50 protein-coding genes and 3 tRNA genes (1 of these 53 running past the window's edge) are annotated in these 57,671 nt (G+C 45.4%); 26 read left to right on the plus strand and 27 right to left on the minus strand.

What is annotated here, in order from left to right; all coding sequences use genetic code 11:
- The 3 genes from HRU42_RS04070 to HRU42_RS04080 all read right to left on the minus strand — a co-directional run.
- Positions 1-1,514 (minus strand): NAD(P)/FAD-dependent oxidoreductase (locus HRU42_RS04070; RefSeq protein ID WP_295029069.1); only part of this gene is annotated, 1,514 nt, incomplete at its 3' end.
- Between the two features lie 919 nt (positions 1,515-2,433).
- Positions 2,434-2,613: a hypothetical protein gene (locus HRU42_RS04075; RefSeq protein WP_295029070.1), complete on the minus strand. Its 180-nt coding sequence runs from the start codon at positions 2,611-2,613 to the stop codon at positions 2,434-2,436.
- 467 nt (positions 2,614-3,080) lie between these two features.
- A complete protein-coding gene (locus HRU42_RS04080; RefSeq protein ID WP_295029071.1) occupies positions 3,081-4,337 on the minus strand; it encodes an adenylosuccinate synthetase in 1,257 nt (418 codons plus the stop codon).
- A gap of 135 nt (positions 4,338-4,472) precedes the next feature.
- Between HRU42_RS04080 and HRU42_RS04085 the strand changes: the two genes are divergently transcribed.
- From HRU42_RS04085 to HRU42_RS04095, 3 genes are all read left to right on the plus strand, one after another.
- Positions 4,473-5,366, plus strand: coding sequence for a LysR family transcriptional regulator (locus tag HRU42_RS04085; protein ID WP_295029072.1), 894 nt, complete (start codon positions 4,473-4,475; stop codon positions 5,364-5,366).
- A gap of 579 nt (positions 5,367-5,945) precedes the next feature.
- Positions 5,946-6,284 (plus strand): methanolan biosynthesis protein EpsI, encoded by a 339-nt coding sequence (locus HRU42_RS04090; RefSeq protein ID WP_295029073.1) that lies wholly within the window; start codon positions 5,946-5,948, stop codon positions 6,282-6,284.
- Entirely contained in the window at positions 6,277-7,617 is a 1,341-nt protein-coding gene (locus HRU42_RS04095; RefSeq protein WP_295029074.1) for an SPFH domain-containing protein, read from the plus strand. Before HRU42_RS04090 ends, HRU42_RS04095 begins: the two co-directional genes overlap by 8 nt.
- 215 nt (positions 7,618-7,832) lie before the next feature.
- Here HRU42_RS04095 and HRU42_RS04100 read toward each other — a convergent pair whose 3' ends face one another.
- Entirely contained in the window at positions 7,833-9,443 is a 1,611-nt protein-coding gene (locus tag HRU42_RS04100) for an ABC-F family ATPase (RefSeq protein WP_295029075.1), read from the minus strand.
- 847 nt (positions 9,444-10,290) lie between these two features.
- On the opposite strand from HRU42_RS04100, the gene HRU42_RS04105 reads away from it, so the two are divergent.
- The 4 genes from HRU42_RS04105 to HRU42_RS04120 all read left to right on the plus strand — a co-directional run bounded on the left by HRU42_RS04105 (position 10,291) and on the right by HRU42_RS04120 (position 16,552).
- Positions 10,291-11,046, plus strand: coding sequence for a DUF4184 family protein (locus HRU42_RS04105; RefSeq protein WP_295029076.1), 756 nt, complete (start codon positions 10,291-10,293; stop codon positions 11,044-11,046).
- 49 nt (positions 11,047-11,095) lie between these two features.
- On the plus strand, positions 11,096-12,847 hold the full coding sequence (locus tag HRU42_RS04110) for an AMP-binding protein (protein ID WP_295029077.1): 1,752 nt from the start codon (positions 11,096-11,098) through the stop codon (positions 12,845-12,847).
- Between the two features lie 681 nt (positions 12,848-13,528).
- Positions 13,529-14,080, plus strand: coding sequence for a GNAT family N-acetyltransferase (locus tag HRU42_RS04115; protein ID WP_295029078.1), 552 nt, complete (start codon positions 13,529-13,531; stop codon positions 14,078-14,080).
- A 579-nt stretch (positions 14,081-14,659) separates the two neighbouring features.
- The gene (locus tag HRU42_RS04120) at positions 14,660-16,552 is read left to right on the plus strand and encodes a S8 family serine peptidase (RefSeq protein ID WP_295029079.1); all 1,893 of its coding nucleotides are present in this window, start codon (positions 14,660-14,662) and stop codon (positions 16,550-16,552) included.
- A gap of 94 nt (positions 16,553-16,646) precedes the next feature.
- On the opposite strand, the gene HRU42_RS04125 is transcribed toward HRU42_RS04120, so the two are convergent.
- The gene (locus tag HRU42_RS04125; protein WP_295029080.1) at positions 16,647-17,042 is read right to left on the minus strand and encodes a hypothetical protein; all 396 of its coding nucleotides are present in this window, start codon (positions 17,040-17,042) and stop codon (positions 16,647-16,649) included.
- A gap of 283 nt (positions 17,043-17,325) precedes the next feature.
- On the opposite strand from HRU42_RS04125, the gene HRU42_RS04130 reads away from it, so the two are divergent.
- Positions 17,326-18,042 carry an RluA family pseudouridine synthase gene (locus tag HRU42_RS04130; RefSeq protein WP_295029081.1) on the plus strand — a complete coding sequence of 239 codons (717 nt, stop codon included), beginning with the start codon at positions 17,326-17,328 and terminating at the stop codon, positions 18,040-18,042.
- A gap of 216 nt (positions 18,043-18,258) precedes the next feature.
- Complete coding sequence (locus HRU42_RS04135; RefSeq protein WP_295029117.1) at positions 18,259-20,835, plus strand: M1 family metallopeptidase; 2,577 nt, start codon at positions 18,259-18,261, stop codon at positions 20,833-20,835.
- Positions 20,836-20,991: 156 nt separating this feature from the next.
- On the opposite strand, the gene HRU42_RS04140 is transcribed toward HRU42_RS04135, so the two are convergent.
- On the minus strand, positions 20,992-22,059 hold the full coding sequence (locus HRU42_RS04140; RefSeq protein ID WP_295029082.1) for a tyrosine-type recombinase/integrase: 1,068 nt from the start codon (positions 22,057-22,059) through the stop codon (positions 20,992-20,994).
- Between the two features lie 753 nt (positions 22,060-22,812).
- On the opposite strand from HRU42_RS04140, the gene HRU42_RS04145 reads away from it, so the two are divergent.
- The gene (locus HRU42_RS04145; protein ID WP_295029083.1) at positions 22,813-23,337 is read left to right on the plus strand and encodes a hypothetical protein; all 525 of its coding nucleotides are present in this window, start codon (positions 22,813-22,815) and stop codon (positions 23,335-23,337) included.
- 376 nt (positions 23,338-23,713) lie between these two features.
- Here the strand turns inward: HRU42_RS04145 and HRU42_RS04150 are convergent, their stop codons facing one another.
- A complete protein-coding gene (locus HRU42_RS04150; RefSeq protein WP_295029084.1) occupies positions 23,714-24,769 on the minus strand; it encodes an oxidoreductase family protein in 1,056 nt (351 codons plus the stop codon).
- 279 nt (positions 24,770-25,048) lie between these two features.
- On the opposite strand from HRU42_RS04150, the gene HRU42_RS04155 reads away from it, so the two are divergent.
- Positions 25,049-25,396, plus strand: a complete 348-nt coding sequence (locus HRU42_RS04155) for a hypothetical protein (RefSeq protein WP_295029085.1) — start codon at positions 25,049-25,051, stop codon at positions 25,394-25,396.
- 114 nt (positions 25,397-25,510) lie between these two features.
- Positions 25,511-26,206 carry an SDR family oxidoreductase gene (locus HRU42_RS04160; protein ID WP_295029086.1) on the plus strand — a complete coding sequence of 232 codons (696 nt, stop codon included), beginning with the start codon at positions 25,511-25,513 and terminating at the stop codon, positions 26,204-26,206.
- Positions 26,207-26,328: 122 nt separating this feature from the next.
- Here the strand turns inward: HRU42_RS04160 and HRU42_RS04165 are convergent, their stop codons facing one another.
- Positions 26,329-27,384 carry a hypothetical protein gene (locus tag HRU42_RS04165; RefSeq protein WP_295029087.1) on the minus strand — a complete coding sequence of 352 codons (1,056 nt, stop codon included), beginning with the start codon at positions 27,382-27,384 and terminating at the stop codon, positions 26,329-26,331.
- A 142-nt stretch (positions 27,385-27,526) separates the two neighbouring features.
- Positions 27,527-29,230, minus strand: a complete 1,704-nt coding sequence (locus tag HRU42_RS04170) for a hypothetical protein (RefSeq protein ID WP_295029088.1) — start codon at positions 29,228-29,230, stop codon at positions 27,527-27,529.
- Between the two features lie 247 nt (positions 29,231-29,477).
- Between HRU42_RS04170 and HRU42_RS04175 the strand changes: the two genes are divergently transcribed.
- From HRU42_RS04175 to HRU42_RS04190, 4 genes are all read left to right on the plus strand, one after another.
- Positions 29,478-30,032 (plus strand): GNAT family N-acetyltransferase, encoded by a 555-nt coding sequence (locus HRU42_RS04175; RefSeq protein WP_295029089.1) that lies wholly within the window; start codon positions 29,478-29,480, stop codon positions 30,030-30,032.
- Between the two features lie 101 nt (positions 30,033-30,133).
- Positions 30,134-31,492 (plus strand): FAD-binding oxidoreductase, encoded by a 1,359-nt coding sequence (locus HRU42_RS04180; protein ID WP_295029090.1) that lies wholly within the window; start codon positions 30,134-30,136, stop codon positions 31,490-31,492.
- A gap of 189 nt (positions 31,493-31,681) precedes the next feature.
- Entirely contained in the window at positions 31,682-31,957 is a 276-nt protein-coding gene (locus HRU42_RS04185) for a hypothetical protein (RefSeq protein WP_040571520.1), read from the plus strand.
- Positions 31,958-32,194: 237 nt separating this feature from the next.
- The gene (locus HRU42_RS04190) at positions 32,195-32,587 is read left to right on the plus strand and encodes a glycine zipper family protein (protein ID WP_295029091.1); all 393 of its coding nucleotides are present in this window, start codon (positions 32,195-32,197) and stop codon (positions 32,585-32,587) included.
- Between the two features lie 325 nt (positions 32,588-32,912).
- Here HRU42_RS04190 and bfr (HRU42_RS04195) read toward each other — a convergent pair whose 3' ends face one another.
- The 5 genes from bfr (HRU42_RS04195) to HRU42_RS04215 all read right to left on the minus strand — a co-directional run bounded on the left by bfr (HRU42_RS04195) (position 32,913) and on the right by HRU42_RS04215 (position 37,326).
- A complete protein-coding gene (gene bfr / locus HRU42_RS04195; RefSeq protein WP_295029092.1) occupies positions 32,913-33,395 on the minus strand; it encodes a bacterioferritin in 483 nt (160 codons plus the stop codon).
- A gap of 1 nt (position 33,396) precedes the next feature.
- Complete coding sequence (gene bfr, locus HRU42_RS04200) at positions 33,397-33,867, minus strand: bacterioferritin (protein ID WP_295029093.1); 471 nt, start codon at positions 33,865-33,867, stop codon at positions 33,397-33,399.
- A 349-nt stretch (positions 33,868-34,216) separates the two neighbouring features.
- A complete protein-coding gene (locus tag HRU42_RS04205) occupies positions 34,217-34,918 on the minus strand; it encodes a tRNA/rRNA methyltransferase (protein ID WP_295029094.1) in 702 nt (233 codons plus the stop codon).
- A 305-nt stretch (positions 34,919-35,223) separates the two neighbouring features.
- A complete protein-coding gene (gene gap / locus HRU42_RS04210) occupies positions 35,224-36,234 on the minus strand; it encodes a type I glyceraldehyde-3-phosphate dehydrogenase (protein ID WP_295029095.1) in 1,011 nt (336 codons plus the stop codon).
- 243 nt (positions 36,235-36,477) lie between these two features.
- A complete protein-coding gene (locus HRU42_RS04215; RefSeq protein WP_295029096.1) occupies positions 36,478-37,326 on the minus strand; it encodes a DUF2989 domain-containing protein in 849 nt (282 codons plus the stop codon).
- Positions 37,327-37,528: 202 nt separating this feature from the next.
- Between HRU42_RS04215 and HRU42_RS04220 the strand changes: the two genes are divergently transcribed.
- From HRU42_RS04220 to HRU42_RS04240, 5 genes are all read left to right on the plus strand, one after another.
- Positions 37,529-38,962 carry a glyceraldehyde-3-phosphate dehydrogenase gene (locus tag HRU42_RS04220; protein ID WP_295029097.1) on the plus strand — a complete coding sequence of 478 codons (1,434 nt, stop codon included), beginning with the start codon at positions 37,529-37,531 and terminating at the stop codon, positions 38,960-38,962.
- A gap of 426 nt (positions 38,963-39,388) precedes the next feature.
- Positions 39,389-39,464: transfer RNA gene (locus HRU42_RS04225), tRNA-Gly, on the plus strand.
- A 260-nt stretch (positions 39,465-39,724) separates the two neighbouring features.
- Positions 39,725-39,798 (plus strand) — tRNA-Cys (locus HRU42_RS04230).
- A gap of 87 nt (positions 39,799-39,885) precedes the next feature.
- Positions 39,886-39,971 (plus strand) — tRNA-Leu (locus tag HRU42_RS04235).
- A gap of 432 nt (positions 39,972-40,403) precedes the next feature.
- A complete protein-coding gene (locus tag HRU42_RS04240) occupies positions 40,404-41,597 on the plus strand; it encodes an amino acid aminotransferase (RefSeq protein WP_295029098.1) in 1,194 nt (397 codons plus the stop codon).
- 84 nt (positions 41,598-41,681) lie between these two features.
- On the opposite strand, the gene yvcK is transcribed toward HRU42_RS04240, so the two are convergent.
- Positions 41,682-42,605 carry a uridine diphosphate-N-acetylglucosamine-binding protein YvcK gene (gene yvcK, locus HRU42_RS04245; protein ID WP_295029099.1) on the minus strand — a complete coding sequence of 308 codons (924 nt, stop codon included), beginning with the start codon at positions 42,603-42,605 and terminating at the stop codon, positions 41,682-41,684.
- Between the two features lie 145 nt (positions 42,606-42,750).
- Here yvcK and HRU42_RS04250 point away from each other — a divergent pair, with 145 nt between their 5' ends.
- Both HRU42_RS04250 and HRU42_RS04255 read left to right on the plus strand, forming a co-directional pair.
- Positions 42,751-43,578: a glucosaminidase domain-containing protein gene (locus HRU42_RS04250; RefSeq protein ID WP_295029100.1), complete on the plus strand. Its 828-nt coding sequence runs from the start codon at positions 42,751-42,753 to the stop codon at positions 43,576-43,578.
- Complete coding sequence (locus HRU42_RS04255; protein ID WP_295029101.1) at positions 43,556-44,182, plus strand: DUF2987 domain-containing protein; 627 nt, start codon at positions 43,556-43,558, stop codon at positions 44,180-44,182. The genes HRU42_RS04250 and HRU42_RS04255 overlap by 23 nt, the downstream gene beginning before the upstream one ends.
- 104 nt (positions 44,183-44,286) lie before the next feature.
- Here the strand turns inward: HRU42_RS04255 and ttcA are convergent, their stop codons facing one another.
- The 11 genes from ttcA to ccoN form a co-directional block, all read right to left on the minus strand.
- Positions 44,287-45,237 (minus strand): tRNA 2-thiocytidine(32) synthetase TtcA, encoded by a 951-nt coding sequence (gene ttcA / locus HRU42_RS04260; RefSeq protein WP_295029102.1) that lies wholly within the window; start codon positions 45,235-45,237, stop codon positions 44,287-44,289.
- Positions 45,238-45,344: 107 nt separating this feature from the next.
- Entirely contained in the window at positions 45,345-46,277 is a 933-nt protein-coding gene (uspE, locus tag HRU42_RS04265; RefSeq protein ID WP_295029103.1) for a universal stress protein UspE, read from the minus strand.
- A gap of 185 nt (positions 46,278-46,462) precedes the next feature.
- A complete protein-coding gene (gene etrA, locus HRU42_RS04270; protein ID WP_295029104.1) occupies positions 46,463-47,212 on the minus strand; it encodes an electron transport transcriptional regulator EtrA in 750 nt (249 codons plus the stop codon).
- A 55-nt stretch (positions 47,213-47,267) separates the two neighbouring features.
- On the minus strand, positions 47,268-47,960 hold the full coding sequence (locus tag HRU42_RS04275) for a sulfite exporter TauE/SafE family protein (protein WP_295029105.1): 693 nt from the start codon (positions 47,958-47,960) through the stop codon (positions 47,268-47,270).
- Complete coding sequence (gene ccoS, locus HRU42_RS04280) at positions 47,957-48,151, minus strand: cbb3-type cytochrome oxidase assembly protein CcoS (protein WP_295029106.1); 195 nt, start codon at positions 48,149-48,151, stop codon at positions 47,957-47,959. The genes HRU42_RS04275 and ccoS overlap by 4 nt, the downstream gene beginning before the upstream one ends.
- Positions 48,148-50,535, minus strand: coding sequence for a heavy metal translocating P-type ATPase (locus tag HRU42_RS04285; protein WP_295029118.1), 2,388 nt, complete (start codon positions 50,533-50,535; stop codon positions 48,148-48,150). Before HRU42_RS04285 ends, ccoS begins: the two co-directional genes overlap by 4 nt.
- A gap of 144 nt (positions 50,536-50,679) precedes the next feature.
- The gene (locus HRU42_RS04290; protein ID WP_295029107.1) at positions 50,680-51,159 is read right to left on the minus strand and encodes a FixH family protein; all 480 of its coding nucleotides are present in this window, start codon (positions 51,157-51,159) and stop codon (positions 50,680-50,682) included.
- Positions 51,160-51,269: 110 nt separating this feature from the next.
- On the minus strand, positions 51,270-52,238 hold the full coding sequence (gene ccoP, locus HRU42_RS04295; RefSeq protein ID WP_295029108.1) for a cytochrome-c oxidase, cbb3-type subunit III: 969 nt from the start codon (positions 52,236-52,238) through the stop codon (positions 51,270-51,272).
- The gene (locus HRU42_RS04300; protein ID WP_295029109.1) at positions 52,238-52,402 is read right to left on the minus strand and encodes a cbb3-type cytochrome c oxidase subunit 3; all 165 of its coding nucleotides are present in this window, start codon (positions 52,400-52,402) and stop codon (positions 52,238-52,240) included. The genes ccoP and HRU42_RS04300 overlap by 1 nt, the downstream gene beginning before the upstream one ends.
- Before the next feature lie 13 nt (positions 52,403-52,415).
- Positions 52,416-53,042, minus strand: coding sequence for a cytochrome-c oxidase, cbb3-type subunit II (gene ccoO, locus HRU42_RS04305; RefSeq protein ID WP_295029110.1), 627 nt, complete (start codon positions 53,040-53,042; stop codon positions 52,416-52,418).
- Positions 53,043-53,054: 12 nt separating this feature from the next.
- Complete coding sequence (gene ccoN, locus HRU42_RS04310) at positions 53,055-54,482, minus strand: cytochrome-c oxidase, cbb3-type subunit I (protein WP_295029111.1); 1,428 nt, start codon at positions 54,480-54,482, stop codon at positions 53,055-53,057.
- A 261-nt stretch (positions 54,483-54,743) separates the two neighbouring features.
- Here ccoN and HRU42_RS04315 point away from each other — a divergent pair, with 261 nt between their 5' ends.
- A complete protein-coding gene (locus HRU42_RS04315) occupies positions 54,744-55,217 on the plus strand; it encodes a hypothetical protein (protein ID WP_295029112.1) in 474 nt (157 codons plus the stop codon).
- A 15-nt stretch (positions 55,218-55,232) separates the two neighbouring features.
- On the opposite strand, the gene HRU42_RS04320 is transcribed toward HRU42_RS04315, so the two are convergent.
- Entirely contained in the window at positions 55,233-56,828 is a 1,596-nt protein-coding gene (locus HRU42_RS04320) for a DUF3369 domain-containing protein (RefSeq protein ID WP_295029113.1), read from the minus strand.
- 231 nt (positions 56,829-57,059) lie between these two features.
- On the opposite strand from HRU42_RS04320, the gene HRU42_RS21150 reads away from it, so the two are divergent.
- Complete coding sequence (locus HRU42_RS21150) at positions 57,060-57,368, plus strand: hypothetical protein (RefSeq protein ID WP_367227137.1); 309 nt, start codon at positions 57,060-57,062, stop codon at positions 57,366-57,368.
- 177 nt (positions 57,369-57,545) lie between these two features.
- On the plus strand, positions 57,546-57,671 hold the 5' end (the start) of the coding sequence (locus HRU42_RS04325; protein ID WP_295029114.1) for a site-specific integrase. 1,167 nt of this gene lie beyond the right edge of the window; only the first 126 of its 1,293 coding nucleotides appear in the window; it begins with the start codon at positions 57,546-57,548; its stop codon lies beyond the right edge, outside the window.

Below are 57,671 nucleotides of genomic sequence, written 5' to 3' on the forward strand. Positions count from 1 at the left end.
CCGGCTGGGTATAATCCTTTGGTATTGATGCTCTGATAATCTGCGTTACGTTTGATTTGAACCGGTGATGAGGTGCGTGTTTCTACGCCGGTGAGCAGGGCATCATCATGGGCAAATCCGGGGATCTTGTTATTAAACGCGGGTAAGGCTTCACGAATAGCCTCAATGGCAAAATCAGGCAGGCTAGTACTGAGATCTGTCATGGTGACGTCTGGCTTATAGGACGGCTCTACATCACCGTATGGCTGGGCTTGAGCCCCTTTCAAGAAATCACCCACTCGTTGCGCCGGGGCTTGATAAGTGCTACCCCCCAAGATGTAGGCATGACGTTCTAGCTTGCGCTGGAGTGCGATGCCTTGCAGCGGATCGTTATCGAAATCGCTCGGTGCAACGCCGACTACGATGGCACTGTTGGCATTACGCTCACTGCGAGAATATTGGCTCATGCCATTAGTGACCACGGCTTCAGTTTCTGATGTGGCCGCCACGACAACGCCGCCAGGGCACATACAGAAGCTATAAACCGAACGACCACTCTTGCAATGGTGCACCAATTTGTAATCCGCAGCACCTAAGATCGGGTGACCCGCATTACTACCAAAGCGCGCTTGGTCAATCAGTTGTTGCTTATGTTCGATGCGAAAACCCACCGAGAAAGACTGGGCTTCAAGGTAAACACCTTTATCATGCAACATCTGTACAGTGTCACGTGCACTGTGGCCAATCGCCAAGGTGACATGCTTGGAATTGATGACTTCGCCGCCCTTGAGCGTCACACCAGTCACCTGGTTGTCGACGATATTGAGTTCTTCAACCCGGGTTTCGAAACGAATATCACCACCAAGCTCGATGATCTTGCTGCGCATACGTTCGACCATAGTAACTAGCTTGAACGTGCCTATATGAGGCTTGCTGACATAAATAATTTCAGCTGGAGCACCGGCGGCAACGAATTCTTGTTTCACTTTTAAGCCGAGAAAATTGGGATCTTTCACCTGACTGTATAATTTACCGTCAGAAAATGTCCCGGCACCGCCTTCACCAAACTGCACGTTTGATTCGGTATTTAATTCACCTTTACGCCAGAAACGGAAGGTATCTTTTGCGCGTTCATGTACAGATTTACCGCGCTCTAAAATGATAGGTTTGAAACCCATTTGAGCCAGAATTAAGCCGGCAAAAAGACCACACGGCCCCATACCAATAACGACGGGGCGCTCTTGTAAATCGACAGGCGCTTGAGCGACATACTTATAATTCGTGTCTGGTGATTGTCTTACCAGTTGATCCTGTTCAAAACGGGATAACAGCTGGTCTTCATCAACATTGTTTAATGTCAAATCCAAGGTGTAAATCAAAGTGATTTTATTACGTTTACGCGCATCATAACCCCGTTTAAAGATATGGATGTCGACAAGCTGCTCTGCCGTGATCGACAGTTTATCAAACACAAAATTGCGCAATGCATCATCGTCATGATCTAACGGTAATTTGACTTCGTTTAGACGTATCATCGGGTGGTTACCTAACAGGGAATATGGTTCATAATCTATGGCGCGCAGTTTACGTGATTTAGGCTAAAAATGAAAATAAAAAGGCAACGACTATCAGCCAGATGCCAGCTCTACAGCTGAGCGCCAGCTGGGGGGCTGTAGTCATTTATCCATCCCTAGAACCATGGATAAAGCTTAAGCGTGTTCGAGATCAGTATGACGCACCTTGCCGTCTCTCCGGCGTGCTTATCACTGTCATTCTGGCATTCTCACTTCCTGTCTTTCCGCGTGCTTACCACTGTCATTCTGGCTTTATTACCATTGTCATTCTGGCTTTATTACCATTGTCATTCTGGCTTTATTACCATTGTCATTCTGGCTTTATTACCATTGTCATTCCGGCTTTATTACCATTGTCATTCCGGCACTCTTGTTAGCCGGAATCCACTTCTGAGAACTTAAAGCCAGAGCTGGATACCGGAACGAGTCCGGTATGACAGCAAAAGGAACAAGCCCGGGAAGACCAAAAGGAACAAGTCCGGTATGACAGCAAAAGGAACGAGTCCGGTATGACAAAAGAGGCAACGCGTTGTAGATAATTCTGGCGCGACTTTGCTAGTGTATTTCCGGCACGCTTATTGGTCGGAATCCATTCAATATGGTCTTTCCGGCATGCCTGTTGGCCGGAATCCACTTCTGAGAACCTAAAGACAAGAGCTGGATCCCGGAACAAGCCCGGGAAGACCAAAAGGAACAAGTCCGGTATGACAGCAAAAGGAACAAGCCCGGTATGACAGCAAAAGGAACAAGCCCGGGATGACACATCATGGTTCTATGAGTCGATGAAGAGTGCCAACGACCTTGAAAAACCCCGCAAGTCATTTTACTTTTCATGATCAGAGTAAAATGATTGTGACAATACTCTATGCAAAGGCTTTAATTAACGTCTAAATCTTTTTACGACACCTTGATAGATAAAGTAAGCCGCGACCGTGACTATGATGAAGGGGACGACGATGACTGCAACGTTGAACATAAACTTAGTCACCGGAATGATGATAAACGTTGCCATGAGTAATATGGCAAAGGTGAGTAATGCGATAAGGGTAATTTGATTCATGCTTTTCCTGAGTTGGTGCTTGTACTTATTGCTACTTGTTGCCAGTTCTTTAGGACTGAAAGTTATCCAGCTAACCCAACGAAACAACGCCTAACGACTTTATAGTATTATCGCAGCCTTATCTTATTCATCCCTTAATTGAGGTAAAAAAATGATACTGAGCTGTAGAAGTTGAGATGCTAGTCAAGCACGTGCTGTGCTCATTTAATAGACAGTGCAAGCAGATGACTCGGGGGAAACTGCTTGCGCTGTAAGTACTCATATGCGACTCACAGTATGAGCCGTTAGAACAAGACGGTATCTTAGCCGTACTTTCCCTCGTCTTTCCGGCATTCTCACTTCCTGTCTTTCTGGCATTTTTTCCACTGTCTTTCCGGCATTTTTTTAGGCCGGAATCCACTTCTTAGCACTTAAAGCCGTGAGTTTGATCCCGGAACGAGCAAATCTGAATCGATAATTACTGGTCATTATCTAAGGATCATTTGCTCACGTTCTGGGCCGACTGATACCATTTTAATTGGTACACCCATCAAGGCTTCTATGCGAAGCACATAAGCTTGGGCGGCTGGGGGTAGGCTGGCAAATGTTCGGCAACCTGTGATGTCTTCGCTCCAACCTTGCATCTCTTCATAAATAGGCGTTAGGGCTGCGGTTTGAGGCCAGATTGGGTTTTGTGTGTGTTCACCGGCGTAGGATACACAGATTTTCAGATCTTTCATGCCAGTTAAGCAGTCAATCTTAGTCAGTGCGATTTCGGTGGCGGCTTGTAGCTCGACACCGTTACGGGTTGCGACGGCATCGAAATATCCCATATCACGAGGACGACCCGTTACTGCGCCGTATTCATTAGATGCTTCACGGAAGTTATCTTGCTCTTCCATTGCGGTGACTAATGTACCCGTACCCACAGATGAGCTGAATGATTTTGCCACGGCAATGATCCGCTCCGGGCGTAGCGCCGGTAAACCACTGCCAATGCCGGCATAGGCCGCCGTTACGTTTGAAGAGGTTGTCCATGGGTATTCGCCATAAACCAAGTCGCGGCCTGCACCGAGTTGTGCTTCAAACAACAAGTTAGCCTGGTTGCTTTGCATGACTTTTAGTGGTTCAGTCACGTTACAGATAAATTCACGCCAAGGGGCTGTGACTTCTAATAACCATGCTGTCATCTCTTCGGCGCTTTGGCTGAAGTCACAGCTTGGGTATAGGGCGTTTAATTGGGGCATTTTCCAATCGAGCATAAATTGAATACGCTCAAGTAGCACTTCAGGTTGCATTAACCAGCCGACAAGAATGCCTTTTTTCATGACACGGTCGCCATAGGCGGGGGCTATACCTTGACGAGTTGAACCGTAGGCTGCATCGCCCAAGCGCTCTTCTTCCAGGGTATCTTCGAGTGCGTGTAGAGGCAGACATAAGGTGGCACGATCTGAGATGTGTAACTTAACACTCACGCCAGCCGCTTTCACCTCGGCAATCTCTTCGCTTAATGCTGCAGGGCTGATGACCATGCCAGGGCCGAGTACCGCAATACAGTCTGGATTAAATATGCCGCTGGGAAGCTGGTGTAATTTAAAGGTGCCAAAATCATTGACCACGGTATGACCCGCATTATTGCCACCTTGAAAACGAATGCTTGCAGAGGCATCTGCCGCAAGAAAATCAACGATACGGCCTTTACCTTCATCGCCCCAATTGGCACCCACAACAACAATAGACGGCATAACTCACACTCCTGAATAATTAAGAGGCTATGCTAATTCAACGAGTGAGATATGGAAAATTAATAATTATTATCGATTTGATAAGTAACTCATATATTATGAGTAGAGAAACGACTTAAATAACCAGGTAAAAGTATGCTTGACCTCAATTGGCTTAGAACGTTTGTCACCTTAGCGCAGCAGCAACATTTTGGTAAGGCAGCGGCGGCGCTGCATATGACTCAGCCTAATGTCAGCCTGCATATCAAGCAGTTAGAAAGTACCACCCGAGTTAAGCTGATTGAGCGTACCCCATTTCACTTGACTCAGGCTGGAGTTAGGTTACTGCTATCGAGCCAAAAAACCTTAATGGAGTTGCAGGTCTGTCAGGCGGATCTCAATGCGATCAACGACCTTAGCCAAGGAACGCTTACCATTGCGGCCAGTGATATCATTTCACGGTTACTCTTGATCTCACCATTTCAGCTGTTTAAGGCCCAGTTCCCGGGGATCGATTTTTCGCTGTTAAATACCACCTCATCACAAGCATCAGAACTGGTTAAAAATGCCCAAGCGGATTTAGGCTTTGTGATCGCCCAAAAAGAGAGTCAGCCGTTACATTTCACCGAGTTACAACAGATACACTGGTGCGCACTAGGAGATAACCTAGCGCTATGGCAACAGGCGAAACGACAGCCTGAATTGGCGTTAGAGAGTGAACCCACCTTGATCTTATTGGGCCACGATACTCGTACCCGAGACCTACTCGATTCAGCGCTGCCATCTTTGAATTTACCTCAGTATCGAATCATGGAAGTCGGCAGTGTCGATGCACAAATAGACTGGGCAGAAGCGGGTTTTGGTGTGGCGATAGTGCCCGAGTTTTCAATTTATACTAAGCGACATCTAAAGACCAAGGTGACGCCGCTACCCGAGTTTCCCACCACCAGCCTTGGTTATATTGTGCGACAAAACCAGATACTGTCGAAAGCCATCAAACAGTTATTAAGATGGGTCGATGAAGAGATCATCCGATTGCAGAATAGGTAGAGCCAATGACTTATCGTCTTTCCGGCATGCCTGTTGGCCGGAATCCACTTCTGAGAACTTAAAGACAAGAGCTGGATCCCGGAACAAGCCCGGGATGACCAAAAGGAACAAGCCCGGGAAGACCGTAAAAAAGCTAACAATGGATCTCGGAACGAGTCCGGTATGACAAAAGAGGCAACGCGTAGTAGATAATTCTGGCGCGACTTTACTAGTGTCTTTCCGGTACGCTTACTTACTGTCATTCCGGCACTCTTGTTGGCCGGAATCCACGGTTTCGCACCTAAAGACAAAAGCTGGATCCCGGAACGAGTCCGGGATGACTGGAACGAGGCCGGGATGACTGGAACAAGGCCGGGATGACTGGAACAAGGCCGGGATGACTGGTAATGAGTAAAAATCATTCACAACATGTCATCGGTTTATTTTTAAACTTTAATTTACAAATCCATTCAATGTCTTGGATCTATTTTAACCTGATATATACACCTTAATCCTGTAAGATGATTTAGCGTAACAAGTGTAGGTTGTGCCTATTTTGATACGCCACAATGAACACTCAAAACAAAATGAGTAGATATTATGTTTTTATATATTACAGGGTTAAGTGTGCTCATTATGATCTTGTGCGCGGCTCTCTATGTGATTTATCGCAATATACATAGAGGGCGGATCAGCAAATCTAAAGAATATAATGTGTTATTTGATGAAGATACGATAGTGGATGAGTTAATCACTCAGCTTATCGAAAAGAATCAAAACCAAGAAAACCAACAAAAAACCACACGAAGTAAACAAGACATCTTGGCGACTTTTGTCGACTTGCATAGGTCTGGCAGTTTTTGCGCTCAATTAACTGAGCAAGAGATCGTCTATTTTGTCAAAAAGAAGTTAAATATGGAGTCCAATAAACATGGATAGTAAGGTTCAATCAGATCAGCAATTCACTCGTGGTTCTCTTGCCCCGCAAAAGAGTAATCGTAACCTCATTTTAATTGCAGCTTGTATCACAGTTTTGGTGGTCATAGCGACGTTTATTTCCCAGATGATCGCCTGGAATGAAGCGGACGAACGTCTGGTTCATCAATCGGCATTTACCGGCGATCTCACGGTTATCAATCAAGCCGGGCCTTATTTCAAAGCCTTTGGCACTGTGTCAGCCTATAAAAAAGTGATTTCGATTAATTTTACCGGTGATGACGGTGCAACGGCGAGTGCCTTGGTTCCATTAATCCCGATCCGTTTCCTCGATACTACAACAGGTGACGCCCGCGGTGTGGCTCGTTTTAGGTTACCAGGTAATGTGCCAGCCGGAGAGTCAGGTTCATTACGGGGATTACTTAAAATCCACGAAGAATTTGGCTCGCAAGATACCTTAATCTCAAACCTTTTGATGCGTGCCACGACTGAAAATGTGAAGGCGTCCGCCAGAATGATGTCTGTAGAGCAACATTATTCAGGTGGTAATGGACAACTGAGCCAAGATTTTTCTGACCAACTCGTCTATGGTATTTTCGTTACCGAACAAATTTTCGGTTCTGGCAGCCGTCCTAAAACGGGCGAGTTTAATAATTTAAATAAACAGCAGCGGGTCACCATCAATATAAAACAAGATGAAGAAGGCAATGCATTGCGTAATTCGGCTATCTTAGGTGCCTATGGGATCACGGTCGTCGATGCGAGCATTATCGATATTGATTACGAAAGCAAAGTGAATGCCAGGCTCGAGGCACAGAAGCAGGCGGCTGCCGATGAGGCTCTGGCGAGACAAAACCTGAAGAAGGCTGAACAACAAGCGCGTACCGAAGTGGCTTTAGGTGAACAAGCCATCGCCAAGCAGAGAGCCGAATCGGAAAAGCTCAAAATTAAGGAGCAGATTGACGCCGAGCGGGTTAAAGCCAATGCGATTATCTCCGCGCAGCAACGTGTGGCCGTTAAAGCCGAGTTGGCTAAAGAGCAACATGAAATCTTGAAGCAGCAACGCCTCGAGGCCCAAGGTATGGATGTATTAGCCGAAGCGCGTCAAAGGGCTAAGTCTGCGGCGCTGGATCCTAAATATGTGTTCGATGAAACATTAAAAGCGGAAGTAAAAATCCAAACGGCGCTGTTTAACAGCCTAGGTAACAGCCGTCTGGTACCTGAGATAGTGATCGGCGGTGGACAGGGAGTGCAAAATAATGGCTCTGAGTTTATGCGTTTACTGGCTGCCGATGCGGCACTCAATCTTAAGAAGCGTTTAGACAATAGGCAATAGCCGTTTTCAGGTAATCACTGAGCCAGTTAATTAGGCTTGGTGATTAACTCGGTTTTATTGTTACTGCAGCCGGTATTATATCTATGGGTATAAATTGTATAGCGCTAGTTTAAGCGACTCAATAAGTTAAATACCCATAAACAAAAACGCCGCCAGACTCTAGTCTGGCGGCGTTTTTAATTGAAGCTAGGATTTGATTCAGCTATTGCGTCGCCTTAAGCAACTTTTCTGGCAGCGGCTTCAGCCGTGCTGGCTAGGTATTCATCGAAGCTGCCGTGGAAGTTGACCAGCTTCTTGTCTTTCACGTCTATGATGTGGGTGGCCAGTGATGAGACAAACTCACGGTCATGGCTGACGAAGATTAGCGTGCCTTCGAAAACCTTGAGCGCATTGTTCAAGGCTTCGATGGCTTCCATGTCCATGTGGTTGGTTGGCTCATCCATGATGAGCACATTGATGTCTTGCATCATCAACTTGCCGAACAAGAGGCGGTTCTTCTCTCCACCGGAGCAGTTCTTGGCTTTCTTGTTGGCATCGTCTTCGGTAAACAATAGACGACCTAACATGCCACGGACCGAAAGGTCGTTATGCTTAGGCGTGCGCCACTGTGACATCCAGTCAAATAACGACAGTTCATTCTCGAAATCAGCCGTGCTGTCTTGTGGGCAGTAACCGATAGCGGCATTTTCTGACCACTTGATCACGCCTTGATTGTGTGACAGCTCGTTAACTAGGCAGCGAAGTAGGGTGGTCTTACCCACACCGTTCTCACCGATAACGGCCAATTTAGCGCCCGCTTCTAGGATAAGCTCGCCGCCTTCGAATAAGGTTTCAGCGTCAAAACCATGGCCCAAATCTTCAATAACCAGCGCCTGGCGATGCATCTTCTTGCACTCATCGAAACGCAATGACGGTGTCATACGGCTCGACGATTTGACTTCATCTAAGCTGATCTTATCCAACTTTTTAGCACGAGAACTGGCTTGCTTGGCTTTAGATGCGTTGGCACCGAAGCGGTTGACGAAGTCCTGTAATTCGGCCATCTCGGCGCTCTTCTTAGCGTTACCGGATAATAGCTGCTCCTGGATAAGGCCAGATGCTTCGAGGAAGTACTCGTAGTTACCGGGATAGATACGTAGCTCGCCGTAATCGATATCCGCCATATGGGTACAGACAGAGTTAAGGAAGTGTCTGTCGTGGGAGATGATGATCATGGTGCATTTACGTTTATTTAGCTCGCCCGCTAACCAGGAGATGGTATGAATATCCAAGTTGTTGGTTGGCTCATCGAGGAGCAAGATGTCTGGATTAGCAAATAAAGCCTGGGCCAGCAGTACGCGTAACTTCCAACCCGGGGCAACTTGCTGCATTAAACCAAAGTGAAACGATTCTTCGATGCCCGCTTCGAGTAAGATCTCACCGGCACGAGACTCGGCGCTATAGCCGTCCATCTCGGCAAACTCACTCTCGAGTTCGGCGACCTTCATGCCGTCATCTTCGCTCATTTCTGGTAGCGAGTAGATGCGGTCACGTTCTTGCTTCACTTGCCAAAGCTTTGCATCACCCATGATCACAGTATCGACCACACTGTATTGCTCGAACGCAAACTGATCTTGGCTCAAGGTACCCACTTTAAGACCAGGTGTGATAGACACGTTGCCTGAGCTTGGTGCTAAAGTGCCACTGAGGATTTTCATGAATGTGGATTTACCACAACCGTTAGCGCCGATGAGGCCATAACGATTGCCGTGTCCAAATTTAGCTGAAATGTTTTCAAACAAAGGCTCAGCGCCAAACTGCATGGTGATGTTCGCGGTGGATATCAAAGAAATGTTCCTAGGTGTACAGGCAGGTTTTGAATTGACTCGCTTTTTAAAACTCAGGCCAAAATAACAACGTGCAATAATAATGAGTAAATTAGGTCGCGGATTATACAGAGTTTGAGCGCATTGGGCTAGTGAAGATCGCATCCCATCGCAAAGCACATGGTGAAAGACGCCAAAAAGCAGCGATAAGCGGTAAGGGAGGCATTCAGCATTCTGTTTCCGACACCCTTATCTAGTGTCTTTCAGCCCTATCAAGTACTGTCTGTCAGCACTCTCAATAGCGTCTTCCGGCATGCTTAACTAGTGTCTTTCCGCACTCTCAATAGTGTCTTTCCGGCACGCTCATTGGCCGGAATCCACTCACTACCGTCTTTCCGGCATTCTGTTGGCCGGAATCCATTTCTGAGAACTTAGAGCCAGAGCTGGATCCCGGAACAAGCCCGGGAAGACCAAAAGGAACGAGTCTGGGATGACAAAAGAGGCAACGCGTAGTAGATAATTCTGGTGTGTTGATCTAGCGTCTTGCCGGCATGCTTAACTAGTGTCTTTCCGGCACGCTCATTGGCGGTAATCCACTCACTACCGTCTTTCCGGCATTATTTTAGGCCGGAATCCATTTCTGAGAACGTAAAGACAAGAGCTGGATCCCGGAACGAGTCCGGGATGACTGGGACCAGAGCTGGATCCCGGAACGAGTCCGGGATGACAAGATGGTACGAGTCTGGTTCGATAATGGCTCTCGGTTCAGGCCTAAACCTCCAGTGTGTAATAAATAGTGGGTAATAAAAGATGTGAGCTAATTAATGTGTTAAATTTAATTAAAACCCTTCCTTAAAAGTTGATGTTAATGCCTTTTACTGTGACTCACATCATGGCGATATTACCCTTATTTATCTTAAATCGTAACATTCCCCTAGTCGCACTGGCCGTCGGCGCTATGGTGCCAGATTTTACGCTGTTCTTTCCGCTATCTGGCTATGATTTTTCTCACTCGGTACTGGGAGTGCTATTTTATTGCTTACCCGTAGGAATGATCTTGTATTGTCTATTCGTTCATCTCGGTAAACCATTTATCATCGATGCATCACCCGCTTGGCTATATTCCCGACTGCTGAGATTTCGCCATGGCTATTTGCCTTATACCCTCACTAATGTGCTACTAATTTCGTGCTCCATTATCTTAGGGGCGTTCACACATGTGATCTGGGACTCATTCACTCATAGGGAAGGGTGGGGGCTTGAGCTTATACCTTCATTACTGCAAACCGTCACACTTCTCGGTGTAGAGCTGCCTTGGTATAAAGTGATGCAGTATGCCAGCAGCCTGATTGGACTGCCAATGTTGGCGCTTTACTCATTCGTGATAATAATCCGCTTAGCGCCAGAGAAGACGACAGATATAAAGCGTTATAGGCCTATTACCTTATTTAGCATAATGGGGAGTTTTATGGCCATCCCTATTATCATCGCGGGTGCTCACCTTCAAGGTGATTTAGCATTTAATGCATTATTGGGTAATACACTTATTGATTCAATCAGTGTTAGCCTAGTATTATTGCTGCTGTACAGCTTATTAAACTGGCGATATCACAGCAGCGAGTAACTAATAAATTAGCAATATATAACAATCATAACCAGTGCAAGGAGGCCCTATGTTAGATTTTATCGATACCATTCCAAGTGATGCCCCATCACAGAGTCTTGTATTTCCTTTATCCATGAGTGAGTTTTCAGGTTCTATGGCGTCGCCCTTGGCATCTCAAACCATAGGCAGTTACTTTGATGATATCGTTAAACGTTATCCAGATAATCTGGCTGTGGTGGTACGGCATCAAAAGGTACGTTGGACCTATAAGCAGTATCAACAGCATATCGATGAACTTGCCATTGGCCTGCTCGAGCTCGGCATTAAGCCTGGCGATAGAGTCGGGATCTGGTCGCCCAATAATATCGAGTGGTGTCTGACGCAATTTGCTACCGCCAAGATTGGCGCCATCATGGTGTGCATCAATCCCGCTTATCGGCCCGAGGAGCTACAATATGCGCTGACGAATGTGGGCTGCTGCGCCATCATCTGCGCCGAGCGTTTTAAAACCAGTCACTATCTGGACATGCTTTATCAGCTGGCCCCTGAGTTATTGACCTGTGAGCCGGGCAAGTTAATGTCTGCTGCATTGCCTGCACTCAAGTCGGTGATCCGTATGGGTGATGGCGTGTCGGCGGGGATGTTTAATTTTAATCGGATAAAGCGCCCGTTAATCGCTAATGAACGCGCTAGGCTAGATCTGCTGGCCGCGACCCTGTCGCCTAGCCATGCCATCAATATTCAATTCACTTCAGGCACGACTGGCAGCCCTAAAGGGGCCACGCTTAGCCATCATAACATTCTCAATAATGGCTTGCTGGTCGCCGATGCCATGCAGCTCACCAGTGACGATAAGTTGTGCATCCCAGTGCCTCTGTATCACTGCTTTGGCATGGTGCTTGGCAATCTAGTGTGTATCGCCAAAGGCGCGGCTGCTGTTTTTCCTGGTGAATCATTCGAGCCCTTGGCGACATTAACCGCGGTTGAAAACGAGCGCTGCACCGGACTGCACGGTGTGCCGACCATGTTCATTGCCATGCTGGAGTTAGGCAGCTTTAACCAGTTCGATTTAAGCTCACTGCGGACTGGCATCATGGCTGGGGCCACATGTCCCGAAGAGGTGATGCGCCGGGTGCAGGATTTGATGTACATGAAGCAGGTCTTGATTGGCTATGGTCAGACAGAAACCAGTCCTATCAATCATATTACCGAAATCGATTCGCCCCTGATTAAGCGTGTCACGACCGTTGGCCGCGCTATGGCTCACACCCAAGTAAAAATTATCGATGAGTCGGGTAACACAGTGGCAATTAACCAGGCGGGTGAGGTGTGCTCAAAAGGTTATTGCGTGATGCAAGGCTACTGGAACGACGCCGAAAAGACACAGGCGACAATCGACAGCCATGGCTGGCTGCACTCGGGTGATATCGGTGAGATGGATGATGAAGGTTACGTTAAAATCGTCGGCCGCATCAAAGACATGATCATTCGCGGCGGCGAAAATATCTATCCCAGGGAGATAGAGGAGAAACTCTACAGCCACGCCGATGTGTTAGATGCGGCGGTATTTGGCGTGCAGAGTGACAAATATGGCGAAGAGGTGTGCGCCTGGATCAAGTTACGCCCGGGCTGCCTGGAAATAGAAGATGAAATTCGCCACTTCCTCACCGAGAAGATCGCTTATTTTAAGGTGCCGCGTTACATCAAGTTTGTCACCGAGTACCCGATGACAGTGACCGGTAAGATCCAGAAATATAAGATGCGCGACCTCATGTATAAAGAAGTGTATGCCGACTTGCATAAAGATCTAAATCAATAGTTAGCCAGGCTAAGAGGTCTACTCCTCCCAGTCTTTCCGGCATGCTTTCCCCTCGTCTTTCAGCACTCTCACTTACTGTCTTTCCGGCATGCTTGTTGGCCGGAATCCACTTCTTAGAACGTAAAGACAACAGCTGGATCCCGGAACGAGTCCGGGATGACAGCAACAGGAACGAGTCCGGGATGACAGCAACAGGAACGAGTCCGGGATGACAGCAACAGGAACGAGTCCGGGTCGATAATTGCGCCTGGCATGAAGGACATTTCCTACCTGACCCATAGGGATATGGGAAATGTCTGAATGATATCGGGAATATCACAGACCCGTGTAGGTCGAAGACATATCCCATTTCGTCTTTCCGGCATGCTTGTTGGCGTGAATTTATATGCGAGTTTTTGCATGAAGGTTGAAAATATCTCGGGGTTATAGTTTATGATTTGCATAATTGGCGCATAACTAATGCATACCCAACATATAGCTCCAGCATGTTTGTATGTTTGTTGCCTAATTCGTGCACAAAAGATTATAGAGTTTGGCAGGCAAGATTTTATCATTCTCTGCAGTAGGCAGCCTCTTCGGCGCAGACGGCTACTCTGGTGAAAACATTGAGTTATCGACTCGCTAACGCCAAGCTTGGGTTATATGCTTAGTGAATAGAGTAATCCTGCTGAGGAGTAATGTATGAGAATTCCGGATACTGACAGACTCGAGTTTCATTTTATGACCCGTAAGGATGCTGCAGCCTTGTTTGAACTCGATCAAGATGAAGACGTGATGCGCTACATCAATGGTGGCCGTAAGACGACCATGGAAGACATTCGTCAGGTCTCGATCCCCAGGCTCGAAACCTATGCCAATGAGGATGAAGGTTGGGGAATATGGAAGGTGACTGCCAAACCTTCTGATACCTTAAAGGCTCATCTCTATTTGGGCTGGATATTGGTGAGACCCATGGATTTTTTCAATGATGATCCCAAATGGGACAATCTCGAATTGGGTTGGCGCTTCAAACAAATTGCCTGGGGTAAAGGGTATGCCACTGAGGCGGCAAGGGCGGTGATGGATGTGGTTACCGCGCCGGATAAGATCAATAAGGCGTCTGCCATCGCCTTCGAAGAGAACCTAGGTTCGATTAACATCATGAAGAAACTTGGCATGAGCTTTCTTAAGAAAGATATTCACAAGGACCCATTGGGCGATCTGGAATTAGTCTATTACGAAAAGGTCTTCTAAAAGACGAGGTGCTAGAGACGACTTTCTATAAGAGGTCGTCATAAATGCAATTATCAGCTCTCATTGGCACACTGTCATAAACCAATAAACTGAATATAGTATGCTTATGTTCAGTTTATTGTGGCGAGATCACCTTGAGTATTTTTAAGACGATGCCACAAATCTCAACTCAAGGGATTTAATTAAAGAAAAACATCATCGAAACCGTGATTAATACTTCTTACTTACAGGATTGAACTGCTCTAGTAAAAACGAAGTAATATCTTCATTCAGTCAATTTGTTATCATCATTGTGATGATAAAATGATGAAATTATGAGCGCCGAAATAAAACAAATACTTATCGGCCATATTCTTAAGTTATTTTATAAAAAATGCCAATTAATTTCATTCTGCGGGTTTCACGGTTATAAGTCATTAATAATGTGTGGTTTTAGTAATCTTTACTTATGTAAAGGGATTGTTACAATGCTGACTCCTTACCTATCGCTTGTTTTTTATACTCTCATTACGCCGGTTCAATAAATGAACTAGGTTAATTCTGCCCCTGAGGCACAATTAATAAAAATGGAGTTAAACCATGTATAAGAAACAACTGATAGCAATAGCGGTCACAGCAGGATTAACATCGGTCTCTATTCAAGCACAAGAGTATCAAGCACAGATGATTGAGGTCGAACAATCACGTGCTATTAAAGATACTTATATTGTGGTGTTTAACACACCCAGTGTGCTCAACTTTTCAGATCAGCTGTCGATTCAGAGTTATGCTATTCAACAAGGCCAGCAGTTAGCCAATCGTTTCAACATAAACGTAAAGAAAAACTTCGGTAGTGCGCTTAATGGCGTGCTGATCAGTGGTAGTCAGCGAGAGATCATGGCCCTGCGCAGTGATCCCAATGTTAAATACATCGAGCAAGATCAGATGATGTCTATCAGCCCTATGGTTAGCGCTGCGGGTGATCAAGGCAGTCCGACCTGGGGACTCGATAGACTAGATCAAAGGGACTTGCCCTTAGATGCTAACTATCACTACGATTTCGATGGCAGCAGTGTCACGGCCTATATTATCGATACTGGCGTATTGACCACCCATAACGAATTTGGCGGCCGTGCCAGCAGTGGTTATGACTTTATCGACAACGACAACGATGCCACCGACTGTAACGGTCATGGCACCCATGTGGCCGGTACCATAGGCGGTTCTACCTACGGCGTGGCTAAAAATGTCAGCCTAGTGGGCGTTCGCGTTCTCAGCTGTAGTGGCTCGGGTAGTAACTCTGGGGTGATATCGGGTATTAACTGGGTGAAGAACAATGCTCAGGGCCCATCGGTTGCCAACATGAGTCTAGGTGGCGGTGTTTCTCAGGCCACTGACGATGCGGTGAATGCGGCCGTCGCTGCGGGCATCACCTTCGTGGTGGCAGCGGGTAATGATAACAGCAATGCCTGTAACTATTCACCCGCTAGAGCCGTGGATGCGATTACCGTCGGCTCAACAACCAGTAGCGACAGTCGTTCTAGCTTCTCAAATTACGGTAGCTGTTTAGATATCTATGCGCCGGGTTCGAGCATCACATCAGCCTGGTATAATTCCAATTCTGCGACTAACACCATCAGTGGCACTTCGATGGCCGCGCCTCATGTGGCTGGTGTAGCCGCACTGTATTTGGATCAAACCCCGTCACTTTCTCCCTCACAAATTGACGCCTTACTCTCATCCAGAGCAACCTCAGGCAAGGTAACCGATGCCAAGTCTGGCTCACCAAACGAGTTATTGTTTGCCCTCGAAGGTGCTGGTGGCGGTTGTGGTAACGATTGCCCGGTGGATGAGACTGAGCTGACCAATGATCAGAGCATTAGCACCAGCGGCGCTACTGGCTCAGAAAATAACTACTTTATCGATGTGCCAGCAGGCACGACCTCATTATCGGTGGATCTGACGGGTGGCAGTGGCGATGCGGATATCTATGTGCAGCAGGGTAGCAAGCCGACATTAAGCAGTTATCAGTGTCGTCCATATAAGACTGGAAATAACGAGTCTTGTAGCTTCAACAATCCAGCAGCCGGTAAATGGTATGTGATGGTGCATGGTTACAGTACGTATTCCAATGCGAGTCTTAATGCCAGCTATGCAACGGGTGGAGGCGGTGGCACTTGCCCAGATGCAAATTGTTTAACAAACGGCGTTGCTGTGACAGACATTAGTGGGGGAAAAGGATCTGAGCAAACTTACAAGGTCTATGTCGAGGCGGGTTCACAATTAACCGTGAGCACAGTTGGTGGCAATGGTGATGCCGATCTCTACGTGAAGGCAGGCAGTGCGCCAACGACGAGCTCTTATGATTGTCGCCCCTATAAGAATGGCAACACAGAAACCTGTTCCTTCAGTGTCAATCAGTCGGGTATGTATCACATCATGTTAAGGGGCTACAGCAGCTTTAGTGGCTTGTCTTTAACCGCCAGCCATTGATTTACTGCTTGAGTTAACCAATATATAGCAAACAAAAAGCCCTGATGATGTCAGGGCTTTTTTACTCTAATCGAGTGTCTTATATCTATTGGTATTACTCAGAGGGCGCGACAGAGACTGTCCAGTGTATGTTTGGCCCATTTTCTTCGGCCCTATATTCCATGGAAGCCTCTTGTCCATCGGGGAGCACAGAGAAACTGGGTAAGGTGCTGGTATTGCGAAAGTCACCTTGGCGAAAAATAAGCTGAGCGGTAACATCGACCTGTTGTTGATTCTCCGATAAGGTATAACGTATATAATTGAATTCCTGAGATGTTACTGGAAACTCGCTAGTCTCACCGTTACCGAGGAAAATTTCACTGGGTCCCGCGCTCACGTCATTTAAGGTTAACTGTGTTTTCAGTATGTAACCTTTGGATGTGAAGCCTGTCAACATGAAGATGAATAATAGTGATAATAAACTTAATATGATGAGTGCAGGTTTTAACATACAGAATCCATAGAGCTTGGCATTTGATAACGATATTAACATCTTTATGAGCTCGGCCAAGCCAGATTTTCATCTAAAGAACGAGTTTGCATAATTTATTCAGCTTATATACAGCTTAGTGCTGAGCGATTTCTATGGTTTAAGTTAAAGGAGGACATTAAACAGGCATTCGCTGGAATTAGACAATGTCTGTTAGTTGTAAGCTTTAGTCTTGGGACGATATTAGGTAATATTCGCACCCTGTTAATATACTCTTTACTTACAGCAGTAACCAATAGCCATTATGCAGCCACAAGCAGACCCTTTTATCGTGCCCAAATGTCTCGATGACATTAATGTCCTCTTCCGGGATGAACATATCTTAGTGATCGATAAACCTAGCGGCTTACTGAGCCTGTCGGGTAAGCACCCACTGAATATTGACTCGGTTCATTACCGGTTAGTTGAGGACTACCCAAGGTGTACCTTGATCCATCGCCTCGACTTTGGCACTTCCGGTATCATGCTACTGGCCATGAACAAACAGATTAATGCATTGTTATGCAAGCAGTTCAGTGAGAGACGAGTCAGTAAACGTTATACAGCCTTACTGCATGGTGATCTTAGACCAGACTCAGGCTTGGTAGATTGTGGCATCGCCAAGGATGTTGATAATTTTCCCCTGATGAAGCTATGCCAAGATACGGGTAAGCCGGCGCAATCACAATTTCGGGTGATATCACGTTTTATTCAGACTGATAACGATAACTTTTTTCTCGATGATCCCAGGGCAGGGCAAAGACACGTGACCCGGGTTGAATTTGAACCGGTAACGGGCCGCACTCATCAACTGAGATTACACAGTCAACATCTGGGCCATCCAATACTGGGCTGCGATCTGTATGCGACGGATGAAGCGTACTTTATGTCTAGCCGTTTGATGTTACATGCTTCTCGCTTGTGTTTTGAACACCCAGTTACGGGTGTGCCAATGATAATGGAATCTAAGAGTCCATTCTAATCTCACCAAGTTGTTATACCATTATGTAAGTCTAAGTTTCAGCTATAGCTTTTTCTGCGTGTATTTTGTTAAAATCACGCCACTTATGTTAAGTGGTGTGACGTTTGTGTGGGGATCAGTCCCACATCTTGCTAGTTTATTTGTCACCATGGTATTTAACCACTCGACGATTTCAGCACAGTAAAATGATAAAAGGGAATGGATATGTACCGAGTTATGGCCACCGGATTGGTGACAGTGTCTCTATTTGGCAGTGGAGTCATTCAGGCGGATGAATTTGTCTTGAGTAAACAGACTAAGCCAGTCTCCCAAGCTGTGAGCTTGGCTTTAGACCCTACTAAAGATGAGTTTTCCGGTAGTACCGACATCAAGATACAAGTACTTGAAAAAACAAAGGTCATTCAGCTTAACGGCGTCGATTATACCGCAAGCAACATTCAACTCACAGGCAACCAAGCCTGTGACATGACCGCCAAGATACTCGATACGGGTATCGTAAACCTTGTTTGTGAACAAGAGATTAAGCCAGGCAGTTATAACTTGCACCTGGATTTTAGCGCGCCTTTTAATCGTCAATCAGTGGGCTTATATAAGACGGTCGATGCCGGCGTGCCTTATCTATTCACTCAATTTGAGATGAGTGATGCACGTCGCAGCTTCCCGGTATTCGATGAGCCTGAATATAAGATCCCATTCCAAATCACCATTACCGCGCCGTCTAATGAGAAGGTCTACAGTAATACACCAGTTCAAAGCACTAAGGTGGAAGGCGAGTTGACCACGCACGTGTTTGCTCAGACCAAGCCATTACCTTCCTATTTGGTGGCTTACGCTGTGGGTCAATTTGAAGAAGTGACCATAGAAGGGATGAAGATCCCGGCTCGAGTGATCACCACCAAGGGAAAAATAGCACTGGCAGAATATGCCGTTAAAGAGATGCCGGCGATTCTCGCAGCGTTAGAAGCGTATTTTGGTGTCGATTATCCCTATAAAAAACTCGACTCGATTGCCGTGCCCGAGTTTCCCTTCGGCGCCATGGAGAATGCCGGCCTGGTGACTTATAGAGAAGATATCTTACTTCTGGATGAACAGAGCGCCAATCAAAATACTAAACAATCATCTGTTTCTGTCGTCGCCCATGAACTCGCTCATCAGTGGTACGGTAACCTAGTGACCATGGAGTGGTGGAACGATTTATGGCTCAACGAAGCATTTGCTAGCTGGATGGCCGCTAAGGTGACTCATCAGCTACATCCTGAATTTGAATCGGATCTGCGTTTATCGAAGAACCGTGTCATGAGCATGGATGCACGTCTGTCGACTAAGCCTATTCGTAAGCCAATTAAGACAGAAGCCGATATCATGGATGGCTTAGGACTGGCTTATAGTAAGGGGTCTGCCGTCTTGTCCATGGTAGAAAACTGGATTGGTGAAGAGAGCTTTAAACAAGGCATTCGCCAATACATCAAGGATCATGCCTTTAAGAATACTCAGGCCGATGACCTTTGGAATGCCTTATCTAAGGCGTCGGGTAAAGATGTGGGCAAAGTATTGAGTACGTTTATCGAGCAATCCTCATACCCCTTGATCACTGTGGATGTAAAGGGTCAAACCTTGACGCTTTCTCAGCAAAGGTTTGTATTTGCTGGCAGTAAGGCGCCGGCTCAATCTTGGGTGGTGCCTGTGTCTATCAAGTATGGCAAGGGCGATAAAATAATATCGACCAGCATATTGCTCGACAGTGATACCAAAACCTTAGATCTAGAATTTACCCCGGATTGGATCTATCCAGATGCCGATGCCATGGGTTATTACCGTTGGTTATTAGATGATAAGCAGTTGGCTAATTTACTCGCCAATGCGAAAACTAAGCTGACGGCGAGAGAACGTAAGGCGCTTATTTCATCTGCCGATGCGCTGCTCGACGGCGGCTTTATCTCGGCCGGTGATCTATTGGCAATATTGGCAGAGTTTATCGATGATGATCATCCTCAAATCGTCTCTTCGGCGCTGAGTTATCTGCAGATCCAGAAGAGGACCTTTATCGACGCAAGTAATGAGGTCGAGTGGGCTAAATTTATCAGTGCCAAGGCGAAAATCGCTATCGACAAATATGGCCTGGTGGCGACGCCGGGTGAGAGCATAGAGATAAGTAAACTGCGTCCTAGCCTTATCGCTATTCTGGCATTTGAAGGAAAAGATAAAGCGGTTATTCGCGATGCTAAATTGGCGAGTCAGGCCTACATAACAGGTGATGAATCTGTCGATGCTTACCTGATAGGCACTCAACTTCAAATTGCAACATACTTTGGTAATGACGCATTAATTCAAAGAGTTAAGAATGAATTTGAGACAACTAAGAACCCACAAAAACGCACTAAACTCATGTATGCCTTAGGCTATGTTGCCGAGCCAAAACAGCAAAAAGCCATATTAGATTATAGCTTAACCGACAAGCTAAACGCTCCAGATCTTAAATATATCATGGCTGGACAGAGTTATACTCAGGTTCGAGAAGCCCTATTTAGAGACTGGGTATACAATAATTACGAGGTCGTTAAGGAAAAATTGCCACCATTTTCTGTGGCCAATCTGCCTAACTACACTGGTATGGGTTGCGATCTCAAAGCACTGCAGCAGACCAATAGTTTCTTCGAGCCTAAGCTTGAAGCGTCACCTGAATTTAAGCGTACTCTGGCTAAGCTTAACGAGAAAGTGAAAAACTGTGTCAAGCTTAAGACTCGCGAGCAGGCTAGCGTAGACAGTTATCTGCTACGTTTTAATGACAGCTAGATTTTTCTAGTACTAAATCTTAAGTGCTAAGTAAAAAACAGCGCATAAAAAGCGGAGCCCAGGGTTCCGCTTTTTTATGTCAGCCATAGAAGTATTTAATGGTGTAACCATTTTTTACCGATTCTAGTCAGCATGCAATATGTTGTACGAGTACGGCTAATCTTTAGGTTTAAGATAATGTCTCAGGGAACGAGGATCCGTATGCCCAGTACGCGCCATAATATACAGATGGTCTTTGTCGTTTTCATGCAGCTGAGTCACGCAGCCACTGCGTAAACTGTGGGCTCCATAAAATTCCGGGCTTAATCCAGATTTAGCACAATACTTCTTTATCATCTGATAGATATCATCGCCACGCAAAAAACCACGATTGACGGAAGGGGGATTATCATTCTTGTCTAAATGGTTACGATTGGCCACCGAGTAAGGCCTGAGCCGTTGACCATCTCGAGACAGGGAACGAAACAGATGACCTTGAGTTAATTGTGAAACTTGCAGCCAATGTTTAACGGCTGCGAACGCCGAGAATAATTCCGACTCGGGCAAGTCTTTCCACTCCTTGTGTCCCTGCTGATTACTCTTAGAGTAGGCCAGTCTCACTTTCAATTTGTTGCGCATAAAATTGACATGGTTCACCTGGATATCCGCGAGTTCCGAGCGACGAAAACCGCCTTGAAAACCCAATTGAATAATGGCCTTATCTCGAGCCCGGGTTAATTCTTGCCCCTGCTTATCTATGGTCTGTAACAGTAACTCGAGTTCATCATACATGATGGGCTGCTGATCATAATCCGAAGTCAGCCTATGTTTATTTCGACTTAAACCTCGCATGACCCGGATCACCAGTGGGTGCTCGGTTGGTGAATGAAATCCGGCCTGTATATGATAAAAACGGATCGCCGCTAGCCGGGTGGTGATGGTCTGCTTAGAAAATTGTGTGCCTGTCTTTGGCTGCACTTGTTCTTTCTGATGACCAATAAATGAGATCACCGATCGTGGGTCCGCAGGCAGATGACTCAAACCATGATGCTGGCAATATTGAGTAAAAATGTTAAAGCTAGAACGATAGACACGGCGAGTGTTGGGCGCAACTTCATATTCAGTCTCACTGGCTGCACTCTTGAAATCATCCAAGATTGAGATCGGCAGTTCCGTCTCCTCGAAGAAACTCTTATCGCTAGTGACTTGGCGTTGTTGATGCTGATTGATGCTGAGCTTATTCATGATAAAAACGCATGTTATCCCTGGAAGCAGAGCCAAAATTATAGCTTTTGCTGTCCAACTCTACCAGTGATAATCGTCATTATCACTGGTAGGGGCGGTATTAGTATAAATTTGAACAAATACGCCAGCGAATAGTTAAAAAGTATCAAAAACGTACTGGTTATGTGATGGTTATTGTCACGATTAGCCACAATGAGTGACGCGTTATTTAACTGTGCTTGGTTATTAACTAAGTGAGATACAACATGAGACCGGTCATCGTAAATATTATTAATGCAAGCTGCTCTGGCCTGCATTGGGGTGAGCAAGTGGCGAGGGGTTATAACAGGACTTGATACTGAAAATGTCTGTTATAAGCTAATACATATTTTTAAGCCATTCGATAAACCCTATATATACATATTCAGCTGGCCAATATAGACACTTTCTTAATGACATACCGGCTAATGAAGACTTAAACAGCGAAATCAGCCGTAAAAACGAGCGGCTCTATCTCGATAGATGAGGTGCAGTACAGGCAATAAATAGTAAATCTAAATCGTGGTGCAACCATTTTATTGGCTGTGGAGAGTATTAATCAAACTAATAAACACGGCAATTATCTGACTCCAGTGGCATAATAATGGTTGCACCATACTATTGTTTGGTATACTTACCAAGTCAATGTGTGCTGAGCAGTGAACTAGATATAACCTCTTTTAAAAGAGTAATCGATAACAAGACTAAAAAAAGAAAAGACGAAAAGGGAATAAGATGAGCTACAAACATCCATGGGTTTATCACGGTGAGTCGCCTAAAGCGGGAAGGAAATTATTGTTACTTGGAGTCGATGAACTCACACTCGCCTTACCCCTGATCTATCGTCTTATTCACCCGGCAAAGATAGCTCAGAAGTCAGATTGGTTTAGTTCCCAGGTTGTGACTGCAGATGAAAAACAAAACAGAGAATATATTTCGCTGGTGGAATTATTACAAGGAGTCACACGAGAGCGAAAAAATCTGCAAAATTTAATCGATCCCTTAACTCGATTGAACCACAGCATGAATCAATATTTTAGTGATTACGGTTGGCGAATGGTACGCAAAGAATTGTCTCAGATTAAGAAGCGACAGAAAAAATCTCATATTGAACTCAGTAAAGATCTGATCGTAAAACTGAAAGCTTATATGGAGCAAGAACGTTTAGACAGCTTGGATCAAGCCATAGATAATTTGCTGACCGAAGTCGAATCCTTTAAAGCGAGTGATCTCCAACAGTGCTTTAATCATTTGAATTGAATATCAAGCTTGCCCACACTGGCACCTCCGCTGAAAAATGCAGGTCCGATTAATTCAATGCTGTATCTTCGGCAAGGACAAGCAGCTAAGGTTTGTGCTTGTCGACAAACCTTAGGATTGAAGCTATCGATAAAATCATGACAGAGTAAAAAGTGTGATGTTTATAGGACGAGTTTATCCTTAAAGCAGAGAGCCCTGATATCGTAAGCTAGGTGTCCTTTGACACGATTGGCGCTATGCCTGTTCACGTTCATCCGATAGCTCTCTTGTATCAAAGTTTAGTCGAATTTGGCGAGAATAGGTAATTTAAGCTGCTAATAAATTGAGACGGAACTTGGCTAGACCCCTTTATACATCATGATTTTTGACTAAAGAGCTAAGCCGTATCCTGAGGTAAACGGTTTAATGCCTGATTGGTCATATGGCGGCTAAAATCATTATTCTTGTGGTGATCGGGCGCCCAGCCTAACAAGAATCGTTGAAAATCGGCCCAGGCAACACCAAAAAGTGGCCGCCATTCTTGCTCAACAGCCGCGGCAGATATTGAGACATTATTGTTAATCATGGCCTGCTTAAGTTTCGTGAAGTAGAAGCTGGTGAGGGGAGCATGGTGTTGCCTACATTCCTGTTCAGATAAGCAACTGCCGATGAAATATACTAGATCTCTTATGCCACAACCTCCGCCAACGTATTGAAAATCGACCGCGGCGACCCGTGAACTGTCTTCGCTGAAGCAAAAATTAGCCACCTTGGCATCACCATGGATCAGTGTTTTGAAGCGTGTTTGGCTTAATAATGCATCGAGCCGGTGAGCCGACTGCTTAAGGCTAGAATCTGGCATGGCTAGATACTCATCTTCTCGGGTATCTAGGTGCCAGTAACAACCTTGTTTCCATAGCCCTTGAGGCCAATTTTCTTGCGGCGAATCCTGCATAAAATGCCCATGAAAATTCGCAAGCCATTCTATGCACACCTTAGTTTGCTCTAGTGTTAACCTTTGATGCCGCATGGGAAAACCTTCCGCATCGAGATCGCTAAGCAAGATGATCGCCGCACTATCACTGTCGATGCGTGGAGAGTGAACATCATAGGCACCAACTGCTGCATAGACTCGGTCATGGGATGTTAAGCCATAGCAGATGGGAACTCGGAAGTCTTCAGCACACATCTTGGACCAGATATGATACCAATTTGCTTCCACGCGGTATGAGAGTAATTTTCTTTGATGAGAAGCCGAGGTGTTCCAACCTCTAGGGTGCTGAGTCTGCTTGGGAGGACGAATAGATTTGACGACAATACTGGCAGGACAGGTTTGGCCTTCGAGTCGATAACGGACTATGGCACCATAACCACTCCAGAGTGTTTGAATGGTTTCAACAGCAATAATAGAATCACAACTGATAGTTTGTGATATAAAATTTTCAATGTCCAAGGCTAATCACTTAAGTTAGATTTAACGCCGATGATAACTTATATCTTTGAACTTGGGTACAGATAGGCAGAGAGCCTATATCAAGCTAGCTATCCCAGGGTTTTATAGCCTTGATCGGCGACTACGGCAAATTGTATGCATAATTTCGAGAGCATAAACCCACCTTATTTTTAGCCAAAGGATTGAGGCCAGACTAGAGATAAATAACTATGGGGATTTGAATTACACTTAAGTGGATTAGCGTTATAATAATCCGACAGATCCATTTGGTTTACATCGATGCCTAAAACACTCCCCTTGCCTAAAGACAAGAAACTCACGGTAATATGCAGAATTGAACCTGGCTGCTTGGGCCCGGATGGCTTAGATCATATTGCCGATTTCTGTCGCTTCGCTAATCAGGAACTGAAACGGCTTGATGCCAATTTCGTTATCTGGCAGCCACTGCCACGCTATGATAAATCCTTGCCCGAGATGCAGTATTCTGTTAATCAGAAACAATTGAGTCATGATAAGGTCGGTCAATATCTGGAGCATTTCAAAAGTGATTTAGATGATTTTGAAGAATATTTGCATGATAAATTATCGGTACTCATAGACGAGTTTCTGGCAAAGATTAAGGTCTAATTATCGAGCCAGCGCTATGAGTTAATTGGTATTTTACGATTTGTGTGTACATTAGTTTCGTTATAACTAAAATTACGTCTGATCCCCTCATTACTCCAATCCAAGGAATACTTAATGGCTAAACATCTCTTCATCACAGGTGCCAATCGAGGCCTGGGCCTGACTATGGTCAAACAGTATCTGCAAGCAGGCTGGAACGTGACTGCATGTTGCCGCGAGCCTGAACAAGCTGGCGAGTTAAAATCACTGCTCGAAGCCCATGAATCTCTGTCTGTTTTTCAGCTGGATGTCACCGATTATCAGGCGTTACGCCAGCTTGCGAATAATTTGCAGGGTGAGCCCATAGATCTATTGATCAATAATGCAGGCTATTATGGTCCTAAGGGCAGCACTCTTGGAGATATCGACGCGGAAGAATGGCGCAAGGTTTTTGAGATAAATACAATCGCCCCTTTAAAAGTTTTAGAAGCCTTCCGAGCCAACCTCAAACTGGCATCTTCGAGTATCTTTGCGATCTTGTCATCTAAAATGGGCAGCATGGCTGATAATACCAGCGGCGGAGCCTACCTATATCGCTCATCGAAAGCCGCGATTAACTCGGTGGTTAAGAGTCTATCGGTTGACTTAAGAGACGATCACATAGCAGTCTTTGCCTTGCATCCTGGCTGGGTGAGAACCGATATGGGCGGCCCCAATGGTCTTATCGATACTCAAGAGTCCGTGACTGGGTTAAAGCGGGTATTAGATGAGGTAGACATGAGTCAAACAGGCGCGTTTTTAGACTTTCGTGGACAAGAAATCCCTTGGTAATACCAGGTTTAACCTGATGTCTGGGTGCAGGATCATAGGTAAATAACAAAAACATCAGGTATTCACGCCACATGAGTACCTGATTTTACGTCCAAGTCGCAGTTTACTGGTTTTTAGATGACCTAGCTTGCTCTTGGCATCGATTTATCGACTCCAAATGCGGGTGAAATGCACATCTTCACTTCGAAGCTATAGCCATAATCGGCAGATTTATCAGGGCGTATTTCTACAATTTCATAATCGTTGAGCTCTACTATATTACTACCAGGCGCGATAGCACAACGTGAACGACTGTCGGACTCGAGTCGATAAGCGAATGTGGCTATCATGCTTCTGACCATGTTCTCATAATCCTTACGGACATGTTCATACTTATCTTTTTGAGCCGTATCATCATTGAAAGATATGCCTAAGGTGGTTGATCCAGCGTCGCTTGGATCATTTTTTCGCATGTTGGCTAGCTCATTAGATAGCTCTTCTTTATCTTTAGAGGACAGTTCATTCATCAGCAGACCATCCGGATCGTTAAGGTCTAGGCTTAACTCATTGTCCAGACTCGTGATCAACACCAGGTGATAAAGTACCACCGTGGATAATATCAGGCGGATGAACATGGTGGTGAGTCTGAAATGATTGTGATTGATGAGTTTAAAGCCAATTACACCGAAAGGTTTTAGCAACAAGAGACAGAACAGGTAGAAGGGGACAGCCACTTGTAACATCAATATTGCCAATGCTGTCATGACGATTATCCAAGCGGGTAGATACAGCAAGATGGCAAAGTTATGTGTGTATGAGAAATGCTCGGTGGATACGCCGACGACTTCATTGACCACAGAAGCCGCCCCGGCGATGGCGAAATTGGCGATCACGGCATAAAAGAGCAGCAACGCCGCCTTACCCGATAAACTGTGCCAGACTCGTTCAAACAGGGGCCAAAACTCCAGAGTCAGGGCAACCACTGTCACTATGGCGACCATGCCCAAGTTATCAGAAAAAGTGAGTAAGCAGAGGGCTAGCAGATATAATTTTTGGGCTAACGTTAGCCTGCCAAGCAGGCCACTCATTGTCGCTAATATTTGAGCAATAAATTGATAGATGATAATGATGATTTTCTTGGGCTTATCGATGCCCCGCTTAAAGCGTACACCCGCCTCTTCTTGGGGTAACTTTTCCATTAATTTCTGATCCTAAACTATTCCATATGGATCAGATGATAACCCTTGATTAACAAGTCATCCACAAGTATTACTAAATAAAACGCCCCATGGCTATCAGAAACCATGGGGCGTGAATACTGCTTAGCACCAAGCTTACAAATTAGATCTTAGGGTAGTTAGGCCTGATATCGGTCGGGATCTGTGCCATTTTTTCGTTCAAAGCGGCGACTTCGTCGGCCATGACGGCATATTTAGCTAAGAAGTCCTTAGATTGTTGATAATCACCTAAGGCTTGGATCATACACACATCACGGACAAGATCTGTGATTGCCTGGGTCATCTTATCGAAATTAACGCTATATCTTTGTGTACTGGAATCGAAACTGAATGCCTGCTTCTCTTTGAAGTAGTTGTATTGAAACGCGGCGCCGGCGCCATGGGCTTCATGCACACCAAAACGCATGGAACGGAACAAACCGGCGAAATAGGTGACTAACATATTGTTTTTCTCAGCTTTAGGCAATACACCTTTATCCATCAAGAACAACATGTTGTATGCGCCCATCACATCGGCTTTGCCCTCTTCAATCTTAGAGTAAGTCTCCTGTAGCTGCTCGGAAACTGTGGTGGTTTTACCATCCTTAATGATAGTTCCCGGACCTAAGCCATGGGATAATTCATGAAAAAGGGTCTCGTTGAAGAAGTATTGCTCCATGAGTAGTGACTGCTGTGGCTTGGCGATGATCAAGGCTGAGATCGGCTGCATTACCGCCTTGTATTTAGCATTCAGTACGTTTTTCAGCATGACTTTTTTACTGCCTTTCACCTCACGCACATATTCATCGTTGGGTAAGTTAAAGGCCGTGGTTTGCACCGCAGGCTTGTTATCACCGCCGCCTGCGACTTGATCCACAACAGAAATCGGTGACTCAGAACCACGCTGAAAATTCTTATGTTCATCGGGGATCGGCAAGTTTAGCTCCATCCCCTTAAGGTACTGCTTGTACACGTCGAGCTTGGCACTGTCTTCTGGATTACGCACGGTAATAAAGGCTTCAAAAAAGGTCTTGTAGCCAAACAGCTTGTCGGTATATGTCTCATAGGGGCCAATGGCCACTTCGAGTGTGCCATCGAGATCCATCCAGGCCATCTCAGAATCACGGTATTCATCATTGAGGAAGGCATCGGCTCGCTTAGACAAGAAGGTCTTTAGGCTAGCATCTTGTGTTAAGGCGGCGGCCTCGCGCATCAATTTAGCCGCCTGCTGCATCTGTGTTGCATAAGCCTGACTGTAGGGGATAGCGATCAGTTTATCGCCCTGACGCTTAATCACGGTATAACCACTCTTGAATGCGACTTCATCTTGAGGATGGTCTTGGATCCATTGATTAAACTCAGCCTTAGTCATGTCGGTGGGGTATACCCCAGCGCCTTCTGGGCGAGTGATGTCACCGAAGAATGTTTTATCACCTTCTAATGTATCCCAGGGACCGTAGTGAAGATCATAGAGGGAGAGTAGTTGTTCAGTGTTGGCCAATTTCGAGTCTTGGATCTGTTTTCTTATCTCGGCATTATTTTCATAGGTCTGCTCCAGATACACCTTATCCAGTACATCGGCAACTGAGATGAGTTTTCGCAGCACCTGTTTATCGATATCACTTAAGCTAGACAGATCGGCTTGCATATCCACAATAAGAAATTTATCGAGCATGGCTTGATATTTATCAGTAGCCGCGACAACTTCAGTGGCTTCGAGTGTCTGACTATCTTGGCTGGCTTGTGGTTTGTTGTGGCTCATCTCGACATCCGGCGAACATGCCGACAACGCGGTTAGCAAGGCTAACGATAATAATGATTTTTTCATTTAAAGATTTCCCCATCTTTTGTTTTTATTGGCGCTTACGTTACAGGTAAATCCAGGTTTGATAAACCCTGAATAAGCAATTGCCATACTAATTTTTTACGCATCTTGTGTTAGCGGATTCGATAATCGAAGCAAAAAACACAGGGAAATCAGACTCGATAGTAGGCTGTCTATGTACTTATGACGTATTTTTGTTTAGCTTATCCTCAAATATTCACCGAAACCAACTGGTTCGCAGGAGTTCACTATGATTCAAACGTTAAGCCCGGAACATTTTACAGCGGTTATCTCACTGGGTAATCAGGTTCATGGTGACGGCTACCTAGATGAGGCAACGTTAGCCACTCTATATCAAAAAGGGATCAAGGATGAGATAAACGCCAATTTTGTCGCCCATCAAGATGGAAAACTGATTGGATTTCGTCTCACTTACGCACCGGGAAATTGGCAAACCGATAAATGGTGTACACCCCATGCGTGGGGAATCGAACCCCGAAGAGTCTGTTACTTCAAGTGTAATACCGTAGCCGAGCCAAATCGCGGCGTGGGTATAGGCGGGAAACTGCTGAGCGCCTCCATCGCAGCAACCAAACGGCAAGGTGCGATAGCTGGAGTAAGCCATCTATGGAAGCAGAGCCCGAATAACTCGGCGGTGAAATACTTTACCAAGGCGGGCGCAGTGCTGATAAAGGAACACCCAGACAAATGGAATGACCCCAAGGAACACCCGGACTATATTTGTGTCATATGTGGCGCCGATTGCCACTGCACTGCCTGTGAAATGTTGCTCATTTTCAAATAACAACTTCAAATAACAACTTCAGGCCTGAGTCAGTTTTGGTTCAGATTAACGGCCTCAGTATCACCTCATAAACCCTCAATAACTGATCTAAAGTAAACATTATGGCCCAGAACCCAATTAACTCTCAGCATTTCGACCCACTTCTAGCCTCGGGGCCAGGAGGCCTTAGCTGGCCGGACTCCTACTGGGCGAGTACCATAACGTCGCCGCCTCAAATAAATCCTGCACTCACAGGCACCTGTCAAACCGATGTCGCCATCATAGGTGGAGGCTACACAGGACTACTGACGGCCTATTATTTGGCTACTGAATTTAATATTGATGCCACTGTATTAGAAGCGAATCAGATAGGATTCGGTGCCAGTGGCCGTAATGCAGGATTCGTGCTCAAGGGCTCTGGGCGACTAGGTTATGGGCAGATGGCCAACCGTTGGGGACTGGATACGGCGAAAGGCATTTATAGCGAATTTAGTCAGGCCGTCGAGCGCGTCGGTGATCTGATCAAGGATAATAAGATATTATGTGAGCCCCAACAGCCTGGCTATCTAAAAATCGCCCATAATGCCAAGGCCCTCAAGCAACTCGAACAAGCCGCTAGATTTATTACCCGAGAGCTAGGTGGTCAGGCTGAGTTGATCCCCTTAAAGCAACTCACCCATGAGTACATGGCCCATAAGCAAGCTTATGGGGCACTTAGGTTGGAAGATGGTTTTGGGCTCAACCCACTGAAGTTGCTATTGGGATATAAACAGCTAGTAGAAGCGCGAGGGATTAAGATCTATGAAAACTCTTGTGTCGAGCAATGGATCGAGGAGCAGGGTAAGCATAGATTGATCACCGCGCAAGGTGAGCTGCTGGCCAAGCGTGTCGTGACCGCGGGCAATGCCTATACACCTAAGCAGTTTAGTCCACGAGTCGATGGGAAGTTCTTACCCATATTGAGTAACATCATAGTCACCGAGCCCCTGACGGCTGAGCAATTGACTGAGTCCGGTCTCAAAACCCACCAGGTGACCATGGATACCCGTATTCTGAAGTATTACTATCGATTGTTACCCGACAATCGTCTCTTGTTTGGTGGCCGTGGAGCCATATTTGGCAAAGATGCTGCGGATCCCGTGTATGCGCAAAGACTTAAATATTCACTCAATCAATGTTTCCCCGCTTTAGCCAAAGTCGGGGTGTCATACAATTGGACTGGGTGGATTGCGGCCACCATGGATGATATGCCCCATGTTTATCAAGAGGATGGAGTGGGTTATAGCTTAGGCTATTGTGGCTCAGGAGTGTCCTTCAGCGCCCAAGCCGCCTTTCGTCTCGCCCAGAGTATTGCAGGTGAGAAAACCCCCGACTTGCCACTCTACAGGCAGGCACTCCCCGCCTTTCCTATGCAGGGGCTGAGGCGATTAGGTCAATGGGGCTACTATAATTATGCTTGGTTAAGAGACAGATATGGTTAAGCCTTGTCACTAAAGCAATGGGGTTAAACGCTGGGTGGATATCTGTGGCTCGAATTAATTTAGCCGTTTTTACTTTTTACTTTTAACAATTAAGTCTAGTTCAGCATTTATCTGTTTGATATTGGATCTCTTTAGTGCGAATTAGCGCCGTACTTGCTATTATTAATGACTGCTCAACAGGGGAACAAAATGAAATCGCAATTAGATAAGATGCTCACTACACACGACAAGCTAGTCCACTCTGAAGGGGTGAAGATTATTTCTCATACTCAAAGAGATGTTGAAGAGTGGGTACAACACACTGTGATGATAGAGGGCTGTGATGCGCCATTTAAGTTTAGACGGCCTAAGAAGTTCAAATGCCTTAAGGGAAACCGTGTCAATATGACCTATTATCCAGAAACTGAAAAAGTGGCGGGATTTGAAATAGAGGTCATGAAGGTAGTCCGAATTAAACGGTTTTAACGATTTCATCTCATTTTGGTCAACTAAAAACTGAATTCAGTTGCAACCTTGTGATAACAATATGACTCGATTCCTCTGAAAAACTCAGTGACCCTGTGTCTACAATTCAGGTGCTGTAACTTAAAAACTCATACCTCATTAAGTCTACATTCAGTAACTTTACGTTACTATCTTCCTGTTTACGGCTAATACACAACGTAGTAGTCTATTAGCATTGTGATTACAAAAGGTGTCCTGATGAATAAAGTACTACTAATGGCGGGTTTGTTTCTGTTCCACACAACTGCCTCGGCTTCGAATATCATTATCGATAAATCCGGTGTCGATGAAAAAGATTACATTTATGATATGCATCAGTGTACTGAATTATCACAGCAGGCCCAGATGAAACAAACAGAAGGTGGTTTGGTATCGGGTGCAGCTAAAGGTGCTGCCCTAGGTGCAGCCGCGGGAGCCATTTCCGGAGGCTCGGGGAGTTCTGCGGCCAAGACGGGGGCGGCCGTGGGTGTAGTAGGCGGCAGCCTGGGCAGAAATCGCTCTAAGAGACAAAATGAAGCCAGCCATGAAGCAGAGAAACAGATGGTGGTGAGAAACTGCATGATTAATCGAGGCTACATAGTACTCAACTGATCCAGGCAAGCAATGAGTTCTGACTAGGACTCATTCAAGGTACTCATTCAAGGTACTCATTCAAAAAACACTCCAATGGCTATAAAAAAGCCCGCGAGCAAGCGGGCTTTTTTATAGCATAAATTTCTTATGCGCTAAGCGAGTAGGTGAGGTGCTGATGCAAAAGTTGGATGCAGCGTACGCTTAAGCCAAGGTTGAGCTAGTTTTTTGCATGATATTCAGAGTTATCCTATTCCTCGAGCTTGGTATCATGGGGCACATTCCTTAACTATTTTGATGCTATTAATGCACAGGCCAGAGCCACCAAGGCTGTCTTCAAAACCGATTAGCTATCTTGGTTGCCCATCTGGGATTGCACATAGTTGTGGATCCCCATCTTATCTATCAGGCCAAGATGTTGTTCTAGCCAGTAGATATGATCCATTTCGGTATCATCGAGTAAGTCTTCGAGTATTTCTCGGCTGATATAATCTTGTTCTGTTTCACAGATCCCGATGATTTTTCTGAGGCTATCCGCCACGGTTCTTTCTGCGGCAAGATCGTTTTCCAACATCTGTTTGACGTTATCGCCGATATTAACCGCTTGTCTCGAAGCAGTATCAGGCTTGCCTTCCAGAAACAATATGCGTTGAGTCAAGCGCTTTGCATGCTCCAATTCCTCTCCATATTCGTGAGCCAACTTCTCATGGAGTTTGTTGATCCCCCAATCTTCATACATCTTAGAATGAGCCAGATACTGATCCATTGAGGTTAACTCGAGGGTGAGTTGTTTGTTTAAGTGGTTGATGACGCTCTGAACACCTTTCATGTTAATCCTCCATCATGGTTTGCTGGTAATTTTCAATGCCTGTGGCAACGATGAGGAACTGTTGCGACTCGATCCAATCCAGCTGGTCTTCTTCACCCTCTAAGATCTTTTCGAGTAACTCTCGACTGACGTAATCTTCTTCGGTTTCACACAAGGCGATAGCCGCACGCAATGCTGCAATTTGTTCTTCTTGCAGATCTTTATCGCACTGAATCATCTCTTCTGTATGCTCACCTATCCGCAGTCTATTCAGTTGCTGCAGGTTAGGCAGGGCCTCTAGAAACAAAATCCGTTCAATCAGATCATCGGCTTGTTTCATGTCTAGAATTGATTTTTTATATTCTTTCTCGTTCAGTTGTGCTAATCCCCAATTTTTATAAATGCGGGCATGTAAGAAATATTGGTTGATTGAAGTGAGTTCTAACAGCAACATCTGATTCAGTACTTGGGTGACTTTACTCTTACCTTTCATCAGTACTCTCCAAAAGCTCGTTAATCTTGTTGGCCCTGTCGACCAACGGTTAGCTATGGGGCTTGACATCATTTAAGCAAATTGCCACCACCCTAGTGAAACTTGGTCCCTACTACTTTAATAATAGGTAATTTCACCTTATACGCTAGACCAATTTATTATGCTTGAAAATATTATAGGTAGGTGAAAGATAAGCAATTTGTAACAGTAAGGAGAGTGATTATCATTCAACATATGCAGTATAAAAGACAAAAAAATACCTCATTGATTAATGAGGTATAGATGACTAGCAAGGGACTGAATACTATTTTTTTCACCTATAAAAACAGATAGATTGGTATGAGTTTAGTCAGCCTTGTTTCTCGTTAGCATTTAGCTGCCTGGTAATATCATTGAGTAATTGGTGCGCCATCTTACAGTCCCTGTCACCGAGTAAACTCATGCCATCGAGTAACCAGCGGGACAGTTTTACATCATCTTGAGTGTTCAGCTGCTGTAACAAGGTCTTGGTTCTGTTTTTCAGGGCCTGTAGTTGACCCTCTTGTGCATCGACTTGCTTATGTTTGAGCCGATTATTGACTTCACTTAGGGCGTAGCTGTATACCATGACAGCTTGAGCCAGATTGAGGGAAGGGTAGTCGTTTATCAGGGGCACATAGGAAAAAAGATCACATAACTCCAGCTCACTGTTGGACAAGCCACTGGACTCCCGGCCGAAGATCAAGGCAATCTTCTGTACCGATCCTGATTGCCGTAATACTGTGTCTTTAAGCTCGTCAGGCGTCAAGTACTGCCTGGGAGTTCCCCTCTCTCTCGCAGTGGTTGCTATCAAGTGATCATATTGCGCTCGAATGTCTACAACTGAGTCAACGACTAAGGTACGTTCCAATATATCTGTGGCACCGTGGGCGAGCCAATGTGCTTCTTTATCCAGATGTAGGTTTGAATTGACTAAAATAAGCTGTTCAAAGCCCATGGTTTTTATTGCCCTGGCGGCGGCGCCGACATTGGCTGGACGACTAGGTTCTACGAGCACGAAAACAAGAGACATATAATGGCAGACTGAAGAGGGTAAACGGTGACATATTTTTACCCGAACTTAGATCAAAGTAAATGGCTCTGCGGGTTATTTTACTGACCGGAGTCAATATGCTCTGGACCTCAAAGCTTAGGAGGCTCGAGTGATGCCTGATGGGTAAACCCGATATCCCTGCAACCCCTATCGCCAGTATTGGTATATGAAAATTCTGGCATATCTAACACAGGTATCGACAAGTAAAGCGTACCGCGCCGGCATGTTTTCTGGGCATAAAAAAGCCAACCTTAGAGGTTGGCTTTTTCTAGAGTCTGCTGAGATTACTTGGCAGTCATCAAGGCGACGGCATTATCTAGCATACGGTTACTGAAGCCCCACTCGTTGTCATACCAGGCCATGACTTTCACAAGACGGCCGTTGACGCGAGTTTGAGTCGCATCGAAGTTACAGGAGAATGGGTTGTGGTTGAAGTCAATAGAAACCAAAGGCTCCTTGTTGACGGCTAACACTTCACTCATAGGAGATAGCGATGCTGCACTGTCGATAATGGCATTGATCTCTTCTACCGTAGTATCACGAGTCGAGATGAATGTTAAGTCGACCAAGGACACGTTAACAGTCGGAACACGTACAGCTAATCCATCGAACTTGCCGGCAAGCTCAGGAAGCACGAGTCCAACGGCTGCAGCAGCACCAGTCTTAGTCGGGATCATTGACATTGCAGCTGCACGAGCACGACGTAGGTCAGTGTGATAAACATCTGACAAACGTTGGTCGTTAGTGTAGGCGTGAATCGTTGTCATCAGGCCTGACTCGATACCGATCTCATCGTTTAACGGCTTAACCATAGGTGCTAAACAGTTTGTGGTACAAGAAGCGTTCGAGACCACAGTCATGTCAGAGGTGATGACATTGTTGTTAACACCATATACGACGGTGGCGTCTACGTTTTTACCCGGTGCAGAGATAAGAACTTTCTTAGCACCCGCATCAAGATGCGCTTGTACGGCTGCTTTAGATGTGAAGATACCGGTACATTCAAATACCACATCTATGTTTAATTCGGCCCAAGGCAGTTTAGACGGGTCTCTCTCAGAAAAGGTCAGTATCTTGTCTTGGTTAACATAGATGGCTTCACCGTCATGATCGACTTTAGCGTTGAAACGACCATGAACAGAGTCATACTTGGTCAGGTGAGCGTTGATAGATGAATCGCCAAGGTCATTGAGTGCAACGATCTGGATTGGATAGTCCTTTTCGCTTTCATAAAGTGCACGTAAAATATTTCGTCCGATACGGCCATAACCGTTAATTGCTACGCGGATAGTCATTCGATATCCCTCTGGTGATTTGTAAAATTATTTTCTGGTTGTAAAATTACCAAACTGACAGCTAGCGTCAAGTAATATCCCCTATAAAAGCCATTTATGCATAACATTTTCGCTTTTATTTTTACATTGGTCATGTTTTTAACAAATAGTCGTTTACCAACTGTAAATATCTTCCAATATGGCATACATTTTTCTACGGCAAAGCGCCAATAATAAAGTGGGGGAAAGCTAGGCAATTCTTGCTTATCGAGTCGGAGGGGATCGGAGCAGTAATGTCTTAATCGTACTGGATGAGAATGCACCGTCCTCTAATACCTCAACAAGTTCTTCGGCCTGTCGATCTAAAAAACGTTGCAGAGTTTTATCTCCATAGATTAATGCCAGCATTTTTTCTTCCGATACGTCCTGCTTGGTCATCAATATATTTGCTCTGGACAATAGATATGTTAACTCGAGGTCATTGAGTTTCTGGTAATTATTGGACAGACCCAATAGCCAGTCAGGATTAAAGTCATCCTCGTCACTGATATCGAGCACCTCGAGATAGATTAAATTAGATTGATAGGCATCAAATTTCTGAAAATAGGAGGCCACTTGAGACAGCAATAAAATGTCATCTATCTGGTGAGCCTTATAGGCTGCTAACACGATTTTCTGAGCGTCCATATCATTGAAGCGCGTCCAGTGGTAAAACGCTAAGTAGAGGTCCTGACTATTCTTGGTGGTGTCTTGAAGCTGAGAAAGGCTTTGTGCACTCAAACCGAAAGCGCGAACTCGATCGTTGGTTCTCTCTGGATGCAAAATATGTTGTACTCCTGCGGCCAGTTCGATGCATTGATTGTACTTCTCTAGGTTGAGCAGTTGCTGGTAAATCTGTTTACCTGAAGGCGATTCGGTGAATTTTAGTTTATATCTTTTACGAATTAAGTCGCCTTTTTCATATCTGCACCAACTATCGGCATGAAGATCGCTACAAAGTTCAGGATTATTTTTACAAGTGGTACTCGTATCTGGTTGTTTTTCACAGCCAGATACGCCTAAAAATGCAATAAAGCCAATAAATGATGTAATTATTACAAAATTTCCAGTCAAAATAGGCTCCAAGCCAAGTTTTTGCTAATAAAATTACAGCGTTACAAAAAATATCTTGCTAGCCTGAAAGGCTAGTTTTCATTACAATAGCGCCGACCAACAGGGGATTTACCCCTATTATGAATTAGAGTATTGGTCTTTTCTTTTTGTTACTCAATCATTTCTGAAAATAAATCAGGAAAGTGAGATAAAGGATCTGTAAATGAGCGCTGATAAACACCTACAAAGCTGGCAAGAACGTTTCGAAATGGCAGAGGCTATGCAGCCCTTGCTTGGTAAGTTATATCGTAATCAAGGCGTCGAAGTCGTTTTATACGGTAAGCCGCTACTCAATGCCTCTACCATTGATATCATCAAGTCACACCGTCTGGTACGCCGTTTTGTGGGCTATAAATTGAGATTGCGTGAAAGCTTTCCTTTCGTAGAAGCACTAAGCAAACTCGCCGTTAAACAGTGTAAAGTGGATATCGGTAAACTGGCTATCAACTATTGGCGTGATCATGACGATGCCAGTGAGATTGAAGCCTATATGAGCCGCGAGCTGGCATCGGCTATCGATCATGAAGATACGCAAGAAGCCAGAGACGTTGTACTTTACGGCTTTGGTCGCATCGGTCGTCTACTCGCTCGCCTATTAATAGAAAGAACCGGTGTCAGTAATAAACTTCGTCTTCGCGCCATCGTACTGCGTGGCGGTCGTAAGGGCGATTTAGAGAAACGCGCCAGTTTACTTAGACGAGATTCGGTTCATGGACCATTCAATGGTTCTGTTGAAGTCGACGAAGAGAATAATGCCCTCATAGCGAACGGCACTTATATCCAGGTGATATATGCCAACTCTCCAGATGAAGTGGATTATACCAAGTACGGCATCAGCAATGCGTTAGTGGTAGATAACACAGGTATCTGGAAAGACGAAGATGGACTCGGCCTGCACCTTAAGTCTAAAGGCGTCGCTAAAGTTCTGCTTACCGCGCCGGCTAAAGGCCAGATCAAAAACATCGTTTTTGGTGTGAATGAGTCAGATATCCTCAGTGAAGATAAGATAGTCTCGGCGGCTAGCTGTACCACTAATGCGATCACGCCGATATTAAAAGCGATGAATGATAAGTATGGCATCACCAATGGCCATGTAGAAACCATTCACTCTTATACCAATGACCAGAACTTAATTGATAACTATCATAGTGCCGATCGTCGTGGACGTAGTGCACCATTAAACATGGTTATCACAGAAACGGGGGCTGCTAAAGCGGTTGCTAAAGCCTTACCCGAACTAGCAGGTAAGCTGACGGGCAACGCTATCCGCGTTCCTACACCAAACGTGTCTATGGCCATCATCTCTTTGAACCTTGAAAGCGAGACAGATAAAGAGCAGGTAAATGAATACCTGCGTGACATGTCACTGCATTCAGAACTTCAAAATCAAATCGATTTTACCGAGTCAACTGAGATAGTCTCATCAGATCTTGTTGGTTCACGTTATGCAGGAGTGATCGATTCACACGCCACCATAGCTGACGGTAACCGTGCCATTCTTTATGTATGGTATGACAATGAGTTTGGCTACAGCTGTCAGGTTGTTGGTGTTATGCAGAAGATGCTTGAGCTTAACTATCAATCATTGCCAAACTAATATAATAAAACACCTAGCGAGTGATTAACGCTTAATGATAAAAGCCTCCTTAATACGAGGCTTTTTGATTTTTGAACATTGATTAAACAGAAGTTTGTGAATTTTCGACCACAATGCCCGTTTAAGCAACAGTCAGATGAAAAAGGGCATTTATCGCTATTTTGATGATTGACTATCGGCTGTAAATCGGTAGAATGCCATTCCGCAGTCAAGGGAAAGCTTCTTAAGGAAAACTTGCTGCATGTATGATTGATAATTGATGTAAGCGACATTAGCTCAGTTGTTAAAGGTTGAAGTGCGATACTTTTGATGATAATAGTGAGTGTTGAAACGTAAAATTGATTGCGACATTAGCTCAGTTGTTAAAGGTTGAAGTGCGATACTTTTGATGATGATAATAGTGAGTGTTGAAACGTAAAATTGATTGCGACATTAGCTCAGTTGGTAGAGCGATACCTTGCCAAGGTATAGGTCATCGGTTCGAACCCGATATGTCGCTCCAATCATCTAACAAGATGTGCGAGATTATCAAGGTATAGGTCATCGGTTCGAACCTCTCTTTATAAGAGAAGGTCGCTCCAATCATACTCATTACCTAGGCAAGATGTGCGAGATTATCAAGGTATAGGTCACAGGTTCGAACCTCTCTTTATAAGAGAAGGTTGCTCCAATCATACTCATTACCTAGGCAAGATGTGCGACATTAGCTCAGTTGACGCTTTATTTAAATCAACTGCGTATCTTGCAAGACGATAAAAAATTGGCGCGATGGCAGAATGGCTATGCTACGGATTGCAAATCCGTCGATCTCGGTTCGACTCCGGGTCGCGCCTCCATATTTAGATTGTGATGAGTTTTTCTCTTAAACAGGTGAAAAGCAGTATTAACTACCGATAATACGTATCATCAAGATCAACGAGTTTGCCCGAGTGGTGGAATCGGTAGACACAAGGGATTTAAAATCCCTCGCTTAATAGGCGTGCCGGTTCAAGTCCGGCCTCGGGTACCATCATTTAAGCCTCGACATTAATTTGTCGGGGCTTTTTTGTATCTGAATATCCAGAAAGTGGATTTAAAATCCCTCGCTACTCTTCTCTTCCTTCATAAGCAGCTGAGCGGGCACGTGCCGATTCATCTCTCGATTTCAAAAATGGGCCTCGGGTAACATCATTGCTCTTTTGAGAACTGGCAAGGGCCTCAACGAAAATCCACCTTGAATTGAGCAGATATATGATGAGCTTGGTATACTTTCATAGATATCACAATCCTTAAAAAAATGACTTAAATAATCAATTTTATTCATATAATTGTTGATTTATTGCTTGTTATCCCAAACTATAACTATTTTTTCTAGTAATATAAAAACTCTCTTTCGATGCCTGACTCACAGTGGTATAAAGAGAGCCTATCCCCCCTACATCATCTTTTTAGGAAAGACGTCATGATATTTACTCAGGTTGAACTTGCTCCTGCCGATCCCATTTTAGGCCTCACCGATGCTTTTAAAGCAGATACCAGAACAGAGAAAGTAAATCTTGGGGTAGGCATTTATAAGGACGAGTCTGGTTCGACTCCAATACTTAAGTCGGTCAAACTTGCCGAAGAAAGAATACTTGCCACAGAAAAAAGCAAAAGTTATCTGGGCATCGAAGGCGTAGAGGCATATAACCGTGTAGTACAAGAACTGCTGTTTGGTGAAGATCATGACGTGGTTAAAAATAAGCGAGCATTAACGGCTCAAGCACCAGGCGGCACAGGCTCATTAAGAGTTGCCGCTGAGTTTTTAGTCCGTAACACAGAATCTAAAACCATCTGGGTGAGTAACCCGACTTGGGCAAACCATCAGAATATTTTTACATCTGCAGCACTCAAGATTAAACAGTATCGTTATTATAAGGCTGAGACTCACGGAAAAGATTTTGATGCCATGGTAGCCGATCTCAAAACGGCAAAGCAGGGTGATCTGGTCTTATTACATGGCTGCTGCCATAACCCAACTGGCATCGATCTCACCCAAGCTGAATGGCACACCATAGCCGAACTCTGCGTTCAGCAAGGTTTAGTGCCGTTATTCGATTTCGCCTACCAAGGCTTCGGCACAGGCGTAGAGGAAGATGCACAGGGATTGAGAATTGTTGCCGACAAGGTACCAGAACTCATCGTAGCGAACTCTTTCTCGAAAAACTTTGGCCTGTATAACGAAAGAATTGGTGCCGTGACGTTAGTCGCCGAGAACCAAGCCGATGTCACTAAAGCCTTTAGCCAGGTAAAAAGCACTATCCGTGGTAACTACTCTAACCCACCGGCTCACGGCGCATTGATCGTCAGCACCATACTCGGTGATAGTGAATTAAAGACACTGTGGCAAAGCGAGCTTAAAGAGATGCGTGAGCGTATCGCGAAAATGCGCGGCTTATTTGTCGAGACGCTTAAATCTGCGGGGGTCAAACAAGACTTTAGCTTTATCTCTACACAGAATGGTATGTTCAGCTTCTCTGGTTTAACCAAGGAGCAGGTGGCTAAACTTAAAGATGATCACGCGGTGTACATAGTGGGTTCCGGCCGCATCAGTGTCGCGGGCATGACCATTGAAAATATGCCGGTGATCTGCAAAGCCATAGCTGCCGTGCTTTAACACTAACGAAAATACATTCTCTTTAATGTCATCAAAAAGGACAGCGAATGCTGTCCTTTTTTGCTGCTCATCTTTTTAGTATGACTAAACAGCCGCTAAAATAGCATGCTTCTCTGTGTCCAGCTCCACCATGCCCGCTATAGCATCGGCCAGGGCCCTTTTGTCATGCAACCCCGGATGGTGTTTACTCACTAGGGGCCGGTAAGAGATGATACCATCCTGATAGCTTTCCTCTGAGTGACATAAGATCTGATCCACGACTTTAAGACCTAAGATCTGGTGACACCAGTCTATTCTCTGCTGTAAAGAAAAGTCCGCAGAGGGTGAGGGCTCACGGGTCAAGTTATCGACTAAGATGACTTTAGCCTTAGATTGGTTAAGGGCCGATGCAAATTTGGGTAATAATAAGGGCGGCATGATACTGGTGAGGAAACTGCCAGGTCCTAATATCACTAAATCCGCCTTTCTTACGGCCTCGCATGCCTCATGGGTAGCCGTCACCATTGGCTCTAAAGATAACGCCATGGGATGAGTGTCCATGCCATCGACACAAGTTTCGCCAAAGACTCGATTACCACATGCTTCGATTGCCACTAAGTGCGTAGGCTCTTCAGACATGGGGATAACCTTAGTCTCTATATTAAGTAACTGCCTGACGAGATTGACGGCTTCTAATGGCCTGACACAGAGTTGGTCTAAGGCAAGCAGAATAAGATTGCCAAGATTGTGTCCACTTAATTCATTTTCCCCTGAAAATCGGTACTCAAATAGCAGAGAGCCGGTAGAAGGCTGGGTTGAAAGTTGAGATAAGCAGTTTCTGAGATCTCCCCAGGCAATACAATCTTGCTGTTGACGTAATCGCCCCGTGGATCCACCGTTGTCCGTGGTGGCTACAACACCGGTAAGCTTAGCACCTAAAAATGAGAGCGACGATAACACCCGACCCAATCCATGGCCTCCACCAACGGCGACTATGTTTTCAAATTGATTTAATTTATTATTTTGCACTCGGGTTTATCCTTCCTGAATACCCAACGAATATCCGCTTCATAGGCTGCGGATTATAACTTACAACTTGAGTTTTGTGTCGGGTTTTGTCAATTATGATATATGACATATAATTGCCGTCAGTTTTCGACAATAAGAGAGAAAAATGAAAACAGGTAGAGTCGGAAAATTTACCGTATCCCTGAGTCTAGTGATTGTCATCTTGATTTTTTTAAGGCTTATCTTTATTAAAATTGACGATGCTGATGAGAGTACTCATGGAAAGTTAATTGAAAATGAACAGGCCATGAGCCTGATCCCGGACTTTGAGTCTATTGCCAGCGTGGCTCAAAAGAAGCAAGCCTTCTTCAATTATCTGCGCCCGGCTATTAGACATCAAAACGCCATCATTTCAGATGAGCGACATTTTCTTTTACGCAGCTCACAGCACCTTGAAGATGGACTGACGCTCACCGCAGCCGAGCATTACAGAATTGAAGAGATCGCCAATAAATATCAGTACTCGCCCAGAAATATCAATCAAAAGACCTTAGGTGAGCTGCTGATCCGAGCCGACATCATCCCTGAGTCGTTGGTACTCATACAAGCCGCTAATGAAACCGGATGGGGCAGCTCTCGATTTGCCAAACAAGGACTCAACTTTTTCGGCCAGTGGTGTTTCAGGAAAGGTTGTGGGCTAGTGCCTCAAGCACGAACAATCGGTAAGAGCCATGAAGTTGCGGTATTCGATTCCGTGGCAGACTCGGTGGCATCTTATATGAGGAACCTCAATTCCAATGCTGCATATTCATTATTGAGATCTATTCGTGCAGATTTACGTGCACAAGACAAACTTCCCGTTGCAGATCAGTTAGTATACGGCCTAGTTAATTATTCCGAGCGACAGGAGGCATATATAGATGAACTCCTGGAGATGTTACGTCAAAACAAGCAGTATTTGGTGGAGAATCATGAAGAAAAGCCTTCTGTTTAGCTGTTTACTCGTTGCTGTTACTTCGGTACAAGCAGCACCAATATCGTTACCGTACCAAGGTTTTTATCAAAGGCTTAATCAAGTTAATAAAGGAAACTATCCATTAATTGAGATCGCTTTTTGGGTGCCTAATAAGTCTCGGTGCCTGATTAAAAGTGGCACCATCACCACGGAAAAAGAATCTTTCCCGCTGACCATCACAGAGGAGCAGAGAATATTCTTGCCCTATGATGCCAGGCTCAAGTCAGATAGGGCGTTAGTGAATTTAGATATTGAAGGCTCAGCGGATAGTTGCAGTATCTCAATGCAAGTCAGGGCAAAGAACACTAAGCAGAGCTATAGCCAGCAAGAGGTACAGGAACTTGAGGCTGAGATGAACACTATGCTCAGCGACATGCAGGGGTTCCCTATGCGTTATTTTAGCCAAGATATTGCCGGGATTAACTTTGAGTTTGAGCCCGATAGCAAGATATCCGTGTATATCGATGGCAAAGAGCAAATAGTCACCGACAAGCTCAGGCTATCTAGCGAGCAGATAGAAGCGTTATCCATTTTAGAGTTCAACGCTAAGCCATTGGTCATCAGTCCATGGACAAATGGTTAATGCCCATAGGTAAAACTCCCTAGTTCAGATTAACAGCTAATAAAAATCCCGGTCTAGGCCGGGATTTTTTAGTTTTAGCGCCACTATTTTAAACATCCATTGGATCAGGGAGTATAGGTACTCACGACGTCGATCTTCTGCGCTTTAGTGACTCTGTTCGCCGCATCCAGATCGATATGGCCATTATTGGCGACATCGAGAAAATCGAAAGCGGGCAAGTCAGACTCGGCCACATCTCCTTTCAAGGGGGCATCGGCATCTCTTTGCAGTGCCAGGAAATCAAACTGCTCACGGTCGACCCCCTGGGAAGGCGAAGTATTCTGCATCGCGGTAAAGATTGATTCTATTCGGCCAGGATGCTCTGTATCCCATTGCTCTAGCATGGCTTTAACCGATGCACGTTTCAGGTTTTCCTGAGAGCCGCACAGATTACACGGAATGATGGGAAATGATTTAAGTTCTGCATATTCGGCGATATCTTTCTCGCGCGAATAAGCCAATGGCCTTATGACCATGTTAGCACCATCATCAGACAATAGCTTAGGCGGCATGGCTTTCTGTTTGCCGGCATAAAACATGTTGAGGAACAGGGTTTCTATGATGTCATCTCTGTGGTGCCCTAAGGCTATTTTAGTCGCACCGATTTTCTGAGCGAAGCCATAGAGGGTGCCTCGACGCAGTCGTGAACATAAAGAGCAGGTCTTTTGCCCCTCAGGGATCTTAGATCTGACGATAGAGTAAGTGTCTTTCTCGAGGATATAGTAAGGGACATTGAGCGTATCAAGGTAATTTGGCAGCACCTCTTCAGGAAACCCTGGCTGCTTCTGATCTAAGTTAACCGCCACGATTTCGAACTTGATTGGGGCTCTTTGCTGCAGATTGAGTAAGATATCCAGCATAGCGTAGCTGTCTTTGCCCCCAGAGAGACAACACATCACACGATCACCTTCTTCGATCATCTGGTAATCAGCTATCGCCTTACCCACTTCACTACGTAACTTTCTTTGTAGCTTACTCATGCGGGTGAGCTGTGTTTTTGAGAGTATCTCGGACATAAAAAACGCGCCTAATTACACTTGAATTCTGGGCGCGTATTATATAGCAAAATGAGCAGATTTAGAACCGAACAGGCTGACTTCTTGCTCCGATAGCACGACTCAAACTAGTCTTTCTCTAATGGGGAACGGTAACCATCGGGTTTAATTGCCAACAGATCGCAGTTAATGCTGTCGATAACGTGTTCGGCCGTATTGCCGATGAGAGCCGCTGAAAATCCGGTGCGGCCTACAGTGCCTAGAATCACCAACTCAGCATCTATCTTGCGGGCGATTTCAGGAATAACATCTTCAGGAAGGCCTTCTTGAACATGGCAAAAGTCACTGGAGATATCGAAGCTGTTTGCCAGGTAACTGATTCTTTGCTCATGCTGCATCCGAATCGTTTCGCCATAGGTATGGGCATCGAAATCGGGCAGCTCTATGGCAAGATTAACCGGCGTGCCTGGATAAGCGTTAACCAGATGGACTTGTGCATCAAATTGCGCCGCAAGAACTTTGGCATACTCGATGATCTTGCCGTTGAGTGTCTGATGATCATCATCTTCAGAGCCCACGTTAATGGCGCAGAGTATTTTACCGGCAACCGGCCAAGCATGATCTTTGACTAATAGCACAGGTACCGGTGCTTTGCGCATCAAATGCCAGTCGGTAGGTGTGAAAATAACAGATTTAAGCTTGTCGTGAAGATGGGTGCCTTTCACTATGATGTCGAAACTGCCCGAGATAGCAAATTGAATAATGCTCTCGAAGGGGCGATTATGCCAGATCACTTCACTGTCTATCTGCACCTTTTCGTTGGTATAACCTATTAGCAAGTCTTCTAACCAAGCCTGACGTTGAGATATGACGCCTTGGCGCATCGCTTCTCGCTCGTGACCCGAAAGAATCGAGGTCATCTCATAGGAAAAATCAAAGATAGACAGAAACACCGTAATATCGGCACCATTGGGAGAGGCTAGCTCGATGGCTCTGGCGAGAGCCGGTTGTACATCACTGGTTGGATCGATTACAACTAAGAGTTTCTTTAAATCCTTCATAGTCACTCCTTAATTCAGACAATGAATTAATAATGAGCTAAAGAGCAAGAAATGCAATGATTTTGATCACAAGTTAACTAAATTGTTGCAGTGAAGGTGAATAGTTGAATAGTTGAATAGTTGAATCTTAAATGTAGCCGAGAGGATGGGTAACCTGAAAGCGACTCCGGGTTACCCGATATCATTTATCTTGCGATGGCGTGATTGCCAGCTAGCTCAGCAAGGGCGTCGAAATTGATGATGGTGATGTACTTACCTTTAACTTCTATTAGCTCAGCTTTCTGAAAGCGCCCCAGTAAACGGCTGATGGTCTCAACGGTCAGACCTAAATAGTTGCCGATATCACCACGAGTCATGGTTAATCTAAACTCCTTGGGTGAGAAACCGCGACTGCCGAAACGATTGGCGAGATTGCTGATAAAGGCGGCGAGACGCTCCTCGGCATTTTTCTTACTCAGTAAGAGTATCATCTCCTGATCACTCTGGATCTCATGGCTCATCAAACGCATCACTTGTTGCCTCAGCTTAGGCATGGTACCTGTGAGTTCATCCAAGGTGCCATAAGGGATCTCACACACCATAGATGTTTCTAAGGCTTGAGCGAAACTTTGATGCATTTGCGAGTGGATGCCGTCAAAACCTATGACATCACCAGCCAGATGAAAACCCGTGATCTGTTCATCACCTTGCTCTGTGATGGTAAAACTTTTGACCGTACCCGAGCGAATTGCGAATAGCGACTTTAAAGGGTCACCTGACTTAAAAATTTGTTCACCTTTTTGAATAGGCTTCTTTCTTTCGATAACTTCATCGAGCTGATCGAGTTCGTGGCTATTGAGAGTAAAAGGAATACACAAGTCTGCCATACTACAGTCATGGCAATGGATGGAACCTCCAGGCACTGACGAACGACGACTCTTATTATTAACTGTCATGGTGTTTCTCAAATGTCACAAGTAGCTCTATATTAAACTAATTTAATAAACTCAGCTAGCGGAGCTGGGCAATTGCAATGTATAAAGTTTGTAAACCAAACGACACTAAGATCAAGCCACTGATCAATCTGACGGCTCGGTTCTGTACCCAGCGACCAAACAGATTCGCCGCCATGCCCGCGCTCAAGAGTGCGGGCAAGGTACCAAGCCCGAACGCCGCCATAATCATGGCGCCTTGCTGAGCAGAATTAGCGGCAACAGCCCAAGTTAACGTGCTGTAGACTAGGCCACAGGGAAGCCAGCCCCACAACATACCACCGACAAACGCCTGAGGCATGGTTTGAATGGGTAGAATACGCTTAGCCAAGGGAGATAGGAAGCGCCAAAGGTACTTGCCTACTCGCTCTATTTGCACCACACCGGACCAAATTTTCGCGATGTAGAGACCGGTGGCGATCATCATCAAGCCAGCGATCACTCTGAGGGTGATCAGGTAGAGGTCAATATCGAACAGTAGGGCTAATGCACTGGCAGAGCCACCGACCAAGGCGCCAGCCAAGGCGTAACTCAATATACGACCAAAATTATAACTGAGTAGGAAGCGTAACTGGCTAACGAACTGGTTTTGGTGCCTGGATTTAGGTAACTGAGATGAAAACGCGCCGATTAAACCGCCGCACATGCCAATACAATGACCCGCTCCCATCAGGCCAACGAGGAAGGCGCCGGTAACGTTGTAGTCGATCAAGAGGGAGTCGAATCCGTAGACTCACTGTTTTTAGTCTCGGGAATTACAGGCTTATCATCATCGAACAGTATCGATACGCTCTGTCTATCGAGATCATCAAATTGTTCAGATTTAACCGCCCAGAAAAAAATGCCGATGGCGATCAAGACAAACAACATAGCGATTGGGATTAATACATAGATAATACTCATAAACGAACCTTCAATAATCTGAGACTGTTGCCCACAACGATAAGAGAACTGGCGGACATACCAAGGGCGGCAACATAAGGTAAGACATGTCCTGTTACGGCGAGGGGAATTATAAACAGGTTATAAGCCAGCGCCCAGAATAAATTTTGTTTGATGATCCTATCAGCTAGCTTAGCGACCTTGACGGCATCCGTGTAACGGGAGAGTTTATCACCTAATAGGATAAGATCGGCCGAGCTCTTGGTTACCGCAGCGCCACTGCCCATGGCAATGGAGAGATTAGCTCCGGCGAGCACGGGCGCATCATTGATACCATCGCCGAACATGGCCACATTCGAATGGGTCTGATACTGACGAATCAATTGCAGCTTGCCTTCCGGGCTCAGGCCCTTATTGACATCGTCAATGCCAATCTTATTCGCCACCTCTTCCACATGATTCGACGCATCGCCACTGGCGATAGAGACGAGGCAGCCACTCTCTTTTAGCAGCTTAACGGTTTCGGCGGCATCGCTGCGAATGGCATCGACGAGCAAAAATTTCGCCAATACTTGTGACTCATTGACCAGATAGATGACTTGCTTAGTGCTATCAGTGATCTCGGTAGCCCCCACAAATGCGGCGCTGCCAATTCGGTATTTCTGCCCATTAATTTCGCCGCTGAGTCCTTGTCCGATATGGTTTTTGCTCTGCTTAACACTCAAGTTCGGATCACGGTACGACTCGAATGCTTTGGCTATGGGATGCAGTGAGCTCGCTTCCAGACTTGCGGCAATGGCGAGGACCTGCTCCTCATCCGTACTGGTGATAAGCTCAGTAGATTCTATCTTTAGATTGCCGCAGGTGAGGGTACCGGTTTTATCAAATACCACATGCTGGATCAGAGTCAGTTTTTCAAATACCCCTGGGGTTCTTGCTATCACGCCGATGCGGGTAAAGATCCCCGTCGCACAGGTGACTGCTGTGGGGGTCGCAAGTGCCAGCGCGCAAGGGCAAGTGGCAACCAGCACCGACAAGGTGACCCAGAAGGCATCTTCTGGCCAATAGATTTTCCACACCACATAGGTCAAAGCGGCTACGACTAAGATAGTCCAGGTAAAATAATTTGAGATGCTGTCCACATAACGTGCGACCTTAGGTTTATTGTTGGATGCCGATTCCTGCAGGCGAATGATTTCGGCGACCAGTTGGTCCTGGCCAACCGCAGTCACCTCGACTCTGATCGGTTGTTCGACGTTGATTGTGCCAGCATAGACTTCGCCGCTTAAGGTTTTGCTTACCGGTAACTGCTCACCGGTGAGCATGGCCTCATTGATACTAGAGTAGCCATCGACAATAACACCATCGGCAGCGATCACTTCACCGGGTTTGACTAAGATAATATCGCCGACCTTGAGTCCCTTGGCTGGGATATCCTTAGCACCACTATCTGTGATCAAATGCGCGGTTAATGGCACTAGCTTATGTAAGTTACTCGAGCTTATCGAGGCTTTTTGGCGCGCATTTTGTTCAAAATAGCGCCCCAGCAGCAAGAAGAAGGTAAACATGCTCACGGATTCGAAATACACCTCGCCATTCGCGTTAATGGTCGCGATGCAGCTGGCAATATAAGCCCCTAAGATGGCGATTGAAACCGAGACATCCATATTGAGTCTGCCGCTAAATATGGAGCGGATGGCACTGAAATAGAAGGGCTGAGCCGAATAGAAGACCACGGGAGCGGCAAAAATAAGGCTAACCCAACGGAAATAATCACGAAACTCGACGTCGAGATCGGTGAAGTAACCGGCATAGAGGGCGAGGGCGAACATCATCACCTGCATGGTCGCAAAACCGGCCAGGCCGAGTCTTAACAGGTATTGTCGGCTATTTTTCTTGCTGAGTAATTCTTGCTCGTCCACCTGATAGGGAGCGGCTTGATAGCCGATGGCGCTGATTTGATTGAGAATGGCGCTGAGCTTTATCTGCTCTGGTAACCAGGTAACTAGGGCACGTTCGGTGGTGCTGTTTACTTGGATCTTGATGATCCCCTCCACATGCTTAAGCTTATGCTCAATAAGCCAGGCACAGGCGGCGCAGGTGATGCCGTCTATCGACAAAGACACCGTCGCGGTATCGCTGTCCTTATGAACGAAATCCTCCTGTACTTCGACAAGGTCAAATGCGGAGAAAGTGCCGAGTTCTTCAGGCACTATGGCATTTTGTCTGCTACCGGGTTCGGTACGGAATTTATAATAATTGATTAATCCCGCATCTATGATCGCCTTAGAGACGGCCTGGCATCCGGGACAACACATGGCTTGTTGTTTATCATTAATGCAGGTAGTGAACTGTGTATCGGTTAATACCGGCTCTCCACAATGGAAACAATCGAGGGGCTTCATCATCGGTGTCATTAACCTGCTTCAATGTAAAATCATCGAGTCCTATACAAGCTTGTACAGTATCGACTTGGACCTTAAAAATTGATACTTCTGTTACAAATGAACCGACGCTCGCCGATCCATTTTATCACGCGTGACTCAGTGCTAGTTTAACCAGTACTGACCATCATCGCTTATTTCGAGGCGCTTCTGAATACGCCATTTACGGTCATAACCATCCAGTCTCACTTCCCAGCTGCCGGTGATAGGTTTGTCGAGTGCGATCCGATATACCTGATTGCCATCGGCGGTCACGACTTGGGTAAAGTCACGAGCTTCTATGGTAGGGTGAAAAAACTCGACATTCATCGCGGCCAGATAAGGCTCACCACCATGCTGGGTGATGGCTAAGGTGTTCTCATCCACTATCATCTCGAACTGCAGTCCGAGTTGCTTAGCATACTTGATTTTCTTTAGATCTCTATTGATGCGTTTACCATCTTTATAATAATCTTCAGACACCAAGGAATCCTTGTTGACGACGGCAAGGTAGAGCAAGTTGATGCTCGCCACGACGGCACAGAGGGGTAAAATAATTAAGAACCAAGGCCAGAACTGCTTATACCAGGGTTGTTGCTTGTTCATCTGTTATACCTATTAAAATAATTAATAATATTTTACCGTGAAAAATGTGATATAGCACTCTAAAAAAAAGGCCCCGATGAGATCGAGGCCTTGATGTTACTTATGTGTAACTATTTGTTAGATAAACTATAAACATAAGCTGTGATAACGTGAACTTTCTCTTCACCCAACACATCTTTCCAAGCCGGCATCACACCGCTTCGACCATTAAGAATGGTCTCTTCGATTGCGCCACGACTTCCGCCGTAGAGCCACATGTTGTTGGTGAGGTTAGGTGCACCCATCATCTTGTTACCAGTAGCATCCATACCATGACAGGCAAAACAGCCCTTCATGAATGAACCTTGACCCTGAGCCGCAAGCGCTTCATCGTGATCACGACCCGATAACTTAACTATGTATTCAGCTAAACCTTTAATTTCGCTGTCTTCGATAGGTAAACCACCCTTGGGTGGCATCATGCCGTGACGACCGTTCATGATGGTGGTCTTAATCGTGGCTAAGTCACCACCATATAGCCAATCACCGTCAGTCAGGTTAGGGAAGCCTTTACTGCCGCGAGCATCACTACCGTGACACTGTGAACAGTTGTGTAAGAACAAACGACCACCAACTTTCAGTGCTTCTTCGTTGTTAACTAGCTCATCCAGAGGCGTCTCTGCGTATGCCTTGAAGATGGGGCCATATTTTTCATCGGCACGCATTACTTCTTGATCATACTGAACCCAACGACCTTCTTCTTTAGCCAAGACAATGGCGGCTTCAGAGTCGGCCTTGATGCCGTTCTCTCGGCCAATGCTTTGGTTAGAACTGGTCCAGCCAAGCAAGCCTTTATAGTTACCCAGACCCGGATAAAGAGCCAAGTAAATAAGAGCAAAGACGATAGAGATATAGAACATATAACTCCACCATTTTGGCAGTGGGTTATTCAGCTCTTCAATACCATCGAAGCTGTGGCCCATTGATTCGCCTTCTTCAACACCTGTGTTGTTTTTAGAGACGGCTCTCAACAAAAAGAAACAAGCTGCGATCACAAATAAGGTAATTACCGTGATCCAAATACTCCAGAAAGTACTCATCACTTATGATCTCCTGACTTGGTGCTCGCCTCATCTTCAAAGACAAGATTAGCCGCTTCGTCGAATTGATCCTTACGACGCGAGCTATAAGCCCATGAAAATATACCCAGGAAGGTAAACATCACAACGATCGTGATTATGCCTTGTATAATTCCGTAATCCATATCATACCTCCTATTATTTCAGTGCATGTCCAAGGGACTGCAGATAGGCGATCAGTGCTTGCATCTCAGTCTTACCTTCGACGGCCGCTTTTGCTCCAGCTAACTCCTCGTCGGTATAAAGGTCATTACCCTTATACCCACCTTTGTGGAAGTTAAGTAGAATTTGCATCTTATTGCGGGTTAATTCGCCATCGAGCGTATTCTCGGCTAACCAAGGGTAACCAGGCATATTTGACTGAGGCACCACGGCGCGAGGGTCCAATAAATGAACCTCATGCCATTTATCGCTGTAACGACCACCAACACGGGCAAGATCCGGTCCAGTACGCTTAGAGCCCCACTGGAAAGGATGATCCCAGACAGATTCGCCCGCTACCGAATAGTGACCATAACGCTCGGTCTCGGCGCGCAGTGGACGGATCATCTGACTGTGACAGTTATAGCAACCTTCACGGACATAGATATCACGACCTTCGATCTGCAAGGCTGTATAGGGGATCAAACCATCGACAGGCTCGGTAGTGTCTTTCTGAAATAGCAAGGGGACGATCTGCACCAAACCACCAAAGCTAATGGCGATAACGGTTAAGATACCCAACAGGCCGATGTTTTTTTCGACTAACTCATGATTAAATTTCATCAAATCTACCCCTTATGCTTCAGCTAATGCTGGCAAAGACTCTTTAGGCGCTCTCACTGTCTTAATCACGTTAAATGCCATGATAAACATACCAGTTAAGAAGAAACAGCCACCGAGGAAGCGGACAAAGTAGAATGGATAAGAGGCTTCAACACTCTCGACGAAGCTATAGGTCAAGGTACCGTCAGCATTAACTGCACGCCACATCAGACCTTGCATCACACCCGATATCCACATAGATACGATATACAACACAGTACCAATCGTTGCTAACCAGAAATGCACGTTGACTAGGTTAGTGCTATACATGCGACCGTGTCCGAATAGGACAGGGATCAGATGGTAAAGCGAACCAATTGACACCATAGCAACCCAACCTAGCGCACCAGAATGAACGTGACCAATGGTCCAGTCAGTATAATGAGAGAGTGCGTTAACGGTTTTGATTGCCATCATTGGGCCTTCGAAGGTAGACATACCGTAGAAAGACAATGAAACAACAAGGAAACGTAAAACAGGATCGGTTCTCAATTTATGCCAAGCACCGGATAGTGTCATGATACCGTTAATCATTCCGCCCCATGAAGGTGCGAATAGGATTAATGACATCGCCATACCCAGAGATTGTGTCCAATCAGGCAGTGCCGTGTAATGTAGGTGGTGAGGGCCAGCCCAGATGTACAGTGCAATTAGTGCCCAGAAGTGAACAATTGACAGACGGTATGAGTAGACAGGACGACCCGCTTGCTTAGGAACGAAATAGTACATCATACCCAGGAAGCCAGCTGTCAGCAGGAAGCCAACGGCGTTATGACCATACCACCACTGGACCATGGCATCCACAGCACCAGAATAGATGGAATATGACTTCCACATACTCACTGGAACCGCCATAGAGTTAACTATATGCAATACCGCGACCGTGATGATAAATGCGCCGAAGAACCAGTTGGCCACATAGATATGTGAGGTGGTTCGTTTGATTATGGTACCAAAGAAAACCGTGCCGTATGATACCCAGACTATGGTGAGTAGGATACTAATCGGCCATTCCATCTCAGCGTACTCTTTACCACTGGTGATCCCCAGAGGGAGTGTGATCACAGCCGATAGAAGGACAGCTTGCCAACCCCAGAACGTAAATGCGGCTAACCTAGGCGCAAATAGTTTGGTTTGACAGGTTCGTTGGACGATATAATAGGATGTTGCGAAAAGTGCTGAAGTACCAAACGCGAATATCACCATATTAGTATGCAGTGGTCGAAGACGACTGTATGTTAACCATGGAGTATCGAAGTTTAGTTGTGGCCAAATTAGCTGTGCCGCGATCAATACACCGACAGACATACCAAATATTCCCCAAAACACAGTCGTGAGGGCAAATTGGCGGACTACGGTGTAATTGTAATCAGCGCCTTGAGGCTGGGAATGGTTCATCATTTTGCTTCCACTGCTTATTACTTATACTTATAGTTTGAGTAAATTGTGATTTACCCGTTAAAAAGACACAAATGCCGTGTTTCCTACGGAATCGCGGTAGATGCGTCAACGTGTATCCTTGCGATAATTGTATTATTAACAAGGTAAAACAATGATACTTGAGGCATGTCAAAAAAGATAGGATTTGTGCGTGGTGAAATGTTGATCTAGATCAACCTAGGCAATAGAATGTAACTACTTTTTATATAAAGGTTAATTTTTGTGCTACGTGTTAACTTCTCGGTTAAATTAGGCCTCTACACACCACTAGTCTTGGCATTCTTATGCTCGGCTTGCTCGCCTCAACAGCCAGCCAAAACAGGCTTAAATACCCCTGTATTTGTCGAAGATACCAGCTTATGTGACTTTAGTCAGACATCTTGCAATAAACAAGTTGCCGGAATCAATTTATCACTTTTAATCACTCCCTTTAACACCCCCAGTGAAAAGCCGCTAACCATTGAACTGGCTAGCTCTGAGGCTATAAATGACGTCAGCATGAGAATTGAAGGAAGAGACATGTTTATGGGGCTTATCCCTGTAAAATTGTCTAAACTTAATGAAAAGCAATATAATGGTCAGTTGATATTCGGCTCTTGTAGCAGTAACTATATGGTTTGGCGTGCATTTGTGAATTTCACAAAAAACGGCGAACCTCAGGTCGCCATTTTTGACTTTCTCGCCGATAGCGGCTGACTAGCAGATAAAAGTTTAGCTCGCCGTGATGTCTAATTCGCAATTTTGATCGCTAAATTCCTCTTTAACTTGGGTGAATACATCTATGTTGTCGATAAAGACCTTGAGTAAATCAGGATCAAAATGCTTGCCGGCGCCTTCTTTCATCACCTTCATCACCTCTTCCACCGGCCAGGCAGGCTTATAACAGCGGGCGTGAGAGAGGGCATCGAACACATCGGCAATAGCCACAATACGTGCAAATACATGAATTTCTGTGCCTTTCAAACCCGAAGGGTATCCCGAGCCATCGTATTTCTCGTGGTGTTGTAACGCTATGGTACTGGCTGATTTAAGAATGGGCCGCTCCGAATTGGCCAATATTTGATAGCCTATCTCGGGGTGCTGACGCATGATCAGCCACTCCTCTGCATTGAGTTTACCGGGTTTGAGTAACACGGCATCTGGGGTCGCAATCTTACCTATGTCATGCATGGGGGAGGCGTGTTTGAGCAAATCTGCTTCGTGCACCTGCATGCCCGAAAGAAGTGCCAACTTGTAGCAATACTCAGCCATTCTTTTGACATGATATGCCGCTTCTTTCGAGCGACTCTCGACCACATCGCCCAAGCGTAAGATAAGCTCTGACTGGGTGTCTTCCAGCTCTTTATTCAACAATAGATTCTCGAATGCTACACCGACATTAATCGCGAAAATGTCGACCAGCTTCTTATCCATGTCGTCTATCTTATTGATCCCGTCCATATAGAGCAGATTTATCCAACCACTCTTAGCCGGGAAATAACCGACGAAACAATCTTCCTTATATAGACAGCGTTTCTTTTTTAATGCTTCTTCCAGTAAAGACTTGATATGTCCAGGAACAGGCTTGTCGTGATGACTGGAAAATTGCCCCGTGCCAGCCAGAATATGCATACTGTCGGTATTAACGTCTTCACTCATCGCATCCATGGCATTACAAGATAGCAGCAAGGTTTGCGCATCTAAATTTAGTAAGTTAGCGACTTGAGTCAACAAGCCATCGGCAAAATTGTGTAAGGTGCGCAGCTCAAATAATCCCGATGTCGCCTGGAGGACACGCTCTAATCCTTGCCGATGTTTAACTTGATTCGCTCTCGCAGCTTCAATTTCTATGATGTCACGATATGAGCGCAGGGCAGAATAGACACTGGTGACCAGTTTACGGGAATCGAGCTCAGCTTTGGCCTTATAGTCATTAATGTCGTAATTGACGATGACATCTTCTTCAGGCGCCTGACCGGGTTGTCCTGTCCTCAAGATTAATCGAATAGCGGTATTTTTAAGATCCTCCCGTATCCATTTTACTAACTCTAAACCCGCATGATCACTTTCCATCACCACGTCGACAAATGCTATGGCCACATTGGTCTCATTAGAGAGTATCTGTTTTGCCTCTTCGCCACTGTATGCATTGATAAACTCGAGTGAACGACCGTCGAGCTTAAACCTTGAAAGCGCTAGCTTTGTCACCGTGTGCACATCGGGTTCATCATCGACAACTAGGATCTTCCACGCCGGACCCGACGCAACTTCCTGTATTTTCTTCTTACCTGAAAAGAGGGGGCTCTTCTTTGCCATATCGATCAGCATTAGACAACCTCAATAATGTTAAAAAATCGTTTATCCCTATACCTTGAGTGTAGATCAATGTGTAGAACAGTGGATACTTGGTGACAAGAAACTCAAATTGTTCATGGCTTATTTATAGAGAACGTTCGAAACAAGCCTACTGTTACTTGTCTCATTTAGCATATTACCAGTTGATAATAATTCTCATTTGAGTGTAAACTTGCTATTTATGACAACAAGAGGTCCACGCTGATGAATAACCAAAAGGTAAACCTGTCTATATCAACAGAAAAACTAACTCAGCTGATCCAAGACGGCGTCTTGTGCGCCGCTGACTTTCGTTGCCTGGACCAAGAATCTAAGCAAAAAGTGTGGCAGATGTGCCTTTGGTGCTGTAGCAAGAAAATCAGTTGCACAAAAGCCTGTGCCTTGAGTTGCTCTGCCGGATGTGCTTCCCCAACGCAATATCAATCCAATACAAGTATTGAACAAGTTAACCAAATAACAAGTCAGTCAAGCACAAATACAAACACCAGGACTAGGTATGAACGGCTGCTGTAAGCTGTTCACTACAAGTAAGCACTAGACTTAGATGAGAAATTTTCTTAGGTTTGTGGTGTATCGGCACATTCTTAGCTATAAATATTGTCCACATGGCAAGCACACGTTAAGATCATATCTTAGCGATATTTTGATCCTCTGCTCAAAAAGCATCAGGACTTGCAATGAGAGTTAACTATGCAAATGCCCCCAGTATTACCACTGTTTGAATCGGCCAAATTCATCGAGGAAGGTAATAGTGTCGTCAACCAATACATCACGCAGATCAGCCTCGAGGAGGTGAGTGATGCAGGCTTAATCTTC

The organism is Shewanella sp. (assembly GCF_013214165.1).
GTDB lineage: Bacteria > Pseudomonadota > Gammaproteobacteria > Enterobacterales > Shewanellaceae > Shewanella.

Bases quoted from the DNA above. Each gene is read 5' to 3' on its own strand.
- ccoN (WP_295029111.1), bottom strand. From the start codon at position 54,482: ATGATGAACCATTCCCAGCCTCAAGGCGCTGATTACAATTACACCGTA.
- HRU42_RS04080 (WP_295029071.1), bottom strand. From the start codon at position 4,337: ATGCCGTCTATTGTTGTTGTGGGTGCCAATTGGGGCGATGAAGGTAAA.
- uspE (WP_295029103.1), bottom strand. From the start codon at position 46,277: ATGAAGGATTTAAAGAAACTCTTAGTTGTAATCGATCCAACCAGTGAT.
- HRU42_RS04115 (WP_295029078.1), top strand. From the start codon at position 13,529: ATGAGAATTCCGGATACTGACAGACTCGAGTTTCATTTTATGACCCGT.
- HRU42_RS04105 (WP_295029076.1), top strand. From the start codon at position 10,291: ATGCCTTTTACTGTGACTCACATCATGGCGATATTACCCTTATTTATC.
- HRU42_RS04300 (WP_295029109.1), bottom strand. From the start codon at position 52,402: ATGGATTACGGAATTATACAAGGCATAATCACGATCGTTGTGATGTTT.
- ccoS (WP_295029106.1), bottom strand. From the start codon at position 48,151: ATGAGTATTATCTATGTATTAATCCCAATCGCTATGTTGTTTGTCTTG.
- HRU42_RS04075 (WP_295029070.1), bottom strand. From the start codon at position 2,613: ATGAATCAAATTACCCTTATCGCATTACTCACCTTTGCCATATTACTC.
- HRU42_RS04220 (WP_295029097.1), top strand. From the start codon at position 37,529: ATGAGCGCTGATAAACACCTACAAAGCTGGCAAGAACGTTTCGAAATG.
- HRU42_RS04130 (WP_295029081.1), top strand. From the start codon at position 17,326: ATGCAGCCACAAGCAGACCCTTTTATCGTGCCCAAATGTCTCGATGAC.
- HRU42_RS21150 (WP_367227137.1), top strand. From the start codon at position 57,060: ATGAATAACCAAAAGGTAAACCTGTCTATATCAACAGAAAAACTAACT.
- HRU42_RS04320 (WP_295029113.1), bottom strand. From the start codon at position 56,828: ATGCTGATCGATATGGCAAAGAAGAGCCCCCTCTTTTCAGGTAAGAAG.
- HRU42_RS04255 (WP_295029101.1), top strand. From the start codon at position 43,556: ATGAAGAAAAGCCTTCTGTTTAGCTGTTTACTCGTTGCTGTTACTTCG.
- ccoP (WP_295029108.1), bottom strand. From the start codon at position 52,238: ATGAGTACTTTCTGGAGTATTTGGATCACGGTAATTACCTTATTTGTG.
- gap (WP_295029095.1), bottom strand. From the start codon at position 36,234: ATGACTATCCGCGTAGCAATTAACGGTTATGGCCGTATCGGACGAAAT.
- HRU42_RS04160 (WP_295029086.1), top strand. From the start codon at position 25,511: ATGGCTAAACATCTCTTCATCACAGGTGCCAATCGAGGCCTGGGCCTG.
- HRU42_RS04285 (WP_295029118.1), bottom strand. From the start codon at position 50,535: ATGAAGCCCCTCGATTGTTTCCATTGTGGAGAGCCGGTATTAACCGAT.
- HRU42_RS04250 (WP_295029100.1), top strand. From the start codon at position 42,751: ATGAAAACAGGTAGAGTCGGAAAATTTACCGTATCCCTGAGTCTAGTG.
- HRU42_RS04140 (WP_295029082.1), bottom strand. From the start codon at position 22,059: ATGAATAAGCTCAGCATCAATCAGCATCAACAACGCCAAGTCACTAGC.
- HRU42_RS04120 (WP_295029079.1), top strand. From the start codon at position 14,660: ATGTATAAGAAACAACTGATAGCAATAGCGGTCACAGCAGGATTAACA.
- HRU42_RS04205 (WP_295029094.1), bottom strand. From the start codon at position 34,918: ATGTCTCTTGTTTTCGTGCTCGTAGAACCTAGTCGTCCAGCCAATGTC.
- HRU42_RS04165 (WP_295029087.1), bottom strand. From the start codon at position 27,384: ATGGAAAAGTTACCCCAAGAAGAGGCGGGTGTACGCTTTAAGCGGGGC.
- HRU42_RS04180 (WP_295029090.1), top strand. From the start codon at position 30,134: ATGGCCCAGAACCCAATTAACTCTCAGCATTTCGACCCACTTCTAGCC.
- HRU42_RS04095 (WP_295029074.1), top strand. From the start codon at position 6,277: ATGGATAGTAAGGTTCAATCAGATCAGCAATTCACTCGTGGTTCTCTT.
- bfr (WP_295029093.1), bottom strand. From the start codon at position 33,867: ATGAAAGGTAAGAGTAAAGTCACCCAAGTACTGAATCAGATGTTGCTG.
- etrA (WP_295029104.1), bottom strand. From the start codon at position 47,212: ATGACAGTTAATAATAAGAGTCGTCGTTCGTCAGTGCCTGGAGGTTCC.
- HRU42_RS04085 (WP_295029072.1), top strand. From the start codon at position 4,473: ATGCTTGACCTCAATTGGCTTAGAACGTTTGTCACCTTAGCGCAGCAG.
- HRU42_RS04175 (WP_295029089.1), top strand. From the start codon at position 29,478: ATGATTCAAACGTTAAGCCCGGAACATTTTACAGCGGTTATCTCACTG.
- HRU42_RS04090 (WP_295029073.1), top strand. From the start codon at position 5,946: ATGTTTTTATATATTACAGGGTTAAGTGTGCTCATTATGATCTTGTGC.
- HRU42_RS04155 (WP_295029085.1), top strand. From the start codon at position 25,049: ATGCCTAAAACACTCCCCTTGCCTAAAGACAAGAAACTCACGGTAATA.
- HRU42_RS04145 (WP_295029083.1), top strand. From the start codon at position 22,813: ATGAGCTACAAACATCCATGGGTTTATCACGGTGAGTCGCCTAAAGCG.
- HRU42_RS04135 (WP_295029117.1), top strand. From the start codon at position 18,259: ATGGCCACCGGATTGGTGACAGTGTCTCTATTTGGCAGTGGAGTCATT.
- HRU42_RS04190 (WP_295029091.1), top strand. From the start codon at position 32,195: ATGAATAAAGTACTACTAATGGCGGGTTTGTTTCTGTTCCACACAACT.
- HRU42_RS04240 (WP_295029098.1), top strand. From the start codon at position 40,404: ATGATATTTACTCAGGTTGAACTTGCTCCTGCCGATCCCATTTTAGGC.
- HRU42_RS04170 (WP_295029088.1), bottom strand. From the start codon at position 29,230: ATGAAAAAATCATTATTATCGTTAGCCTTGCTAACCGCGTTGTCGGCA.
- HRU42_RS04110 (WP_295029077.1), top strand. From the start codon at position 11,096: ATGTTAGATTTTATCGATACCATTCCAAGTGATGCCCCATCACAGAGT.
- ttcA (WP_295029102.1), bottom strand. From the start codon at position 45,237: ATGTCCGAGATACTCTCAAAAACACAGCTCACCCGCATGAGTAAGCTA.
- ccoO (WP_295029110.1), bottom strand. From the start codon at position 53,042: ATGAAATTTAATCATGAGTTAGTCGAAAAAAACATCGGCCTGTTGGGT.
- bfr (WP_295029092.1), bottom strand. From the start codon at position 33,395: ATGAAAGGTGTTCAGAGCGTCATCAACCACTTAAACAAACAACTCACC.
- HRU42_RS04125 (WP_295029080.1), bottom strand. From the start codon at position 17,042: ATGTTAAAACCTGCACTCATCATATTAAGTTTATTATCACTATTATTC.
- HRU42_RS04185 (WP_040571520.1), top strand. From the start codon at position 31,682: ATGAAATCGCAATTAGATAAGATGCTCACTACACACGACAAGCTAGTC.
- HRU42_RS04290 (WP_295029107.1), bottom strand. From the start codon at position 51,159: ATGAACAAGCAACAACCCTGGTATAAGCAGTTCTGGCCTTGGTTCTTA.